Raw genomic sequence first — 51,982 nt, forward strand, 5'->3', positions numbered from 1 at the left:
TAAAAAACTAAGCAAATACATCGAAACCTATAAGAACGAAGAGTTCAAGAATGGATACGGAGAAGCACGCCTGGTAGGAAACAGTGTCCTGATAAACTGGAGTAACTACGGAGGATTGAGCGGACTCGGTTTCCCGGAACTATGGAAGACCTTCTACGAAGAAGAAATAGGAAGCTATGACAAATTACTGATGATGAGTTTCATGCTTGCATCGACAGGCACTCCTAAAGACGATGACGACTACGATGAAGAGGATGAGGAAGACATCAAGGCAGACCAGAAATCAAGCAATACTTTCGAGCCGCTTGTCAACCGGATGTATGCCGGCATCACTTACCGCGGATTGCAGAAGGAGCTCCGCAAGATGCCTTACTACGAACAGATGAGTGATATTATCGAAGCATTGTCATACGAGTATAAAGACGAAGCAGTCTACCAACGATTGGCTGTCAATATGCTGCTCCAACTGTTGCCTTTGCTGAACACCAAAAACATTTTCCGTCAGTACACCAACAAGCATGCATGGCTTCGGGACAAACTGGAATATGGAGAAAAAGAGATCGTTTACCCGATACATAACAACAAGTTCGTGAATTTCTGGCTTGAAATGCCTCAAAAGCCCATGAGTGATGATCTGTTTATCCGCTACTTCACGGTGCGCTATCAACTTTACAAGCTCACCAACTACATGGAGCACACACCCGAACTGGAGGAAACAGACTCTTACCTTCATGCCACGGACTTCGCCCGTGCATGGATGCTCGGAATCATCCCGACAGAAGAAGTATACCGCGAAATGATGGGACGTATCAGCTCGCCCGCCCAGATCAAGGCAATCACCACGGTATTGAACGACAATGTTCGTTTCAATAAGGAAAAAGAAAGATACGCCGACATCAAAAATGTCGATTTCTCTCTCTTCCGTTCTCTTGCACAGAAGATAGTAGACCGGATTCTTGAAATCGAACTAAAACGAGGAGACTCCGAGACACAAGTTACCAGCCTTGCAGAGGAATTAAGTTATATTTATGGAGCGGACAAATTTATCCACATTCTGCAAGCATTCGGCAAAGATACTTTCATACGCGACAGCTACAACTGGGGCAGTACCAAGCGAGGCGTATTGAGCAGCTTGCTCCATGCTTGCCATCCCCTGCCGACAGATACCAGCGAAAATCTGAAGAAACTGGCGAAGCAAGCCGAAATCAGTGACGAGCGACTGGTAGAAGCCGCCATGTTTGCTCCGCAATGGATTGAACTGACCGAAAAGGCAATAGGCTGGAAAGGACTGACAAGTGCTGCCTATTATTTCCATGCCCATACCAATGAAACATGTGACGACAAGAAGAAAGCGATCATCGCCCGCTACACTCCTATCGACGTGGAAGACTTGAGGGAAGGCGCTTTTGATATCGACTGGTTCAAGGATGCGTTTAAGACAATTGGCAAACAACGCTTCGAAGTGGTCTACAATGCCGCCAAATATATCTCATGCAGCAATAGCCATACCCGTGCCCGCAAGTTTGCCGATGCCACCAACGGCGCAGTAAAGGCGGCAGATGTAAAGAAAGAAATAATAGCCAAACGCAACAAAGACTTATTGATGAGCTACGGCCTCATCCCATTGGGACGGAAACCGGACAAAGAACTGCTGGATCGTTATCAATACCTGCAAAAGTTCCTGAAAGAGAGTAAGGAATTCGGTGCTCAAAGACAGGAAAGCGAAAAGAAAGCGGTAAACATCGCCCTGCAAAACCTGGCGCGTAACTCCGGCTATGGAGACGTTACCCGTCTGACTTGGAGCATGGAAACGGAACTAATCAAAGAACTTCTCCCCTACCTGTCTCCCAAAGAGATAGACGGCGTAGAAGTGTATGTACAAATCAACGAGGAAGGCAAATCGGAGATGAGGCAAATCAAAGACGGCAAAGAGCTCAACAGTATGCCTGCCAAACTGAAAAAACATCCGTATATAGAAGAACTGAAAGCGGTACACAAAAAGCTGAAAGACCAGTACACCCGTTCCCGCGTGATGCTGGAACAGGCGATGGAAGACTGTACCCGTTTTGAAGAAAACGAATTGCGCAAGTTGATGCAAAACCCTGTCATCTGGCCATTGTTGAAACATCTTGTCTTTATCTGTAACGGACAGACGGGCTTCTACACCGATGGATTGCTGGTGACTGTAAATGCCATTTGCCTCCCGTTAAAACCGAAAGACGAGTTACGCATCGCCCATCCCACAGACTTGTACGCAAGCGGTGACTGGCATGCTTATCAGAAATTTCTGTTCGATAAAGCAATCCGCCAACCTTTCAAACAGGTATTCCGTGAGCTCTATGTTCCGACTCCGGAAGAAGTGGAAGCCACTCAATCCCGCCGTTACGCCGGCAATCAGATTCAACCGCAGAAAACGGTTGCCGTACTGAAAGGCCGTCGCTGGGTAGCCGACTATGAAGACGGTCTTCAAAAGATCTATTACAAAGAGAACATCATCGCCACCATCTATGCTATGGCAGACTGGTTCTCTCCGGCCGACATCGAAGCTCCGACATTAGAATATGTCTGCTTCCACAACCGCAAGGATTACAAGCTGATGAAAATCTCGGAGATTCCTCCTGTCATCTTCTCGGAAGTGATGAGGGACGTAGACTTGGCAGTAAGTGTAGCCCATGCCGGAAGCGTCGATCCGGAAACCAGCCACTCTACCATCGAGATGCGCAGCGTGCTGGTGGAACTGACAATGCCGTTGTTCCATTTCAAGAACGTGAAGATAAAAGGAAGTTTTGCCCACATTGAAGGCAAACTGGGTAAATACAATATCCATCTGGGCAGCGGCGTGATTCATCAGGAAGGCGGCGCGCAGATTGCCGTCCTTCCGGTACATTCGCAAAATCGCGGACGTCTGTTCCTGCCTTTTGTAGATGAAGATCCGAAGACAGCCGAGATATTGACTAAGATTATCTTCTTTGCAGAAGACGATAAGATAAAAGACCCGAGCATCCTGAATCAAATCAAATAGAAAAGAGATGGCAGAAAATTTATTAATCAATACAGGAAATAAGGAAGAGAAATACCGGGAGTTACTTCCGCAACTGCACGCTCTAGTAAGTACGGAAACAGATCTCATAGCCAATCTTGCCAACATTGCGGCAGCGCTAAAACAGACTTTCGGTTTCTTCTGGGTAGGTTTTTACCTTGTGAAAGAGGATGAACTCGTACTTGGTCCGTTTCAGGGACCCATTGCCTGTACCCGCATCCGCTTCGGCAGAGGAGTTTGCGGCACAGCCTGGAAAGAGGTCCGGACACTGATTGTTCCTGATGTAGAACAATTTCCCGGACACATCGCTTGTAGTTCGGACTCTAAATCGGAAATAGTAGTACCGATCATCCAACAGGGTGAAGTCGTTGGAGTTCTGGATATTGACAGTGATGCACTGGATAGTTTCGACACCATCGACGCACGCTATCTGGAAGAGATTTGTACGTATATCGGATAAGTTGACGACCGTGCAAACGTCCTGAAAAAACGGAGGCTCTGATTGAATGAATCAGAACCTCCGTTTACTATAAATAGAGCCTCTGTTCGGATCAAACAGAGGCTCTATTTTTTTACCAGTCCATATCTTCTATTTCCCGTTCCCGGTACAGTAGAAGTTGTTTGCGAAGCGAACTCATCTCGCGTCTCATATCTTCCATCCTTTCCAGCAAATGATGAATAGCATCGATACCTTCCATATTGATGGATAAGTCGTAGTACATTCTGCTGTAACGCTCCACGTTCGGGAGTTCCGACAAAAGCAGATAATGTTCACCACCTTCGGTATGTACGTTAATCAAACCGCCCTCTTCCAACAAGTCGATGAATGAAGGCTCAATATGACATTTGTGACAGTATTCACTGACAATAATTAATTCGGTCTGCATAGTACTCATTCATTTTAGTTCATACTCTGTAATTGACGGAACAACTCTTTCTGTTTGTCGGTCAAGTTCGTAGGAATCTTGACGGAATAGGTCACAATCAAGTCACCGAATTGTCCTTCCTTCTTATAAACCGGGAATCCCTTACCTTTCAGACGGACTTTCGTACCGTTCTGTGTTTCCGGTTTTATCTTCAGTTTCACTTTACCATCCAGCGTGTCGATCACTTTTTCACCACCCAATACAGCAGAGTAAAGGTCTACTTCCACATCTACGTACAGATCGTCGCCCAAGCGTTTGAACACCGGGTCTTCGGCTATCACGAACGTAATGTACAAGTCGCCCGCAGGTCCTCCGTTGATACCTTCGGCACCGTAGCCCTTCAGTTTGATTACCTGTCCGTCGGCTACACCGGCAGGGATGGTGATACGCACTTGTTTGCCATTTACGGTCAATATCTGCTTATGCGTTTGAGCTGCATCACGAAGGGAAAGATGAAGTTCGGCATTAAAGTCCTGTCCGCGGAATCCCGCAGAGCCTTGTCCTCTTCCTCCCCGATGTCCGAACATTGATTCGAAGAAATCGGAAAATCCACTGGCATTGCCACCGGAGAATCCCTCTCCATCGGAGCTATACCAATAACTTCCGCTACCATCGGAGAAACCCTGACCCGCACCGCCGAATCCGCCGAAACCTCCCGCACCGCCATAGCCTCCGGCTTGTTGCTGTGCACGTTTCTGCGCTTCGAATTCATCGGCATGTTTCCAATGTTCTCCGTACTCGTCGTACTTTTTACGTTTCTCGGGATCACTTAGTACTTCATTGGCTTCATTGATTTCCTGAAACTTATCCTTTGCACTCGGGTCATTAGGATTCAAGTCAGGATGATACTTTCGGGCCAACTTACGAAAAGCCTTTTTGATATCATTCTGCGAAGCACTTTTGTCTACTCCAAGAATCTTGTAATAATCTATATAGGCCATGTTTTATGAATTTAATCGTTCATACATCATACGGCAAATAACACACCAATCACGCTTTTGGATGCAAAATTTAACAAGGATTAAGAGCTTAATATTAATACTTTATATTCCTCTTTTCCAGCATCCGGAAGTCTTGCTTCTTCATGCCCAAATCATCCAGCGGACGGGGTTCGTTGTGATCGTTCAGATAAACTCTCGGTTTCATGGTGTAGTGCGGAGCCGTTACAGACTGCGAATCATTCCGGTAAGAAGTTTCTATTCCGCCTAAAGACAACATGGTCGGGAAGAAAGAGCTGCTGGAAGAAACATTCTTATCCTTATTATCAATGGCGGTATCCCAGTATTCGGGATAAGTTTCGCGGTAGTTGTCGGACATCCAGATGAGGAACGGTACGTGAAGTTGATAATAAGAAGGTACGGGAGAAGCATGGAGAAACAGATGGCGGGAATCGTCGAAAATATCCTCACCATGATCGGAAGTGTAGAGCATGGCGGCATCTATCTGCTGTTTTTCCAACATGTGGATTAGGCGTGACAAGAAACCGTCCGTATAACGGATGGAGTTGTCATAGGCATTGACCAGATTATCCCGGTATTTTCTTTCTGCTTCCATCGGATAATCGGGCGTAAAGAAAGCACTCTCCGACGGGTAACGTTCGCGGTAGTTAAAGTGAGAGCCGTAGGTGTGGAGCACGATAAATTGTTTCGTCGCACCTTTAGCCAGTTCCTGCTCCACCAGTTTCAGAAGTTCGTCGTCAGAAGGATTGTAGGAGGATCTGACAGAATCTTCTTTTATAAAATCGTACGTATCGGCTTCCATCCCGAAGAAATCGATAAACGAATGGTTGTAACGTTGGTTGGAGAAAAAGGCTGTCCGGAAACCTGCCTCTTTAAAAGCGGTAATGATTCCTTTCTGATGATAAATAGAATCGTAGTTGCAGGCGGTAACGTCCGACATCAACATGGGGACACTTTTATGTGTCGTATTCGACTCTGTCAGTACTTTCGGGAAAGCAATCAGACCCGTTTGCCGGGATAAGAGTGGGGTTGTTTCACGTTCGTAACCATATAATTGCCAGTTCAGGGCACGGGAGGTTTCTCCCACGACCATCACGTATACTTCCCGTTTTTCTTTCGGATGCGTAGGCTGGGCATGGAAAGTAAAATCCTTTGAAGTACGGTGATAATTCTGCGTCAAGGCGTTTCGTTGGAAGGCAAGACCCACGTTATAACACACGTTTAGTGGATATAAATCGGACTTCAACTCATATCCGGGGTCCTGCACATAGGCTCCGGCAAGGCTAAGGAGGGAAATCCCAAAGACTATGGAGGCTCTCTTCCGTTCTCTGCGGATAAATTCTGCCGTAAGTTTCCGCTTACGTACAATTGAAATGGTCCCTAATATCAGAGCAGGTACGTAGAGTATGATTACAGCAATAATGGCAGGTGTGAGATTATCAAGCAGTTCCAGGGCTTCACTTGAATTGGTAGTCACCAGGTTCAGAAACATATCGACAGCGATAATGGACTGGCCGAACAAATAAAGCAATACAATCTGAAAGGCTCCGAAAAACAGGAACAGGAATAAAATCCAAAGCATCTTGCCACAGTTTCTCGACAAAGTCATCAACAGATAATAGCAGCCGAAAGGCAAAAGCACATTACACACCTTTGCCATCAACGGTAAAGGCTCCGTCAAACAGAGCACAAGGTTAGGTACTATCAAGATGAAGAGGAACAGATAAAACAAATGCTCCTGATTCTCCAACCAATTCTTTATATTCTTAAAAAGCTTCATTGATATTAAAAATAAATCCGGTCTGGTGTTTGCCAAACCCTAAATCCAAACGTACATTTACTCTCTTCTTAAATTCCCAACGATAACCGAAACCATAATTAGGCAGAATATGCTTCGAAGTAAACTCGGAAAGTCGTGGAAAAATCGTTCCCGCTCCTGCCCATACAGCTACTCCATTCCGTTTCCAGACGTGCTGCCGGAGTTCTATTTGCGCATCCATTGCTCCCTTGTCCCGATAGCGTCCTTCGTAATATCCGCGCATGGAGTAAGAGCTTCCCAGCGTTGCCATCAATCCCCACGGGGTATCGCCATAGGTAAGCAATGTATGGAATTGTCCTGCCAACACTCCGCCTTTCCATACCGGCTGATAATAGCTGGTAGTCAGTTCTGTGCTGCTAAAAGCATATTTATTGCCGAGAAAAGCCGGGCTGAATCGCTGGTCTATCCGCAAGTAATAGCCGTGAGATGCATTTGTCAGGAAATCACGTGAATCGTAAAGGAGGGAAAGTCCCAGACTGGTATTGGTAGTCCGTGCCGCCATTCCTTCCCATAGTTCCGGTTTATCAAAGTCCCGCCCATCAATATAATCGAATATGGCCATCGGGCCGATGTAGAAGTTCTTTGCCAGTCGAAACATAAAATCGACTTTCACCTGTGCCTGAAAGCGTTTATAATCGCTTTCATTATCAGAGTTGGCTCCACTGTCATATCCCCGTCCCCAATACAGGCTGGGGAAAGAATAGAAATAGAGATTGTAATTCAAGCGGTATTTGTCTTGCGGAAACAGATGGTTCCCACGGACTCCCAACAGGTAGAAGCCGACAGTCGACACATCTCCGTAAAGAGAAACATTGGAGGGAGGAAGAAGCGAATCAATCCGATCGGTGCGATATAGTCCGGCCGCAACCAGTCCGAGCCCGAACTTGGTGTCACTGGAATAGTGAGGACCGCCTATCACACTGAAATCAAACTTTTTATTCTTCTTTTCCTTATTGGCGTCATTGAAGTAATCAAGAAACTTTTTGAAGAAGTTGCGCTTTGCCGGAACAGAATCTTCCATGGTTACAAGTACAGAATCCTCCGGCAGTTCAATTTTAGTAGAATGCAGCTGCGCGCCCAATGGGGTTTGTGTCAATAACAAAATCGCGAATATGATTAGCCTGTTCTGTCTAGTATTCATAATCATAAGAAGTAGAAAACTTTGCGGACAAAGTTAATTTCAAACTTCTTATTACAACAGAGTTTCAGGCGCTTTTGTTGTCCTGAATTTCCTTTTTAACGTTTCAAAAGTCTTATAAACTCGTCTACATCTTCTTCTGTCGTATCAAAAGAAGTTACCAAGCGGATTTCATCCTTCTCTTCGTTCCAGAAATAAAAGAAATAAGACTTCAGCATCCGGTCGATAACCGGGCGGGGCATGGTGAGGAATAGTTGGTTACTCTCGGCCTTTTGAGTAAAAGTGACTTCGGGCAATTTCTCTAATTCCGCACGAAGTTTGGCAGCCATCGCATTGGCGTGACTGGCATTCTTCAGCCAAAGGTCGTCTGTGAGATATGCCGTAAACTGGCAAGAGAGGTAACGCATCTTCGAAGCGAGCTGGGCGGATTGCTTCCGGATGAAACGGGCTTCCGATTGCAGGTCTTCATTAAATACAATCACGCACTCTCCCATCATCAGTCCGTTCTTTGTTCCGCCGAAACTAAGAATATCGACTCCGCAATCCACCGTCAGTTCTTTAAGGGAAAGATTCAGGGCGGCACAGGCATTGGCTATTCTGGCTCCGTCCATGTGTACATACATACCATTCAGATGGGCAAAGTCAGTCAGGCGTTTCAACTCTTCGGGAGTGTAGATGGTACCAAGTTCGGTGCATTGGGAGATGTAGAGAGCTCTGGGTTGCGAATGGTGTTGATCGCCGAAACCGTGCAGGTAAGGTTGCATCAATTCCGGGGTAAGTTTACCGTCGGGAGTAGCAATCGGACGAATCTGACAACCTGTCATTTTCACGGGAGAGCCACACTCATCTACATAGATATGAGCAGTTTCCGCGCAAAAGATGGAATGATACGGGCGGGTCATCAGCTGCAATGCTACCACATTGCTGCCTGTTCCGTTGAATACAAACAAGGGAACACAGTTCGGGGTGAAGGTTTCTTCAATCTTCGCTACGGCTTCTTCCGTCCATTTGTCATCGCCATATCCTAAAGAATGGTCTATATTGGCCCGGTTCAAAGCTTCCATTACCAACGGATGCACACCGGAATTATTGTCAGAGGCAAAACTTCTCATTGTTTCTTGCATTTTAATTCGTGGTGCAAAGTAACAGAATTATTTCCGGAAATCAATTGAAACGAAGATACATTAAAAGGAAAAAAGATAAAAAACAAGAATCACCGAAAGGCTGACTGGGCTGTCATCCCTCCGATGATTCTGCTGTTCTCATTAAAGTGCCAAACTCTTTTAGCCAATATAAACATTCACACAGAGATATACATAGAGTTCTTCATCACACTGATCGAACTCAATCTTGCTCTCTCTCGACAACCACCCTAAAGCGGCACCCAGTTCTTTATCTTTCAACCCGGATTTTCTCTTCAGAAGTCCGTAGCTCCACTTTTCGTTATTGCTAAGCAGTTGCCAAACCTTACCGGCATTTATACCGATTTCATTTCTGTTCATTTTTCTAGAGTAATTAAGAGGTTTAATACATTAGGTTAAGATTTCGCCTATAAAGATAACAAAAGGATATTGCAATTGTTTATGCATCTTTACTAAAAAGTTGTTACAGAAATATTTTTAACATAAAAGCGGTGATGTGTCCCGACACAAAGACGCTATTAGCATATGTTAAATTAGAACTTTTCCTTGCAGACATCTGTTATTACATAAAAAACAATCCTAAACCAATTACAGCTATGGCAAAAAAAATAGCAGAACAACTGATAGATACTTTGGTTAAATCCGGAGTTGAACGCATTTACGCCGTGACAGGCGACAGTCTGAATGAGGTAAACGAAGCAGTCAGAAAAAACGATCAAATAAAATGGATACATGTACGTCATGAAGAAACAGGAGCGTATGCCGCTGCTGCAGAAGCACAACTGACCGGCCGGCCGGGATGCTGTGCGGGAAGTAGCGGTCCGGGACACGTTCATCTTATCAATGGTTTGTATGACGCGCACCGTTCCGGGGCACCGGTAATCGCCATCGCCTCTACGATTCCTACCGGAGAATTCGGTACGGAGTATTTTCAGGAGACGAATACAATCAAACTTTTTAACGATTGCAGTTATTATAATGAAGTAGCCACTACTCCCAAGCAATTTCCACGTATGCTCCAGTCGGCCATACAAACGGCTGTCACCCGTAAAGGGGTGTCCGTCATCGGACTACCGGGAGACTTGGCAAAGGCTTCTGCCGTTGCTGTCGACTCGTCGGTCCGAAACTATCCTGCCCCACCGGAAGTTTGCCCGTCAGAAGAAGATTTGGCTCAATTGGCTGACTTGTTAAACAAACATACACGTATCACTCTTTTCTGCGGCATTGGTTGCCGGGGAGCTCACGAGGAAGTAATCGCGCTTTCCGAGAAGCTGAATGCCCCGGTGGTATATACTTTTAAAGGAAAAATGGAGGTGCAATATGAGAATCCGTATGAAGTGGGTATGACGGGATTGTTGGGAATGCCTTCGGGATATTACAGTATGCATGAAGCCGAAGTGCTTCTCATGCTCGGCACTGACTTTCCATATTCCGCTTTCCTGCCGGATGATATCAAGATAGCTCAGATTGACATAAAGCCCGAACGCTTGGGACGTCGCGCAAAGGTGGATATCGGACTTTGTGGAGATGTCAAACTTAGCATCCAGTCTTTATTGCGTATGCTGAATCCGAAAACGGATGATTCTTTCTTATTGAAACAACTCAAAAGATATGAGGGAGTAAAGAAGGATTTGGCCGCTTACACCAAAGATAAAGGGGGCGTAAATAAGATTCATCCCGAATATGTGATGTCTGAAATAGACAAACTAAGTTCGGACGATGCTGTGTTTACAGTAGATACGGGAATGACTTGTGTATGGGGAGCACGTTATCTGCAAGCAACAGGCAAACGTCACATGCTGGGGTCTTTCAATCATGGTTCGATGGCAAATGCATTGCCGCAAGCCATCGGTGCCGCATTGGCTTATCCGGATCGTCAGGTAGTTGCGCTTTGCGGAGATGGCGGATTATCGATGACTTTAGGAGACTTGGAAACTGTTGTACAATATAAGTTGCCGATTAAAATCATCGTATTCAACAACCGTTCATTGGGAATGGTGAAATTGGAAATGGAAGTGGACGGACTGCCGGACTGGCAGACGAATATGTTGAACCCTGACTTTGCCCAAGTGGCCGAAGCAATGGGAATGGCCGGATTTAATGTCAGTGATCCGGAAGAAGTGTTGACTACCTTACTGAATGCATTCGAGTTAGACGGTCCGGTACTTGTTAATATCATGACCGATCCGAACGCACTAGCCATGCCTCCCAAAATTGAATTCGGGCAAATGGTGGGCTTTGCGCAGTCAATGTATAAGTTGTTAATCAACGGCCGTTCACAAGAAGTGATTGATACGATCAATTCTAACTTTAAACATATACGGGAGGTATTTTAAATTATTCTATTTTTAATATTTTCATTACCTCTCTCAAAGTATGACTTACTATTATTGTCTATTTCAATATGGTAAGTCATACCTTTTTATAGTCTATCTTGAGGTGATAATCATTTTATTTTATTATGTTTGTAATCATCAAAAAGTAAAAACACATGGAAAAGACCGACTCTTCGCCTTTATCCCGACAAGCGCTGTACGCTGATAAAAAACAATGGAATCAATTCCTTTCTATTTTTTTATTGGCAGTGGGCGTTGGTTTTACAGTGGCAGGCATTATCTTCTTTTTTGCCTACAACTGGGATGAATTACCTAAATTTGTAAAGTTAGGAATAGTAGAGGTATTATTAGTAGTTTCTGTCCTGCTCGCCACATTCACCCGTTGGAATAAGCTCGTCAAACAGATTCTCCTGACCGGGGCTACGTTCCTGATAGGTACGCTTTTCGCCGTCTTCGGACAAATCTACCAAACGGGAGCCGATGCTTACGATCTTTTCCTGGGGTGGACTCTTTTCACCATTCTTTGGGCGGTTGCTATCCGTTTTGCTCCGTTATGGCTGACGTTCATCGGATTACTTTGCACTACGATATGGTTGTACAATATACAGATAGTTAGTGCCAACTCTTGGGAAATGACTTTGTTGGCCAATGCAGTAACCTGGATATGTGCCTTGACAACGATAATCACGGAATGGATGAGTGTAAAAGGTCATTTGGACAGAAACAATCGTTGGTTTGTCAGTCTCCTTTCACTGGCCACTATTATACACACCAGTTTTCTGTCAATGATGGCAATCTGCGAAGAGAGCGCCATATTGTCTGTTCCCCTCATAAGCACCGTCCTTCTATTCTCTGCGGGACTTTGGTATGGATGGAAAGTAAAAAGCCTATTCTATCTGGCTATCATTCCGTTTGCCGCATTAATAATTCTATTGACTACATTCATATCACAAAGTGATCTTAGGGATGTTCAGATATTCTTCTACGGAGGAGTTATTGTTATCACCGGAACAACTTTGCTCATTTACATCATTCTTCATCTAAAAAAGCAATGGTATGGCACAGAAGCATAACCTCACTATTCAAGTCGTATCCATTATCGGGGGAATCCTGACGGCTATTTTCTTTTTGGGATTTCTGGCACTTGCCAGAATCCTCCGCTCCGATATTTCTTGCCTGATTGCCGGAAGTATGTTAATTCTCACTACGCTAACAATCAGCCGCATGGTGGTCCGGTCTTTTCTGGATGCAATGAACATCACTTTATACATAGCCGGATGTGTATTGATTGGCTTTGGTATAAATGCCAGCACTAATCTCCTCTTCATTACACTTATGGGAATCAGTATTCTCACATTCTTGCTATCAAGAGGATTTATCCTCCCCTTTCTTTCAGTCATTCTGTTTAATATATCTTTCTTCGGAGAAGCCGCCCATGTCTTTTCTTCGTTTTATCCCTTGCAAATAGCTGTAGTTCCTATCCTTGCACTGTTTCTATTTACCAACATCTTTGAAAACAAGTTGTTTGAGTGTATAGGAACAGAGAATTACTTTTCCAAATACAGCCCATTTCATTTCGGATTATTCGTATCCGGTATCATCTCACTGGGAGGCTTATCAATCAATTATCTGATATCAGAAGCAAATAGTTGGCTTGTGTCCTGCATACTGTCTGTTTGTATATGGTTCGGAATTCTTATCATGGTTCAACGAATCATGCAAGTCATGAAAGTGGATCATCCGGTGAATCAGGTTGGTATCTACATTCTTTGTATTGTTATCTGTCTGCCTACCGTGTTTGCTCCTTATTTATCCGGTAGTTTGTTACTGATTTTAATATGTTTCCATTATGGTTACAAAGCGGAATGTGCTGCCTCGCTCCTTCTCTTTATCTATGCTGTTTCCAAATACTATTATGATTTGAATTTGAGCCTGCTCACCAAATCCATAACGCTTTTCTTCATCGGAATTGCATGTATTGCAGCTTGGCATTTCTTCACTCAAAAAAGAACAAGACATGAAAAAGTATAGCCGAATATTGATTATCGCAAACCTGATACTGCTACTAGGATATTTCAACTGGTCGGTTTATCAAAAAGAGCAGACCTTGAAAGACGGACAGTTGGTCTTGTTACAGCTGGCCCCCGTCGATCCCCGCTCTCTTATGCAAGGAGACTATATGAGACTTAACTACAAGGAAGCCTCATCAGATCTGATAGATAAACAAACCGACACACGCGGTTATGCCATACTCCGGACGGACAGTAATCAGATAGGAGAAATTGTACGATTACAAAACACTTTGGAACCTGTAAACGGCAATGAGCTAGTCATCAAATATAAAATAATAAATAGACGCCTCTTCCTCGGCGCCGAATCTTTCTTCTTTGAAGAAGGACAGGATACTCTTTATCAAAAAGCCGTATATGGCGGACTGAAAGTAGATGATAAAGGGCAAAGCTTACTCGTGGGATTGTATGATGAGGACTTTCGCCAAATTCAACCTGATAAATAACAATGAAAGCCCGGACTTTCGCAAGCCCGGGTTTTCTATATTCTCAAAACGTCTCCTTAATCTATAGGGAAATAAGGGACTAGCAAATTGGTTTCTAGTGCAAATAAGGAGACATTATGAAATAAAGAAAAGGGATACCTGTGGGAAATAAGGGAGGTATCCCTTTCTATAAGAAGAACAGAATTGGAAGGATTGACTTTCACAAGCCAAATCCTTCACTCTGTTTCTTCTCGGCGTATTCTTCACACAAGGTGAAGAAGGGTTTGATTTTTATTATTCAAACTTATTGACTACAACTGTTACAGTTGTTGCATGAGTTACACCCCATTCATCAGTTGCAGTCAAGGTCAGTTTACAAGTTTGAGCTGTTACAATCTGTGCAGAAGTTTTCTTCTTCACAGTCAGTGTGCTCTGACCATCCCAACTTGCCAATGTTGACATATCCAAATAGTCTTGAGCATTCTTGTCACCAGTCCAAACTAAAGTTACTTTAGCATCTTTCAATGCAAGATCCTTACCATTAGCTACGTCTGCGATCTTAAATTCTTTAGCTTCAATAGTAGTTCCACTTTCATTCTTGATTTCCTTGCTTGCACCACTATATTTCAAAGTTCCTAATCCAGAAACAACAGTCAGACTGATTTCATCTGTAATATTTTCCAATCTACTATTATTAAACGGACTATAAATAGCTTTGATAGTACGAGCAACGCCTACACCACCTTTGGCAGGAGCTTTTGCAACTACGATATCACCAGTAGTTTTACTTCCACCATTTGTAAACCAGCTAGTAAAGCCTTCTGGAAGAGGCGTCTCTTCGTCAAACTTGATATAAGATGCTGCATCGCTCTTAGTTTCAGCAGAATACAAACCATATAAGTTATAAGTAACTTTCTGATTTACACCTGTTCCACTTATAACACCGGTTGCAGTTCCCTTATTACCGTCAAAGTAGCCAGCCAGACGTCTTCCGTCCCATTTAAATCCTTCGAACGGATTAACTACAATCTCAAAGTTAAGAACTTTTGCAACTTCGTTGCCCAGTGCAGAAGAACCATTGGCATTGTTTACATTGACAGAAACAGTATGTGTAGTAGCACAAACCGATTCTGGTTTAAAGGTTGTACGAATCACCCAATCTTTAGTTGTAGCTCCTGATACACCAGCATTTTTATCAACCAAAGCAAGTGTAATACTCTGTGAATCATAAGTCACATCAGCTCCATTCACCTTCACTACATCGTTCTTAAAGCCGATAGTCGGATTTGCGTCCAATGAATATCCTGTCTGATTGAAAAGTGCTTTCACTTCGTCAGTAAGAGCAATGTCAGCAGTATTATTAGGAGCAGCATTTACAGTCCATTTCATTGTACCTAAAACTACAGGATCAGCATAATACTTAAATGTGATCTTCAATGTAGGAGCAGCTGCTTCTTTAACCACTTCACCATTTGTTTTCAGATATTCTACTTTAATAGTAGCTGTTCCTGCACTCTTAGCAGTAATGGTTGATCCTGACAAAGTAATGTTTTCAGCTTTCAATTCGCCTGGATCACTAGTCAAGGCTAAAGAATATTTGCAATCAACAACTTTATCAGTACCCGGCATCAATGCGTTCAAGTCACAAGCTGTATTGATAATTGCTTCTGCAGTAGCATCACTCAAAGTTGGAGCTGACTGATCCACATTAATTGTCACATCATATTTAGAAATAATTTCATTTCCAAAAGGATCACGGGTAGTAAGAGCATAAGAACCTTTTGCAGGAATATTTGCCAAATCAAAGTTATCAGCATCCTTATTGAAAGTGACATTCATATCATAAACACCTTTATTAGCTGTTTTATCACCAGCAGCACGAGATAAAGGTTTTTCAGTCATATTTTCCTGAATACTTCCTTTTAGAATTTGGAAGAACTGATTATCTTTAGAGTCTGTCAAACCTATATTATAAAGTTGCACATTTACATCTGCCGGATTAATCAAAGCCTGTATTTTAGATGAGCCAGAAGCGACAAGAACTTCATTCTCTGCATACTTATGACCGTTAAAATCAACCTTACCAGTTGTTTTTCCGCAGAATAATGTAATCGTACTTCCAAGTGTCAGTTTTGCATTAACATCTACACTAACAGCATCCATGCTAACAATAGAACCTGCTTTAGGAAGTGTTACAGAAGATTCAGCATAAGTACCATCAGACTTCAATTCACGTACATGAAGTTCCCAAATCAATGGATTGCCAGCAACTTCAGTAACATAGATTGTTGCATTAGCTACTATATCTGTAGATTCCCATGCTCCAGTCTCTGTGTTATAAACTTCCCAGCATCCAGTGGTAGCACTGATACGAGGAGATTTCCCGTTTACTCCATCCTTACCATCTTCTCCGTCTTTGCCATCATCTCCCTTATCACCTTTAGGACCAACAGCAGATTGACCAGAATCTATTCCATCAAAGAACCAATTGTTATTAGCACCAATAGTAACTTTAGTACCGTTCTTTCCATCAGTTCCATCAACGCCATCTTTTCCATTAGTTCCATTGGTACCGTTAACGATAGAATAAGATTTTCCATCATCAAATGTGATCTTGAAACCTCCAGCAACATCTTCAACGGATTTAACCCATTTGCCTTCATTCACAAACTTCTGCAGATCGGCAATGCTGGCTTTGTTTGCGTCAATCTGTGTTTGCAGATTGTCGATGTCATCATCATAGTCTTTACAGCCTACATAGGTGACAGTAGAAAGTGCCAACGCCCCGAAGAACATCACTTTTACAAATTTTCTTTTCATAACTACTTAAAAATTACATTAATAATATATTATTAAACACTAAGTTTCAATAATAGCATGCCCGTTACTTTGTAGGTAACGGAAGAACCTTTGTCCTGCTCTTCGGGAGTAGTCAATACTGAAAAACGATACGATATGCTACGAAACATTTTTACCCCTGCTTTTGAAAGCAAGTAGCGGGGAGGGGAAATCTTGTGCAAAATTTAGAAGTTAACAAAGCCCTAATACAAAGAATCCGCGTGTTTTATCTGTCCTATTCCTGTTTTGAGTAGTTAATTAGAAAAAATGTATGATTTCATTTGGTTGTTTTAAGAAATATGCTCATATTTGCACCGGTATTTGTTCCCGTTACCTACAAAGTAACAGTCTATTTTTCAAGCTATTAACCCACTAATAGCACGGTTCACAAAATCAATTACCTGTCTATTAGCTTCATCAATTTTCTTATTCCTGAAAGGCTTTAGATACGTTTCAGTCACAGTGATGGAAGAATGTCCCATTGCTTCGGAAATAATACCCGGATGAATCTCACAATAATAAGCTGTCGTAGCCCAAGTGTGGCGGGCGGTATAAGAGCTCAATCTATCACCCAGTCCCAATAATTCACCCAACAACATCAACTGACGATTGAATGTGCGCAATGCCAACTGATATTCACGATAAGCTTCCGAGGTCCCTTCACGGCTCTTCAACAAAGAAAACAGATAAGGAGAAGAACTGTCACGGTTCATATATCTCTTTACCAAAATCATTGCTTCCGCAGTCAGTGTCACAGACAAAGTTCGTCCCGTCTTACGCCTGCGATACGTGATCACATTGTCACGTAAATCACTTTTACGTAAATAGGCGAGATCGACAAAAGGCAAACCGCGCAATAAAAACATAAGGATAAATAATTCCTGTGCCTTTCGTAATGACGGAGAACCGGCAAAAACCTGTGATAACCTGGCAAATACCTTTTTCATATCCTCCTCTCCCAGCGCACGTTTGTGATCGGCACGAGTACCGGTATAAACAGAACGGAACAGGTGAGGCACATAAGGCGCCTTACGAAGATCGACAGCCCGATTATAAACTGCACGAAACGTGCGCAAATAAGTGGAGACGGTATTCCAGCTGCATCCACGACTCCGAAGATGCACCTCGAATCCTTTTAACCACTCCGGACTCACCTCATGGAAGGTGAAATCCTCTTTCCCACAATAAGCAATAATGGCATTGAGACTACTCCGATATACATGAGCAGTACCAAAGTTTCCCTCCATCTGTAGCCCACGAGCTACTTGCTTCATAAACGTTACTACTTTCAACATCTCACGATTTATTAATAAATTAGACAATAAATATAAGGGTATTCCAACAATCGAACAAATTGAAGGCAGAGATGTTGCAGGAATACAAAAAAGAACCACCTCCCCTTATCAGGGAAAGTGGTTCTTATCTTCTTATATATTCTTAAGAGGAAGCCGGAATTACATCATTCCGCCCATGCCTCCCATTCCGGGAGCGCCCATCGGCATTTCTGGTTTATCTTCCTTCTTTTCTACAATTACACATTCGGTAGTCAGGAACATACCAGCGATAGAAGCTGCATTTTCCAAAGCTACACGAGCAACCTTAGCAGGGTCTACAACACCAGCAGCGTGCAAGTTTTCGTAAATGTCCAGACGAGCGTTATAGCCAAAGTCACCCTTGCCTTCACGTACTTTCTGAACAACTACCGCACCTTCTTTACCAGCGTTAGCAACAATCTGACGAAGTGGCTCTTCGATAGCACGTTTAATGATTTCAACACCGGTTGTTTCATCAGCATTATCACCCTTCATGCCGTCAATTGTGTCGATTGCACGAATGTAAGCTACGCCACCACCCGGGATGATACCTTCTTCGATAGCAGCACGAGTTGCACGCAAAGCATCGTCCACACGGTCTTTCTTTTCTTTCATTTCCACTTCAGAAGCAGCGCCTACATAGAGAACAGCTACACCACCTGACAATTTAGCCAGACGTTCCTGCAATTTCTCGCGGTCATAGTCAGACTTAGTTGCCACGATTTGTGCTTTGATCTGTTCGCAACGTTCTTTGATGCTGTCTTTGTTACCTGCACCGTTTACAACAGTTGTATAGTCTTTAGTAACTGTAACTTTGTCAGCAGTACCCAACATTTCGATAGTAGCTTGTTCCAGTTTCAAACCCTTTTCTTCGCTGATAACAACACCACCTGTCAGGATAGCGATATCTTCCAACATTTCTTTACGACGATCGCCGAAGCCCGGAGCCTTCACAGCACAGATCTTCAATTGAGAACGCAGACGGTTTACTACCAATGTAGTCAACGCTTCGCTATCTACATCTTCTGCAATTACCAACAGAGGACGACCTGTTTGTACAGCCGGTTCGAGGATAGGCAAGAAATCTTTCAGGTTAGAAATCTTCTTGTCATAGATCAGGATGTAAGGTTTCTCCATCTCACATTCCATCTTTTCTGTATTTGTCACGAAGTAAGCTGACAAATAACCACGGTCGAACTGCATACCTTCTACTACACCGATAGTAGTGTCTGTACCTTTTGCTTCTTCGATAGTGATTACACCGTCTTTAGAAACTTTACGCATAGCGTCAGCAATCAATTTACCGATTACCGGGTCGTTGTTTGCAGATACGGTAGCAACTTGTTCGATCTTGTCATAGTTGTCACCTACTGTTTCAGCCTGATCCTTGATTGATTCTACCACTTTGGCAACAGCCTTGTCGATACCACGTTTGATATCCATTGGGCTAGCACCGGCAGTTACGTTCTTCAAACCTTCAGCTACGATAGCTTGTGCAAGAACGGTTGCAGTAGTTGTACCGTCACCAGCATCGTCACCTGTCTTAGAAGCAACTTCTTTTACCAACTGTGCACCAGTATTCTGGTAAGCATCTGACAATTCGATTTCTTTTGCTACTGTCACACCGTCTTTTGTGATGTGCGGAGCACCGAATTTCTTCTCAATGATAACGTTACGTCCTTTCGGGCCCAGAGTTACTTTTACTGCATTTGCCAAAGCATCGACACCTTTTTTCAATTGGTCACGGGCATCGATATTGAATAATATTTCTTTTGCCATTTCTCTATTTACTATTTAAAGATTTACTTACTATTATTAATTAACCCAAAACAGCGAGAACATCGCTCTGACGCATGATAAGATATTTAGTACCTTCAACGTCAAGTTCTGTTCCGGCATATTTACCATAAAGAACTGTATCGCCTACTTTCAATACCATCTCTTCATCTTTCGTACCGTGACCTACTGCCACAACTTCACCCTTCAAAGGTTTTTCTTTTGCTGTATCAGGGATAATGATACCACCAATTGTTTTTTCTTCTGCAGGTGCAGGGAGGATAAGCACTCTGTCTGCTAATGGTTTAATGTTCATAGTTACTTGTTATATTTTAGTTATACATTTAATTGTAGATGTTATCCGCCATTTTTAAGGCGGAACGCTAAAGTCATTGCGAAAAGCGTGCCAAAGTGAATAAATGATTCTTTGTCAGAAATTGACTGACAAAATGACTGACAACTTGCACTGTATGGCAAAAAAGTATATTTGTCACCTACTTTTTAAACAAAACAAAAGGATTATTCCTTATAATGATGTATATTCGTAAACGAACCATCAAATGCACTGTATAAATAATATGAATAGAATAGCATCCGGCCTCATCATCGCCTCTTGCGTCTTCTACTCCTGCACTTTGCGTACAGGAGAGATTTCTTCTGTACATGAACAACAACAGACAGATTCGCTGTCGCAAGATACAATAGCTCACCCCGAGGTTAAACCTGTTGACAAGAAACTCACAGCAGAACAGATACAAATCACCAAAGATTTATTGTATGACCAATATACATTGGAAGACACCTATCCTTATAAGGACACTACCCGGCAGTTTCAATGGGATAAAATCAAAGAACGGCTGGCTTTGCTCGAAAATATACAGTTGCCGCCTTCCACCTGGGCAATTCTCCAGAATTACAAAAACAGGAATGGAGAAGCACCGCTTGTGAAGAATTTCAAAAGAAATGCGTACGGACGAGTGGCAGATACTCTCGGCATAGAACGTTACCAATCCGTTCCGCTTTATTTGTTAACTGACACATTAGTGCCCGAACGCTACGGCCAGGATGGAGAACTAACCCGTTTTATCGAAGATGGAGAAAAATTCATAAAAGCAGAGCCAATCTTTACCGGAAATGAATGGATGATTCCTAAAAAGTATGTAAAAGTAATCGGAGATACGATTGTTTTTAACAAAGTTATTTTTGTAGACCGCCACAATCAGAATATCGCTTCTCTCGAACGTAGCGGAAAAGGTCAATGGCTGGTTCGCAGTATGAATCCTTCCACTACGGGACGTCATCTGCCGCCGTATGCACAGGAGACTCCGTTAGGTATGTTTGTATTACAGGAAAAGAAAGTGAAGATGGTATTTCTAAAAGACGGTTCGAAAGAAACGGGAGGTTATGCTCCTTACGCCAGCCGTTTCACAGACGGAGCCTATATTCACGGAGTACCGGTCAATGCTCCCCGCAAGACGCAGATAGAATACAGTCCGTCATTGGGAACGACACCGCGTTCGCACATGTGTGTGCGGAACGCCACTTCACACGCCAAGTTCATCTATGACTGGGCGCCTGTAAATGAAACTATTATTTTTGTATTGGAATAGACGCTGAACAAACATACACCACTATTCTCGAATCACTACTACCTATCGTCCAAAGTATAATCAGAAAACTTCTTTTCTATAAAGGAGAGAACTTGCTTTCCTCCCTGAGAAAAGTTACTTTCCCTTTACTCCAATCTATAAACGCAATTTGCATTTATAAAAACAAAGCTTGCAATTATAAAAACGAAGCCTTCATTTATATAATCAAAAGTTGCAATTATAGTTCGTTCTACGGCCTTAATAAGTTCCCTTCCCGTACAAAAGAAGTTTGCATAGGAGGAAAAAGAACTTTTCTATATATACTTGAGGGGAAAGATAAAGAGGTCTGAACTTTTCAGTCCAGACCTCCCAATTATAGAAAGGGATTTCTCCATCCCGTATTACCTTATCAATTATGTGTGAAACTCTCTTTTATTTATCTTCAGTCTTACCCAACCCATATCTTGCTCTTGTTATATTCTGAACAAGTTCTCTCTGCACACTTTCCAATGCGTTTATTTCTTTCTGCAACAACTCCAAAGCGGAACCTTTCTGCAATAAATAAGACCGTTCAGCATATTTTATATAAGAAGTAGGAATCTCCTGCTTTTTTTCTTTATAATGGGCAATCACATACCGCAAAGCTTCCGCCCGATATTTGCTGATCGCTTTCCGTTCGGCATAATACAAATCTCTATAAGGATTTTCTTCACTTCTCAATTTCTTCCAGAATGCAGTAAAAGCAGTCGATACAGCATCTTTCTCTTCCTTGGTTGATGCATCTTTCTGCCTCTTTGTCAGATCCTTATATTCCTTATATGTATTTAGAAACTTATCCAATTCATCTTTACTGGCTTTATGTGCCAATCGGTAAGTTTCCAAAGAAGCAGGACGTTCATATTCGACAACTGTTTGTAGATAAGGCAAGTCGTTCCAGCTTATATATTTATTGTTTGCTTCACAATAATCTGCATAAGCCGCCGCAAGCTGCCAACTATATTCTTTTGTCTTTTGATTCAAATCCTCATTGATAGCGGACAAGTTCTTTTCCATCTCTTGCAAGTCCTGCGCTGACACCGTTTGCATACTTCCCCATCCGAAGAGAAACAAACAAAGAATACTCCATAATATAGTTTTCATAATTAGATAATTTAAATTTTCTCCAAAGTTATTATTTCTCTACAGAATTCCAAACGATATTACAGATTTGCTATATATTTCCACAATGGAGCAGCATTCAGCGCTTGCATAATTTCGTTCTTATCAAGCAGGCTTCTTACCTCTTCCAATGTAAGCAAATGTACACTGATATCTTCAGTAGCTTCCAAATGCTGATGGTCTATCAGTTCCACGTCCGTAGCAAGGAAGCAATAAGTCAGATTAGTATGAGTGCTCGGATTAGCGGAAATCACCATATATTCCTGCCAGTTTCCTTTTCCGTAGCCTGTTTCTTCCCACAATTCACGCTGGGCGGACACTAACGGTGAAGCGTCTTCCTTCTCACAGACCCCGGCACAAAGTTCATAACAAGTTCGTTCAATTCCCGGACGATACTGGCGGACAAAAACAAATTTGCCATCTTTTGTAATGGCAATCGTATTTACCCAGTCGGGATACTCAAGAATATAATATTCGGGGATATGGTTACCGTTGGGAAGCAACATATCTTCGCAACGCACAGTCAGCCACGGACGGCGAAATAGATATTTACTACTCACCGTTTTCCAGGCTTTATTCTTTTCTTCCATAAGGTCTGTTTTTTCTTCCGGCAAAAATACAAATTTCCCCCGGCTTTTCCTACCTTTTTCAGTTTCTTGTTTTTATTCGTCCGTGTCGATACAAGTGATCTCTATCCCTTGTATCTGCTCCAGGTATTTTTTGGTAGAGCTTACCAAAGAACTTCCCATGTAGAATAAAAACAGCAGACTGATAATAACCATCAATGCGCCAATCATGGCAAAACGACTACGTTGCTCGAAAATACTGCTATTCATAACTCGGCCTCCTCTAAGTTTTTTTTGTCCACCACAAAGATAACACGCGATGGCTACAAAAAAGTTACAAGAATGTTTCAAAAAACTTAAATATTGAATTTCTGTTCGTATCTTTGCACCAACTAACTAACAACCTTTTTATTACAATATGGCATTTACGAATAATATTATGATTGTCCGGCATAAATTGCTGGCAGACCTTGTTAAACTCTGGAAAAACGACGAATTAGTGGAAAAGATAGACCGGCTCCCGATTGAGTTGAGTCCACGAAAATCAAAACCCCTAGGACGGTGTTGCGTACATAAAGAACGCGCAGTGTGGAGGTACAAGACTTTTCCTCTGATGGGATTGGATATGACAGACGAACACGACGAAGTTACCCCGCTTTCCGAATATGCACGATTGGCATTGAGCCGCCCCGAACCGGACAAGGAAAATATTATGTGCGTCATCGACGAGGCCTGTTCTTCCTGTGTACAGATCAATTATGAAATAACCAACCTTTGTCGCGGATGCGTGGCACGTAGCTGTTACATGAATTGCCCCAAAGATGCGATACGTTTCAAGAAAAACGGTCAGGCAATGATTGACCATGACACATGTGTCAGTTGTGGTATTTGTCACAAGAGTTGTCCTTATCACGCTATTGTATATATTCCCGTGCCTTGTGAAGAGGCTTGCCCGGTAAAAGCTATCAGCAAAGATGAACACGGCATAGAACACATTGATGAAAGCAAGTGTATCTACTGCGGAAAATGCATGAATGCTTGTCCGTTCGGTGCAATCTTCGAAATCTCGCAAACATTCGATGTATTGCAACGCATCCGTAAAGGAGAAAAGATGGTTGCCATTATTGCTCCGTCTATTCTGGGACAGTTTAAGACTTCTATCGGACAGGTGTACGGTGCTTTCAAAGAAATAGGATTTACCGATGTGATCGAAGTGGCTGAAGGTGCTATGGCAACCACCAGTAATGAAGCACACGAGTTACTGGAGAAATTGGAAGAGGGACAGAAATTTATGACTACTTCCTGTTGCCCTTCTTATATCGAACTGGTTGAGAAACATATTCCGGATATGAAACCTTATGTTTCTACCACCGGATCACCGATGTACTACGCCGCACGGATTGCCAAAGAGAAACATCCGGATGCTAAGGTTGTATTTGTCGGTCCTTGTGTGGCTAAACGCAAAGAAGTACGTCGTGACGAAGCGGTGGATTATATTCTGACGTTTGAAGAAATCGGTTCGATTCTCGACGGACTGGGTATTCAGCTGGAACAGGTACAGGAATTCTCTGTATTACATACATCTGTTCGCGAAGCACATGGATTTGCACAGGCAGGTGGTGTGATGGGAGCTGTCAAAGCTTATTTGAAAGAAGAAGCGGATAAAATCAATGCAATACAAGTGTCGGACATCAATAAAAAGAATATCGCTCTGCTGCGTGCCTGCGCCAAGACAGGAAAGGCTGCGGGACAGTTTATTGAAGTGATGGCGTGCGAAGGTGGATGTATCACCGGGCCAAGTACGCATAATGACATTGTTTCGGGACGTCGCCAATTGGCACAAGAGCTGCTCAAACGAAAAGAGAGCTATGAAACAATGGATCGATAAACTACGGCAGGAAAGAACACTTAGCCCGGAAGAGCTCCGGCAACTGTTGACCGGATGTGACGCAGAAACCCTGCGTTACATCAATAAACAGGCGCAGGAAGTCGCTCTCCGCCACTTCGGAAATAAGATTTATATCCGTGGACTGATTGAAGTCAGTAATTGCTGCCGGAACAACTGTTATTACTGTGGTATCCGAAAAGGAAATCCGAATATCGAACGTTACCGGTTGAGCCTGGAAAGTATACTGGACTGTTGCCGGCAAGGATATGAATTAGGCTTCCGCACTTTTGTGCTGCAAGGAGGAGAAGATCCTGCACTGACAGACGATCGGATAGAAATGACTGTCGCCCGTATCAGGCAGGATTATCCGGATTGTGCCATTACACTGTCGCTCGGAGAAAAGTCGCGTGATGCATACGAACGTTTCTTCCGTGCCGGAGCCAACCGTTATCTGTTACGTCACGAAACGTATAATGAGTCACATTACCGGCAACTGCATCCTGCAGAAATGTCCGGCAAACAGCGCCTGCAATGCTTAGAGGATTTAAAAGACATCGGCTATCAGACAGGAACCGGAATTATGGTCGGCAGCCCAGGGCAAACAGTAGAACATATCATCGAGGATATATTGTTCATTGAAAAGCTACAGCCGGAAATGATCGGCATCGGTCCTTTCCTACCCCATCATGATACGCCTTTTGCCCAATATCCCAGCGGAACAGTGGAACGGACGATTCTTCTATTATCTATCTTCCGTTTGATGCATCCATCCGCATTGATTCCGGCAACAACGGCTCTCGCCACTCTTATCCCTGATGGTAGGGAGCGGGGTATATTGGCAGGTGCAAATGTGGTTATGCCCAACCTGTCTCCCCGGGAGGAACGGAGAAAATATGAATTATACAATGACAAAGCTTCACTCGGAGCGGAATCTGCCGAAGGGTTGGCAGCTTTACAAAAGCAGTTGAATACCATCGGTTATGAGATTTCTACCGAAAGAGGGGACTTTAGGAGTGATTAATGGGATAGTGATTAGTGATTAATACTATGCGGCAGCATTGCTCTACTAATCGCTAATTCATTTATCACCCATTACAACACACAGCCCACTAATCATTAATCACTAACCACTAAAAAATGATATATCAAAAAGATTCATCCAAAGCAGAAGAGTTTATCCATCACGAAGAAATTCTGGATACACTGGAATACGCACATAACAATAAGGATAATCGTGTCTTGATTGAACAACTGATTGAAAAGGCAGCTTTGTGCAAGGGACTGACACACCGGGAAGCGGCTATTCTGCTGGAGTGTAACCAACCTGACCTGATAGAACGTATCTTTCATCTCGCCAAAGAAATCAAACAGAAGTTTTACGGTAACCGCATCGTCATGTTCGCACCGCTTTATTTATCTAATTATTGCGTAAACGGTTGTGTATATTGTCCGTATCATGCCAAGAACAAGACTATTGCACGCAAGAAACTGACACAGGAGGAAATCCGCCGGGAGGTAATTGCTTTACAGGATATGGGACATAAGCGACTGGCTCTTGAAGCCGGTGAGCATCCATCACTGAACCCGATAGAATATATTCTGGAATCTATTCAGACAATTTATAATATCAAGCATAAAAACGGAGCTATCCGCCGGGTAAACGTAAATATCGCAGCCACGACGGTAGAAAATTATCGTCGGCTGAAAGAAGCGGGTATCGGCACGTATATCTTATTCCAGGAGACTTATCACAAAGACAACTACGAAGTTCTCCATCCTACCGGTCCCAAAAGCAATTACGCCTATCACACCGAAGCGATGGACCGTGCGATGGAAGGAGGAATCGATGATGTAGGCATTGGCGTCCTTTTCGGTTTGAATACTTATCGGTATGATTTTATCGGATTATTAATGCATGCCGAACATTTGGAAGCCAAATTCGGTGTAGGCCCACATACAATCAGTGTGCCGCGCATCTGTTCGGCAGATGACATCAATGCGGGAGATTTCCCGAACGCTATTTCGGATGAGATATTCAGCAAGATTGTAGCTGTTATCCGAATTGCCGTTCCTTATACAGGAATGATTATTTCTACACGTGAATCGCAAGAATCACGCAAAAAAGTGCTCGAATTGGGTATCTCACAAATCAGTGGCGGTTCGCGTACCAGTGTAGGCGGATATGCTGAAACGGAATTACCCGATCATAATTCCGCCCAATTTGATGTGAGCGATACCCGGACATTGGACGAGGTGGTCAACTGGTTGCTCGAACTCGGATATATCCCCAGTTTCTGTACAGCCTGTTACCGGGAAGGACGAACAGGTGACCGTTTCATGTCATTAGTGAAATCCGGTCAGATAGCAAATTGTTGCGGACCAAATGCCCTGATGACTCTGAAAGAGTATCTGGAAGATTATGCTTCAGAAGATACCCGTCGGAAAGGATTAGAACTGATTCTAAAAGAAACAGAACGAATCCCCAATCCTAAAATCAGGGAAATAGCTATCCGGAATCTCAAAGCTATAGCCGCAGGACAAAGAGACTTTAGATTTTGAATAATACGCCGATGTGCTAATATACCAATGCACCAATTAGCTGCGCATGAATTAACAAGTTGAAAAATTATCAATTATGAGCCTAACAGATACTCCAAACGCCAACAGACTTCATATCACCCTTTTCGGTAGACGGAATAGCGGTAAATCTTCTCTTATCAATGCATTGACAGGACAGGACACTGCACTTGTTTCGAATACTCCTGGAACGACTACCGACCTTGTGTCCAAAGCAATGGAGATTCAAAGTATTGGCCCGTGTCTGTTTATAGATACTCCAGGATTTGATGACGAAGGAGAGCTTGGAGAGCTGCGTATCAGCCGGACTTTAAAGGCTATTGAGAAAACGGATATTGCATTGTTACTATATGAAGACACTACCTTTTCTCATGAAAAAGAGATACTGGCACTATTGAAAGAGAAGAATATCCCTGTCATTCCAGTATTGAATAAAATAGATATACGAGAAAACTGTGATAGCTTAGCTACGTATATTGAGAAAGAATGTAAAATACGCCCGCTACTTATCAGTGCCAAAGAACAAACAGGAATTGAACAGATCCGGCAAGCCATTCTCGAAAAGCTACCTTCGGATTTCGGCCAACAGAGTATCACCGGGGAACTTGTTACAGAAAACGATCTTGTACTTCTGGTTATGCCGCAGGATATTCAGGCTCCCAAAGGCAGACTAATTTTACCACAAGTACAGACCATCCGTGAATTGTTAGATAAAAAATGCCTCGTAGTGACTTGTACTACTGACAAATTTCCGGTGACCCTGCAAGCTCTTGCCCGTCCTCCGAAATTAATCATCACCGATTCGCAGGTCTTCAAAACAATTTATGAACAAAAGCCTAAGGAAAGTGAACTAACCTCTTTCTCTGTGCTTTTCGCAGGATATAAAGGTGATATTCATTATTATGTAGAAAGTGCAGCCGCCATTGAAAGACTAACGGAATCATCGCGTGTACTGATAGCAGAAGCTTGTACACACGCTCCCCTTTCAGAAGATATAGGAAGAGTGAAACTCCCCCGTTTGTTACGGAAACGAATTGGAGAAAAACTACAAATTGATATTGTAGCAGGAACCGACTTTCCGCAAGATCTGACTCCTTATTCGCTGATTATCCATTGCGGAGCATGTATGTTTAACCGTAAATATGTACTTAGTCGCATTGAACGTGCGCGGGAGCAACACATTCCTATGACGAATTATGGAGTAGCGATTGCTTTTCTCAATGGAATATTAGATCAGATAAAATATTAAAAAAGAAGTCGTCTCTTTTTTATTTTGAAATGCCCCCAAAAAGTCTTTTATCTAACTTTTGGGGGCACTTCATTTTTATATTGAGACGACCTCTTTATATTATAAAGTTCTAATATTTCTGCTTATTTCTTCACAACAGCAATCAGCTCCTCTGATGAAACAAGATTCTGTTCTCCTGTCTCCATATTCTTCAACATTGCTTTGCCTTCGTTCATTTCATTCTCGCCGACAATAGCTACAAACGGAATATTCTTCGCATTGGCATAACTCATCTGTTTCTTCATCTTGGCAGCATCCGGGAAAATTTCGGCACGGATACCGGCAGCACGCACTTTAGCCAAAATTCCCATAGAGAATGCAGCTTCCTTTTCACCGAAGTTGATAAACAGAAGTTCTGTTCCGTTTACAGCTTCTTTCGGATAAAGTTCGAGCTGGTTCAATACATCAAAGATACGGTCTGCACCAAAAGAGATACCCACTCCGGACACACCTGCCATACCGAAAACTCCGGTCAGGTTATCATAACGGCCACCACCAGTGATACTGCCAATCTGTACATCCAGTGCTTTCACTTCAAAGATAGCTCCTGTATAATAATTCAGTCCGCGAGCCAATGTAAGGTCAAGTTCGATTTCATTCTTCAAGCCCATTGTTTCCAGTGTATTCAGAATAAATTCACTCTCTTCCACTCCCTTCAGCCCTACTTCACTGGCTGATAACACATTCTTCAGTGTTGCCAATTTCTCCGCATTCGTACCGCTAAGAAGAATGATCGGCTGCAACTTGGCAATAGCCTCATCACTGATTCCCTTCTCTTTCAGTTCGGCATTTACATTATCCAGACCGATTTTATCCAGTTTGTCAATTGCTACGGTAATATCTACAATCTTATCCGATTCGCCTATAATTTCAGCGATGCCGGAAAGAATCTTGCGGTTGTTAATCTTAATACATACACGAATATTGAAACGACTAAAAACGGTATCGACAATCTGCATCAATTCCACTTCGTTCAATAACGAATCGCTTCCTACAACATCGGCATCACATTGATAAAATTCGCGATAACGTCCTTTCTGCGGGCGGTCGGCACGCCATACCGGTTGAATCTGATAGCGTTTGAACGGGAAAGTGATCTCATCACGATGCATCACTACATAACGGGCAAAAGGCACTGTCAAGTCGTAACGCAAACCTTTCTCACAGAATTTGCTTGCCAGTTTGGCAGCATTACGGCTTAACAATTCTTCGTCAGTAATCCCGGAAAAATAATCTCCTGAATTCTGAATCTTAAAGAGTAGTTTATCTCCTTCATCACCGTATTTTCCCATCAATGTAGAAAGCATCTCCATAGACGGAGTCTCTATCTGCTGGAAACCATACAGATGGTATACGTCACGAATCGTATTGAATATATAATTACGCTTCGCCATTTCTACCGGCGAAAAGTCACGAGTTCCTTTAGGAATACTTGGTTTTGCTGCCATAATATTACTGTTTATAATTTTAATTGCGCAAATTTACTGCAAATTTCCGAGCAATGCTTACATATATTTGAAAAAATCACCTGTATTGTGTCCATCCCCTATCAATATCATAAAGAAATACTCAAGCGAGTCCCTCAAACAATACAAAAAATCCTCCATAGTCTTCGGAAAGACTGCGGAAGATCCTTTTATATTCTATAGAGAGAAGTTAATAAACGCACTTTTCTCCCTTTTCATTTCTTAGTCTCTTCTACCCATGAAGATCATGATGTAGTATACCAATGTTGCCAATGAGCCCAATGCAGCAACTACATATGTATAAGCTGCAGAACGAAGAGCATCTTCAGCCTGTGCATGATTGTACGAATTAGTAATGCCGGATGAACTCAACCATACCAACGCACGTTTACTTGCATTAATTTCCACCGGCAGCGTGATAAAGCTGAACAGTGTAGTCATGGCAAACAGGATAATACCTGCCAGCAATAACTGCGGGAAAGAGTTTATCAACAAGATGCCACCCAACAATACCCATGTCATAATGGAAGAGGCAAAGTTCACAACCGGAACCAGCGCACTACGCATTTTCAGCGGAGCATACATGCGTGCGTGCTGCACAGCGTGTCCACATTCATGAGCTGCTACGGCAGCCGCCATTATACTATTACTTTCATACACCCCTTCACTCAAATTCACCGTTTTGTTAGTAGGATTGTAGTGGTCGGTCAACCGTCCCGGCGTATGTGTAACCTGTACGTCATAAATTCCATTGTCATGCAACATTTTTAAAGCAACGTCGCGTCCTGTCATTCCATTTCCTGTAGGAATCTTAGAGTACTTCTTGAATTTGTTTTGCAAATTCATCTGTACCAACCAACTTACAACAGCGATTCCTATAAATAATACCCAATAAGACATCATATACTTTTCAATTTTAATTATTACTCTATATCTTTATAAACAAATTGTTTGCCAAAAATAAGGGGAAACGTTCAATGTCAGAATAGTTTCCCCTTGCTTTTATGAAGAATTAGCTAAAAATTAGTCAATTGTCAGTTCTACCACATAGTCAATATCTTTCGGAACCTCGGCGAATTCGAGCAAAACACCGGCTTTCGTCTTTGTGAAACGAACCGGAGACTGGTCTTTAAACAAGACTGCCTTCTTGACCTTCTTGTCCGTCAACGGCAGGAACAAAGCCACATCTTTCAGGTCGAGAATATGCACATAGAGCTTATTTCCTTTTTGTGTCGTCACTCCCCAATCGTGCGGAGCAACTGCACCGCTTCGTGTTCCATAAATCGTTTCACCATATTGTTTCATCCACTCTCCCATCTCTGCCAAGCGTTGTACAGCTACCGCAGGAAGTTCCCCATCAGGTTGAGGGCCGATATTCATCAAAAGATTGGCATTTTTACCGGCTGCCTTCACCAGATAATGAATTAATGTCTTTGTCGATTTATAATTCTGGTCGGTAATCTTATATCCCCACATACCATTCATTGTTTCACAAGTCTCTAAAGGCAGGCGACTCACCTCCTGTCCGGAAAGCCCCGAAGCATTTTCGCCAGGCAGATCGCGTTCGAAAATCTGAATATCTTCCCCATCAAAAGGCGTTTGATGATGATTATTGCCCACCAGGCAACCCGGTTGGAGTTTGTGAATCAAAGCATACTGTTCCGATAATTCCCAGTTAAAAGTTTTGGGCTGATCCCACCATCCGTCAAACCAGATGGCACCTATCGAACCGTAATTCGTCAACAACTCTGTCAACTGGTTATTCATGAATTGATAATAACTTTTCCAATCTCCTTTTGAGTTCGAGCGACCTGTGCCCTGCCCTGTACGTCCCCAGGGATAGTCTTCGCGCGCCCAGTCAAGATGTGAATAATAAAAATGGAGCTTGATGCCCTGCTTGGCACAGGCTGCTGACAGTTCTTTCACAATATCTCTTTTAAAAGGAGTAGCTTTGACTACATTGTAATCCGAATATTTGGTATCAAACATAGAAAAGCCTTCGTGATGACGGGTAGTGAAACAGATATATTTCGCTCCTGAAGCTTTGATAGCTGCCACCCATTTGTCCGCATCAAACTTGGAAGGATAAAATCCGCCTGCCAGTTTGGCATACTCTTTATAATTCAGATTATTGTTTGTCATAGTCCACTCACCGGTAGCGAGCATAGCGTATAGCCCCCAATGAAGAAAAATACCAAACTTATTGTCCTGAAATTCCTGCCGTGCTTTCAGATTCTCTTCGGTAGGCTGATAGGAAGATTGCGCAAATACTCCCAAGTTCATTACGAACAACAAAAGGAAAGTTATAAAACGTGTTTTCATAAGGCATACATTATTTTTGTGTGTTTAGGATAGACTATACAAAGGATTGAACAAGAAAGGCGGAGTTTTTCTTCAATCTCCGCCTTTCCTCCATATAATAAATCAATTGTTATTCTTCAGTATAACGTTCGATGGTCTGTGCTCTGTCCGGTCCTACAGATACAATCTTGATTTCTACACCAAGCTGTTCTTCCAGGAAAGTCAGGTAAGCATTGAATTCTTCCGGGAATTCATCTTCGCTCTGCATCTTGGTCATATCTGTCTGCCAGCCCGGAAGCTCTGCATATACAGGTTCTACGCCTTCTGTGATGTCATACGGGAAGTAGTCGATTTCTTCACCGTTCACTTTGTAAGCAACGCACGCTTTGATTGTTTCGAAAGTATCGAGTACATCGCTCTTCATCATAATCAATTTGGTAACCCCGTTTATCATCACGGAATACTTCAACGCTACCAGGTCGATCCATCCGCAACGACGTTTACGTCCGGTTACAGAACCGAATTCATGTCCTAACGTACACATCTTGTCGCCTGTTTCATCAAACAATTCTGATGGGAACGGACCTGCTCCGACACGAGTACAGTATGCCTTGAAGATACCATATACTTCACCGATACGGTTAGGTGCCACTCCAAGTCCGGTGCAGGCTCCCGCACATACGGTATTGGAAGAAGTCACAAACGGATATGAACCGAAATCAATATCAAGCATAGTACCCTGCGCTCCTTCACAAAGCACGCTCTTACCATCCTTCAACAGGTTATTCACTTCATGTTCGCTATCTACGAAATGGAATTGTTTCAGGTATTCGATACCTTCCAACCATGCTTTTTCCAGTTCAGTAAGATCGTATTCATAATTCAAGCTCTTCAGAATTTGTTCGTGACGAGCTTTCGCAGCGGCATACTTCTGGTCGAAGTTATGAAGAATATCACCTACACGAACACCGTTACGACTCACTTTATCCGTATAAGTAGGACCGATACCCTTACCGGTAGTTCCCACTTTAGCATCTCCTTTGGCTGCTTCATAGGCAGCATCCAGGATGCGATGTGTCGGAAGAATTAGATGAGCTTTCTTTGAAATGTGCAAACGTTCTTTCAGCGGATGGCCTGATGCTTCAAGTGCTTCTGCCTCTGCCTTAAACAATGCCGGATCAAGTACGACACCGTTACCAATGATGTTTACCTTGTTTCCTTGAAAAATACCGGAAGGAATCGAGCGAAGTACATATTTCTGTCCTTCAAACTCAAGCGTGTGACCGGCATTCGGGCCGCCCTGAAAACGAGCAACCACATCATACTTAGGTGTTAAAACGTCGACTACTTTTCCTTTACCTTCGTCGCCCCATTGTAATCCTAATAGAACATCTACTTTCATTTTTCTTTTTTATTGTTGTTATTTACTTTTTTCCGTTTGTTAGCTCTGTCGCACTTACTACATACTCCATATATATATAAGGAGTAATGCGAAAGCTGGAAGCGGCTCAATTTCGTATTTTCAATGGCTTGCTGCAGTTCCTCGTTCTGAAACTCGGTCACTTTACCACATTGAATACATATCTGATGATGATGTGTCTCGCGATTATATGATTTTTCGTATTGGGAAGAAGTACCGAACTGATGCTTAATGACCAGTCGTGCATTGATAAGAAGAATAATGGTGTTGTAGAGAGTCGCCCGGCTCACCCGGAAATTCTCCTGGTCCATCATCCGTGAATAAAGCATGTCAATATCGAAATGACCGTCAATAGAATAAATAGTATCGAGTATGGCATAGCGTTCAGGAGTCTTACGATGCCCGTTCGCCGTGAGATATTCCGTGAATATCTGCCTTACTGTATCTTTCACGTTTTGAGTTTCCATCATCAGCCAAAATTAGCGCGAACAAAGTTAAGCCTTTTTTGCGGAAAGCAAAAGAAATTCTTAGAAATAAGTGACAGGTAAATAAGTAATAGGTAATAAGTAGCAAGTAATAAGTAGATAGACATAGGTAATAGGCAATGCTTATGCAGATTATACATATTTATGCAATTACGGCATTACTTATTACCTGTTACTTGTTTATTCTTCCGTCTCTTCTTTCACCATATTGTAGAGCATTTGCTCTCCTTCCGAGGTAGAATCAGCCATACCTTCCACCAGGCGGCATACTTGAAAAGCATGTTCTTCGCTATGCTGCATATATTTGCGGATAACCAGCAAAGCAGCGTTACGAATATGATAGCTGTCGGAATGTACTGCACAAATCGCCTGGTCGAGCAATTCGCCGGAGGCACGTTCGGTCATATCCCCTTTCTTCATCAGAAGACGGGCGGCAGTCAGGAAACCACAAGTCTGCACGTACTCCTGTTCGTCGGCAATCCAGTGAAAAGATTTAGCCGGAGCATACGGTAAATGTTGGAAGAGATTCATGCAGGTCAGTTCGGCTATTTCGATATTCCGGATGTTTTCCACCCAAATATCGGCTATCTCGGGATAAAACGTTTCAATCGGCTGAAGTATACCCGCCAGAATCTTACACTCACGAATTTCCTCTTTCCATAAAGCCTGCGCCAGGTCATGATTCTTTTCATAACCTTCGGCAATCATCTTGATACGAGGCAGTTCCACTCCGAAATTGAGTTTATAAACCAGCCCTTTCTCGCGCATACTTTGGGACACAGCCCCGTTCATAGAGAGACGGAGCTGTGTCTTGATATCTTTCAATTGTTCTTTAATATCCATTTCAGATCAGTTGTTTATGGAAGGCAGCGGAGAATAATCAGTGCTGTAACGCAACATTTGTTCCACATAGCCTTCATCATAGGAAACTGTGACATCCGTAACGTTTCCGTTTTCATCTGTCACCAGTTCATATTTCGGATTCACAAAACCTTTATAAGGGGCCAGATTCAACTTCTTATAACGTTCAAGGACTTCTGCATGTAAAGCCGGATCTACTTTTACGGCATAGTTTTCTACCAATGAACGGGCACCTTCAAAGTCGCCTGTCGATTTGATCCGCTGAATTTCAGCCAACAATTCGCCGAAAAGTTCGCGTACCTTCTGATAGTCATTGATAACCACATAAGTCTTTCCGTCTTTCTTCGCCAATTCCACCACTTTATCAGCAGCCCCTTTCTCAAATACCCAACGGGCTATCAACTGGCGGTTGCGCATGTGAGCTTCTTCCACAGTATTTCCCGGTTCGATACGTACCAACTGCGTCATCAGACCATTCATCAGATAAGTATAGTATTGAGCTTTATAAGCATCGGGAGAAGAGAGAAGTCCCAATTCCACCAGCTTGGGATCAGCCACATAATACAATCCGAACAAATCGGCACGCGCCTCTTCGATGGTAGAGCCGTATGCTTTCAAAGCATCAGGATCTACCCCCGGCAGTAACTTACCGGAACCGTGTCCCAAACATTCGTGCAAGTCCGTATGCAGTTCATCCGTTAAATCAGAATAGGCATCGATCAGTTGTATTTCCGCATCGCTATAAACAAATTCTTCGTTGAATCCGTTTCCGTGAGCGGCTTTATTATAAGCATCTGTTATATTTCCGATTGTCACCGATTTAGAACCGTGGTGAGCACGAATCCAGTTAGCATTCGGCAGATTGATACCGATAGCTGTTGCCGGATAAAGGTCACCGGCAAGGATAGCGGCAGTAATCACTTTTGCCGATACTCCTTTTACCTTTTCTTTCTTGAAAGATTTATCTACCGGAGAATGATCTTCAAACCACTGCGCATTGCTGCTGATAATCTCCGTGCGGTGTGTTGACTCCACGTCCTTGAAGTTCACCAAAGATTCCCAGCTCGCTTTCATCCCCAACGGATCACCATAACTTTCAGTAAATCCATTCACAAAGTCGATTCGTGAATCCAGATCTTTCACCCAGAGAATGGCATATTCATCAAAATCCTTCAGATTGCCAGTTTCATAGAATTGAATCAGCTTGGTAATAACGGCCTTTTGTGCCTCATTCTCTGCTACGCCTTCCGCTTTTTTCAGCCAGTAAACAATCTTCTCTATTGCCTGTGTATAGAGTCCGCCTACTTTCCAGACTTTCTCCTCCAACTTTCCGTTTTCTTTGACCAACCGACTGTTCAGTCCATAAGAAACCGGTGTTTCGTCTTTCGGATCTTTCATGGCACTATAAAAACTTTCCGCCTCTTTCTGCGTCACTCCGTCATAATAGTTACAAGCAGAAGTCAAAACAAGATCTTCGCCATCTGCCTGGTTTACCCGTTTTGGCATGATTGCCGGATCGAAAATCACCGGAAACAGTTCGGCACAAAGTTGTTCGGCAGTCTGCCCTTTCGCTAGCGGCAGCAACTTGGCATCTATACCGAGTACAGCCTGTTTCAAGAACTCCTGCGAGAAGTCGGGCACAAATTTCTCCGTACCATAGTGGTGATGGATACCATTGGAGAACCATACCCTTTTCAGGTACACCTCCATATTTTTAAAATCAGGCGTTGTTTTATCTCCCTGATAGTTTGTATATACTGCTTCGAGCATCCGACGGATTCTCAAATTATATTTTCCATTCTGGTCAAACAGAATATCCCTTCCCTCCAGAGCAGCCTCTGTCAGGTAATAAATCAGTTCTTTCTGTTTCAGCGTCAGTTCCTCAAATCCGGGAACTTTATAACGCAATATCTGTAAATCAGCAAATTGTTCCACTGTATAATCAAATTTGTCTGCTTCAGCAGTTGTTGTTTTACTTCCTCCGCACGATGTTAAAAGCGTAGCGGCCACTGTCATTAAAATCAGATGTTTTTTCATAATGCTAGCATTGATTAATTAAAATGAGAAAAGGAATTATCTCCAAAATCTTTCATTTAGAGGTAATTCCTTTTGGTCAGTTTTCGGAACGCGCAATTATTTCTTATTTTCGAGATGTTTTTTGCGATATCCATTAGGAGTCTCACCCACGTTTTTGTAAAATGCAGCATAAAAAGATTGACGATTTGCAAAGCCAACCATGGCACTAATTTCTTCCACATTTTTGTCGGCATAACGTTTGTCAGTCAATAAATGCAAAGCATCTTTTACTCTGTATTCATTCAACAGGCAAGAATAGTTCATGCCAAAGCGTGAGTTTACTACTGCAGAAAGGTAACGAGTATTCGTCTTCAATTCTTTCGCCAAGTCCTTAGCTGAATAATCAGGATCCTTGTACTTCTTCTGTACAACGATGATATTCAAGATCTTGTCATACAACTCGTCTGCCAATTCCGGTCTAATCAAAGACCTGTATGTAGCCTTCTTTTCTTTCTTTTCCCTCAAATTGTAGGGACGTTTTTTCGGAGTTTCTTCCGTTTTTTTGTTCTCTAAATCACTCATTGAATTAACTGGTTAGGGTTTGTTCATTTGTTAATAATTGCTCATTTGCAACATAACATGTTACAAATGTCTTACTTTTTTTTTAAACACACAATTATTTTGTGCATTATTTTTCTAAATAAACAATCAAAAACCTTGAAAAAGAAGGAATGGGTCCGAATAATAAGAAACTTTAACCTATTTATAATTCATATCAGAAACAGAAATCTACACATGATGGAAAAATGCCAAAGAAAAATGTACCTTTGCAGCATGGATAAATCAGCATCAATGAGAGAGACTCTAAAGACATATTTCGGGTACGATAGTTTCCGTCCTCTGCAAGAAGAAATCATCCACCACATCCTGAATAAACAGGATACATTGGTATTAATGCCTACTGGTGGAGGAAAATCGATCTGCTACCAACTTCCCGCACTGCTTTGCGAAGGTACCGCCGTTGTCGTTTCTCCACTGATTTCGTTGATGAAAGACCAGGTGGAAACATTGCTGGCAAACGGCATTGCTGCCGGAGCACTGAACAGCAGTAATGACGAAACCGAAAATGCGAACCTGCGCCGTGCCTGCATTGAAGGGCGGCTGAAGCTGCTTTACATTTCACCGGAAAAACTTTTAGCAGAAAAGGACTATTTGTTGCGGGATATGAACATCTCTCTGTTTGCTATTGATGAAGCTCATTGTATTTCGCAATGGGGACATGATTTCCGTCCGGAATACACACAAATGGGGGTACTCCATCAACAATTTCCGCAAATACCGATTGTCGCACTAACTGCCACCGCGGATAAAATCACGCGTCAAGACATCATACGGCAATTGCACCTCAACCATCCCCGTGTCTTCATCTCCTCGTTCGACCGTCCCAACATCAGTCTGACTGTAAAACGTGGTTTCCAAGCGAAGGAGAAAAACAAGGCCATCTTAGAATTTATCCACCGTCACAGAGGAGAAAGTGGGATTATTTACTGCATGAGCCGGAGTAAAACGGAAACCGTCGCACAGATGTTACAGAAGCAGGGTATTCGTTGCGGTGTTTATCATGCCGGATTATCCACTCAACACCGGGACGAAACACAGAATGATTTTATTAACGACCGCATACAGGTGGTATGTGCCACCATTGCTTTTGGAATGGGGATTGATAAATCAAATGTCCGCTGGGTGATACATTATAATCTGCCTAAAAGCATAGAAAGCTTTTACCAGGAAATAGGGCGTGCCGGTCGTGATGGACTTCCCAGCAATACCATCCTGTTTTATTCATTAGGAGACTTAATATTACTAACTAAATTCGCTTCGGAAAGTAATCAGCAAAACATCAACCTGGAAAAGCTTCAACGTATGCAGCAATACGCAGAGGCCGACATTTGCCGACGCAGAATCTTATTAAGCTACTTCGGAGAAACAACAACAGAGGATTGCGGCAACTGCGATGTTTGTAAAAATCCTCCTCAGCGATTTGACGGCACAGTCATCGTGCAAAAAGCATTAAGTGCCATCGCACGTACGGAACAGCAAATCAGCACAGGAGTGTTGATTGATATTCTTCGTGGAAACTACTCAGCGGAAGTAACCGGGAAAGGGTATCAGGAACTTAAAACGTTCGGTGCCGGACGCGACATTCCTCCTCGTGACTGGCAAGACTATCTGCTTCAAATGCTGCAACTCGGCTACTTCGAAATAGCTTATAATGAGAATAATCATCTCAAGATAACGTCAAGCGGAAGCAATGTTCTTTTCGGAAGGACACAAGCGGCATTGGTAGTTATCCAACATGAGGAAGCCGTTATCCGAAAAGGAAAAAAGAAAAAAGTGGTTATCGCCAAAGAACTCCCCTTCGGCGCGGCAGGCGGCGAAAGCCAAGACTTGTTTGAAGCATTGCGAGGATTAAGAAAACAGCTTGCCGATCAGGAAGCTTTGCCCGCCTATATCGTCTTGTCAGACAAAGTGTTGCATCTGCTTTGCATCTCACGTCCCACCACTATCGAAGAGTTTGGAGAAATCAGCGGTATCGGAGAACACAAGAAAAAGAAATATGGAAAGGATTTCGTAAATCTGATTAGACAGTTCGTAGAATAAAAGAAATTCTTTAATAGTATATATTAACGAGTCACCTGACTAATTATTATTCGTTCCACCAGGGTTATCTTTTCGTTCCACAGCTGTTTCCCTTTAGTTCCACATAGGTAGAACTAAAGGGAAACAGCTGTGGAACGAACTAATGCCTATAACAAAAGGCTCTAACTTATGTAAACCGGAAAGATATAGTTGCCTTATTGATCACTTCACTTGCATTGCCGCAATTGCTCGTGCAAATCAGCCGGAGGCACTCCCAATGAAATAGCTTTCTCAAAGTCAGCTTTTGCCAATCCTTTTTTCTTCTGTGCCAGGTAGATATTGCCACGCAACAGATAAGCATCAGCCGAGGCAGCATCCAACCGGATGGCTTCCTCCAAATCAACCAATGCCAAATCTTCATGCTTCATCTCACGTTCCACATCAGCACGGGCAATATAGAGTGTCGCATCTTCAGGAGTGGCCGCAAGCATCTTATTCAATATTTCAAGAGCTTCCCGGAATTTTCCTTCTTTCTGTTCCAAAGTAGCCAATCCCAGCCGTCCACTATAACTCTGCGGATCAAGTTCCAACAAACGATTATAATCTATTCTCGCAGCCGGATAATCGCGGCGGAGCACATAAATATAAGCACGCATCAACAGAGCTTCTTTGTTCTGCTTGTCCTCGTCCAACACTTGGCAATAATCCGTATAAGCACGGTCTGTTTTTCCCATTTCCATATAAATGGCGGCACGGTCAAGCAAAATAGGGACTGCCAAAGGAGCAAAGTTCAGTGCAAAAGAATAAGATTCCAATGCTTTATCAAACTCACCCAAACGGCGCTGAACTAACCCTAAGTTAGAAAAAAGCAATGCATTCTTAGCGTTCTTCGGTTCCAACTTCAAAGCCTGAAGCAAAAGTTCCTCTGCCTGAGGAAGACTGTCTTGCTCGATACACTCAATGGCTCTCTCAGACAATTGCTGATAGGTTTGCGCAAAGGCAACAGCCGGAAAACAAAAAAGCAAAGCTATAATTATTCTTACCATGGTTCAGGTCTTTTTATAGTTAATGAATTAATCCAATGGATATGCGTCAAAAGCAAACAGTTCGGTCGACAAATAACGCTCTCCCGTATCAGGTAACAATGCTACTATTTTTTTGTTCTTAAATTCCGGACGTTGTGACAGTTGACGGGCGGCATACACAGCTGCTCCCGAAGAAATACCGACCAACAAACCTTCTGTTGCCGCTAACTCACGCCCCGCACGAATCGCTTCATCATCAGGCACACCTATTACTTCATTCACCACCGAAGCATCATAAAGCTTCGGGATAAAATTCGCTCCAATACCTTGAATACGATGTGAAGCCGCCTCACCCCCTGCCAACACTGGAGACGACGCCGGTTCCACAGCGACAATATAAATATCCGGATTATGTTTCTTTAAAGCACGGGCTACTCCGCAGACCGTTCCCCCGGTACCGACTCCGGCTACAAAAACAGCCACTTCACCGTCCGTATCCCGCCAAATTTCTTCACCTGTTGTCCGTTCATGAACAGCAGCATTGGCCGGATTTTCAAATTGTTGCAAAATCACCGAACCGGGGATACTATCACGCAACTCCTGCGCTTTGGCAATGGAAGCTGCCATTCCTCCCAGTCCATCTGTCAATACAATCTGCGCACCCAGCGCTTTCAACAGATTCCGCCGTTCCAGGCTCATCGTTTCGGGCATGGTCAATATCAGGTGATACCCTTTAATAGTAGCCACCATTGCCAACCCTACACCTGTGTTTCCACTTGTCGGCTCAATAATCGTTGCACCGGGTTTCAATGCTCCACGAGCTTCCGCATCTTCAATCATCGAAAGAGCTACTCTGTCTTTTACACTTCCCGCCGGATTAAAAGCCTCCAGTTTGGCAATAATATTTTGTTCCAGACCATACTTTCCACTATAACCGGAAAGTTCCATCAAAGGGGTATTCCCCACTAAATCTGTTAGTTTCTTTGCAATCTTTGCCATCTTATTACTTCATTTTTGTCACAGACACGACAAAGATATGGAAAAAAAGGTATGTTTTATATCACATCATGAGAAAGATAAGGAAAAGTATAGTAACTTTGTATCCGTTCAATCTTTTTAAGTTTACATATATGAAAAAGAGAATTATACAATTTCTCACGACCTATTTTTTATTTGTTCTTTTATTCGTTCTTCAGAAACCAATCTTCATGGTTTACTACCATGACTTATATACCGATGCATCTTTGGGTGACTACTTCCGCGTCATGTGGCACGGATTACCGCTGGATTTATCTCTTGCAGGCTATCTGACTGCTATCCCCGGCCTAGTGCTCATCGCTTCCGCCTGGACAAACTCATCCATACTCCGCCGCATCCGGCAAGGATATTTCGGATTAATAGCCTTTGTCATGGCCTGTCTTTTTATCATCGACCTAGGATTGTACGGCTTCTGGGGATTCCGTCTGGACGCCACCCCAATTTTCTATTTCTTCTCTTCTCCCAAAGACGCTATGGCAAGTGTCAGTTTTTGGTTTGTTCTACTTGGAATTCTGGCTATGCTGATCTATGCAGCAATTCTATACTGTATTTTCTACTGGTTCCTTATCCGGGAGAAAAAGCCTCTGAAAATACCCTATCGGCGTCAGAATGTCTCTCTTGCACTCCTTTTACTCACAGCAGCACTCTTCATCCCTATCCGGGGCGGATTCAGCGTATCGACCATGAATTTAAGCAAAGTGTATTTCAGTCAGGACCAACGCATGAATCATGCTGCCATTAATCCGGCATTCAGCTTCATGTATTCTGCCACCCATCAAAATAATTTCGATAAGCAGTATCGCTTCATGGATCCGAAAATAGCCGACGAATTATTTGCAGAGATGATAGACAAACCCGTCACAGCAACAGACAGCATCCCCCAATTATTGAATACACAACGCCCGAACATTATTTTCATTATCCTTGAGAGTTTCTCCACACACTTGATGGAAACTTTCGGAGGACAACCCAATGTGGCTGTCAACATGGATAAATTCGCCAAAGAAGGCGTATTATTCAGCAACTTCTACGGTAGCAGTTTCCGCACAGACCGCGGACTGGCATCCATCATCAGCGGATATCCCGGACAGCCGAGTACCAGCATTATGAAATATCCCGAAAAGACGGACAAACTTCCTTCCATCCCCCGCAGCTTGAAAAATGCGGGATACAGCCTGGAATATTACTATGGAGGAGATGCCGATTTCACCAATATGCGTTCTTACCTGGTATCTTCCGGCATTGAGAAAATTATTTCCGATAAAGATTTCCCTCTGTCCGAACGTACCGGAAAATGGGGAGCACAGGATCACGTTTTGTTCCAACGCCTGATGAAAGACCTGAAAGAAGAAAAACAAAAGGAGCCATTCCTGAAACTGGTTCAGACATCAAGTAGCCACGAACCATTTGAAGTTCCGTTCCACAGGCTGGATGACAAAGTCCTCAACTCTTTTGCGTATGCCGACAGTTGCGTGGGAGATTTCGTGAAACAGTATCAGGAAACACCGTTATGGAAAAACACACTGTTTGTACTCGTTCCCGATCATCAGGGCGCATACCCATACCCGATAGAAAATCCGCTGGACGGACAAACCATTCCGCTGATTTTAATCGGAGGCGCAATAAAACAACCTCTTGTAGTAGATACTTATGCTTCACAAATTGACATTGCCGCTACCCTGCTCGCTCAATTAGGATTGCCGCATGATGAATTTACTTTCAGCAAGAATATCATGAATCCGGACTCTCCTCATTTCGCGTATTTTACCCGACCGAATTATTTCGGAATGATTACCGCCGACAACCAATTGGTGTACAACCTCGACGCCAATACCGTACAACTGGACGAAGGCACCGCCAAAGGAGCTAACCTGGAAAAAGGAAAAGCGTTCCTACAGAAGCTCTACGATGATCTTGCTAAACGCTAATAATTAAGAAATATGGAATATTTATAAGGCAATATAGGACATTTACTATTCTTTATTGTATATTTGTGACGTTAAAAATAGATCAATAAAGCCTGATGATACATAGCGAAATCGTCCAATTCCTTTCAGAGATAGATACAAATATCTTCTTATCTTTCAATGGTATACACTCCCCTTTCTGGGATTATTTCATGAGTTCCTTCACGGGTAAAATAATCTGGGTTCCCATGTATGCCACCATATTATACATATTATTAAGAAATTTCCACTGGAAGGTAGTCTTATGTTATGTGGCAGCCATCGCGCTCACGATTACCTTTGCCGACCAAATGTGCAGCAGTATTATCCGCCCGGTGATGGCACGCCTGCGTCCCGCCAATCCGGACAACCCGATTGTAGATATGGTATATATCGTGAACGGGTATCGCGGAGGAAGTTATGGTTTCCCATCGTGCCATGCGGCCAACTCATTGGGCCTTGCCATGTTTGTAGTATTCCTGTTCCGCAAACGCTGGCTAAGTATTTTCATTATAACCTGGGCAATTCTCAATTGTTATACACGTATATACTTAGGTGTACATTATCCCGGTGATTTACTCGTAGGAGGTATTATCGGAGGATTCGGCGGTTGGCTATTCTGCACTATCGCTCACAAAGCAGCCATCTATTTGGAACCTTCCACCCGCACAAAGAGAAAGGAAATAAAACAATGGTCAGTCACTATTTATGTAGGATTGCTGACCGTACTCGGTATTGTTCTATATTCCACTATTAAAAGCTGGTAAAACATACATTATTTAAAGCTAAAAAGTAAAAGCCTGACACCGCGTATCCGATGCCAGGCTTTTACTTTTTAGTCTAGTTTATCAAGCTTTCTTGATATAATCAACAATCCACTGTCCTACTTCTTTCGTTCCGTATTTAGCACCGTCAGCCACCTGGATTTCGGGTGTACGTACATTCTCATCCAAAGAAGCGTCTACTGCTTTACGAATCAGCGCACCTTCTTCTTTGCAATCGAAATACTCGAACAACATAGCTACGGAAAGAATCTGTGCCAACGGATTAGCAATATTCAGTCCTTTAGCCTGCGGCCATGAACCGTGAATCGGTTCAAACACCGGAGTACTCTCGCCTGTGGAAGCAGAAGGAAGCAAGCCCATAGAACCACTGATTACAGAACCTTCGTCAGTCAGAATATCACCGAAGGTGTTTTCCGTTACCATCACATCGAAGAAAGCAGGTTCCTGAATCATCTTCATTGCAGCATTGTCCACAAACATATAGTCAGTTGTCACTTCCGGATAGTTCGGAGCCATTTCCTGTGCAATCTGACGCCACAGACGGGAAGAAGCCAACACGTTTGCCTTATCTACCACCGTCAGATGTTTTCTGCGCTTCATCGCATATTCAAAAGCCACTTTCAAGATACGTTCGATTTCCGGACGAGTATAATAGTTGGTATCATACGCCTTATCATTATCCTGATACTTTTCACCGAAATACATACCTCCGGTCAACTCACGGATACAGATAAAATCTGCGTTCTCTACCAGTTCCGCACGCAACGGAGATTTGTGAATCAGGCATTTGAATGTCTGTACCGGACGGATATTAGCGAAAAGTCCCAGTTTCTTACGCATCGCCAGCAAGCCTTGTTCCGGGCGTACCTTAGCGGTAGGGTCGTTATCAAATTTCGGATCACCTACGGCAGAAAATAAAACAGCATCCGCATCTTTACAAACCTGATAGGTTGCTTCCGGAAACGGATCGCCTACTTTATCAATCGCATCAGCTCCACAGATTGCATATTCATAACTTACTTTGTGGCCAAACTTCTCGCAAACGGCACTCATCACATCTACACCTTGCACAGAGATCTCCGGTCCGATACCGTCGCCTGCTAATACAGCAATTTTAAAATCCATAATCGTTTATTATTCTATTTATATATTCTTATAAAAAACATTCTTCGGGCAAGTTGTTTCTCATTTGCTCTTCTCGTATTCATCTTCGATGAGGTTCAACATCTTCATAGTAGCCTTGATGGCAGCCTCTGTCTGGTCGGCATCGAGTCCACGGGTACGGAACACCTGCTCATCATAACTCCACGTGATTACCGTCTGCACAAATGCATCTGTACGTCCACCGGGAGGGATGGTTACCGCATAATTGGTCAACATCGGGAATTTACGTCCTAATGTCACCTTATATATCTTACGCAGCGCACGAACAAAAGCATCATACTGACCATCGCCGCCTGAACTCTCTTCGTACTCTTTTCCGTTGATTTCTATCTTCAACGTTGCCATCGGTTTCAACCCATGAGCCAGATTCACAAAATAACTCTTCAGTTTGACCTTCTCCCCCACTGCTCCATGTTTCAACACATCCGAAACAATGTACGGCAAATCTTCCTGGGTAACCAGCTCTTTCTTGTCGCCCAACTCGATGATGCGTTCCGTCACCTTGCGCATAGCATCTTCGTCCAGCTCCAATCCGAGGTCTTCGAGATTTTTGCGGATATTAGCTTTGCCGCTTGTCTTACCCAATGCATATTCGCGCTTGCGGCCAAAACGTTCGGGAAGCAAATCATTACAGTAGAGATTATTCTTGTTATCCCCGTCGGCATGCACTCCTGCCACTTGCGTAAAGACATTCTCACCTACAATCGGTTTATTGGCAGGTATCACAATCCCCGAATAAGACTCCACTACCCGGCTGACATCATTCAAACGGCTCTCATCGATATTGGTCACCGCATTGAAATGGTCTTTCAAGATAGCCTGCACACTTGCGAGAGGAGCATTGCCTGCCCGTTCGCCCAGTCCGTTGATGGTTGTATGCAATCCTTTGACACCGCTTAATACGGCTGCAAGAACATTGCTCACTGCCAAATCATAGTCATTATGCGCATGAAAATCGAAATGAGTATTCGGATAACGTTTCTTCATCTTCCGCATATACTCTATCACTTGCAAGGGATTCAAGATACCCAGCGTGTCAGGCAACATATAACGCTTGATGCTTGTCTCTTTTAATCCATCCATCAACTGAAATACATAATCGGGAGAATCTTTGATACCGTTACTCCAATCTTCCAGATAAACATTGACGGTTATATCCTGTTCGTCGGCATAATGCACCACATTAATGATATCCGCCAGATGTTCTTCCGGTGTCTTTTTCAGTTGTTGCGTACAATGCTTCAGTGAACCTTTACAAAGAAGATTAATCACACGGCAACCGGTACGCTGAATCCAGTCGACAGAAGTATACCCGTCAACAAAACCGAGCACTTCCACTTTATGGAGCAGATTACGACGGGCCGCCCAATCGCAAATCATCTTCACGGCTTCAAATTCACCGTCCGACACACGCGCCGAAGCAACCTCCACCCGGTCTACCTTCAAATCTTCTAATAGCAAACGGGCGATCATTAGTTTCTCATGAGGCACGAAAGACACTCCGCTGGTTTGTTCACCATCACGAAGCGTTGTGTCCATGATTTCTATTTTCACGCCTTCTTTTCCCATTCTTCTATTTTATCTTTATTACTTAACAAGAAATCGATATCGTCCAATCCGTTCATCAAACAAAGTTTCTTGTAAGCATTGATTTCAAAATGTTCACTTTTACCTGTCGCCTTGTTGGTGATGGTCTGTTCGGGAAGGTTCACTTCCACTTCCATCTTCGGGTCAGCTTCTATCGAATCGAACAATTCTTGCAGAAACTCCTCAGTTACAACCACCGGAAGCACAAAGTTGTTCAACTCATTATTCTTATGAATATCGGCAAAAAAGCTGGATACCACCACACGAAAACCGTAGCCAGCAATTGCCCAGGCTGCGTGTTCACGGCTGGAACCCGAACCGAAGTTCTTACCTGCCACCAATATCTGTCCGCTGTAAGTAGGGTTGTTCAACACAAAATCCTTGTTCAAAGAACCATCTGCATTATAACGCCAATCACGGAAAAGGTTATCACCAAAGAATTTTTCTTCACGAGTGGTTGCTTTCAGGAAACGTGCCGGAATAATCTGATCGGTATCTACGTTCTCTAAAGGAAGAGGAACACAAGTACTTGTGATTATATTAAATTTTGTCTTAGCCATCTTGATATTTACTATTTAATGATTTACGAATTACGATTGAAATTACATCAGTTCTCTCGGATCGGTAATCACACCAGTCACCGCAGCAGCAGCGGCTACCAGCGGACTAGCCAACAAGGTGCGTGCACCAGGTCCCTGACGTCCTTCGAAGTTACGGTTGCTGGTAGATACCGAATATTTTCCGGCAGGAATCTTATCATCGTTCATTGCCAGACAAGCAGAACATCCCGGCTGACGAATAGCAAATCCGGCTTCCGTCAAAATCTTGTCGATTCCTTCCTTACGGATCTGTGCGTCTACCATCCATGAACCCGGAACCAGCCATGCAATTACATTCTCCGCTTTCTTGCGGCCTTTCACGATGGAAGCAAATGCACGGAAATCTTCGATACGACCGTTTGTACAAGCTCCGAGGAATACATAATCAATCTTTTTACCCAACAAAGATTCCCCTGGTTGGAATCCCATATAGTCCATTGATTTCTTGAATGAAACCTGTGCAACTTCACTCATTCCTTCCATAGTAGGAATGTGCTGTGTGATGCCCATACCCATACCCGGATTCGTTCCGTATGTAATCATCGGCTCAATGTCAGCAGCTTCGAAACGGACTTCCTTGTCAAATACGGCATCGTCATCACTCTTCAATGTCTTCCAATATGCCAAAGCCTTGTCCCATGCTTCGCCTTGCGGAGCACTTTCACGTCCTTTGATATATTCAAAAGTCACTTCGTCCGGAGCAACCATACCACCACGTGCCCCCATTTCAATAGAAAGGTTACAGAGAGTAAGACGTCCCTCCATTGTCAGATTGCGGATGGCCGAACCCGCATATTCTACGAAGTAACCGGTAGCGCCGCTGGTAGTCATCTTGGACATCATATACAGAGCTACATCTTTTGCAGTCACCCCTTTGCCCAGTTCACCGTCTACCGTGATACGCATTGTTTTCGGTCTTGACTGAAGAATACATTGTGAAGCCAATACCATTTCCACTTCGCTTGTTCCGATACCGAAAGCGATTGCTCCCATCGCACCGTGAGTAGAGGTGTGAGAGTCACCGCAGACAATCGTCATTCCCGGCAAAGTCAAACCACGTTCGGGACCTACGACATGGATAATTCCATTCTTCGGATGCATCATACCGTAGTGTGTCAAACCAAAATCCTTCGCATTCTTAGTCAGTGTGTCGACCTGCATTTTAGAAACCGGATCTTCAATCTCCTTATCCTGATCATGTGTCGGTGTATTATGGTCGGGCATACAAAATACCTTTTCCGGACGCAACACTCCGATTCCACGTTCACGCAATCCGGCAAAAGCTTGCGGACTAGTCACTTCATGACAATATAAGCGATCAATATAAAGTTGTGTAGGGCCATCTTCCACAGTAGTCACCACGTGGGCATCCCATATCTTATCAAATAATGTATTCATCTGTTTATTTACTATTTTACTAATTACTATTTACTATTTTAGTCAATCTCTACAATGCCGATACAACTGTCAGCCTCTTTTTTATGATTTGAATTTGTTAATACAGTCAATATAAGCTTCTACGGAAGCAGCAATAATATCTGTATTAGCTCCAAAACCATAATAAATCTGGTTATCGTATTCTACCTGCATATGTACTTTACCTACATCATCACTTCCCTTGCTGATAGCCTGAATAGTAAACTCTTTCAAAGTCATGTGGCGTTCTACAATCTTCTTCAATGCTTTGATAGCTGCATCTACCGGACCGTTACCGCTGGCACAAGCCTCAAACTTCTCACCGGCAATGTTCAATCCCAAACTAGCTACCGAACGAACGCCAACCCCACTCGTCACCTGCAAATAATCCAATTTGATGCGATGGTTCTGGCTACGGTCTGCGCCTGCCAATACTAAAATATCATCATCATTAATATCTTTCTTCTTATCAGCCAATTTCAAGAACTCATCATACACCTTATCCAGCTTTTCCTGATCCAAGTCAACTCCCAAGATAGAAAGACGATTTTTCAATGCGGCACGTCCGCTACGGGCTGTCAATACGATAGAGTTATCATCAATACCCACATCATGCGGATCAATAATCTCATACGTCTGTACATTCTTCAACACGCCATCCTGATGGATGCCTGAAGAGTGCGCGAAAGCGTTACGTCCAACAATTGCTTTATTCGGCTGCACCGGCATATTCATCAGGCTGGAAACCATGCGGCTGGTCGGATAAATCTTCTGTGTATTGATATTGGTCTGAATATCTATTTCGTGGTGGCTCTTGATAATCATGGCGATTTCTTCGAGGGCAGTATTTCCTGCACGTTCGCCGATACCGTTGATGGTTACTTCCACCTGACGTGCGCCGTTCAAAACACCGGCTATCGTATTGGCGGTAGCCATACCCAAGTCATTGTGACAGTGAGTAGAAAGTATGGCATTATCAATGCCGTCTACATGGTCAATCAAGTATTTTATCTTAGCGCCATATTCTGAAGGCAAGCAATAACCCGTTGTATCAGGAATATTCACTACGGTAGCTCCTGCCTTGATAACAGCTTCCACCACACGTGCCAGATATTCATTATCCGTACGGCCTGCGTCTTCTGCATAAAACTCTACATCGTCCACAAAACGGCGGGCATACTTCACGGCAGCTACCGCACGTTCGATAATCTCTTCACGATTCGAATTGAATTTATATTTAATGTGCGAATCAGAAGTACCGATACCGGTATGAATACGTTTATGTTTAGCAAATTTCAGCGCATCTACAGCAACATCAATATCTTTTTGAACGGCACGTGTCAAAGCACAGATAGTAGGCCAAGTCACCGCTTTTGAAATCTCAATTACAGAATTGAAATCTCCCGGGCTCGAAATGGGGAATCCGGCTTCAATCACGTCTACTCCCAACGCTTCCAATGCCTTTGCTACCTGAATCTTCTCTACTGTATTCAACTGGCATCCCGGAACCTGTTCACCATCTCTAAGAGTGGTATCAAAAATAAATAACCTATTGTCCATATTCAATGTATATTATATAATTATTAGCATTAAAAAAAGCCTTTCACACTTGGAAGTGAGAAAGGCTTTCGTATATTTTCATTTATACACATTTACGCACAGCACTCACTTCCACTAACCTTTGATAGTAGAATAATAATACCGCATAGTAGAATATGTATAAACATCTGGTTCATTTCTTGTCTCTTTTATAGTTTGACGGTGCAAAGGTATGGATTATTTCCTTACCACCAAATAATACGTTACTTTTTTATCGAAAAAAATATCATTTCATAAGTTAAAGCCGTTTTTTACCAAAAATATATCACGAATAAAGGTCTGTATTTCATTAAATAAAAAGAGGGAGTAGAATGTTTTCAGCATTCTCTCCCTCATCTTCTTTATTGTTCTAAATCAATAGATTACTTCTTATCACAACATTCTTTCTTTTCTGCGCAATCTGCTTTTTTATCGCAAGCATTAGCACAAGAATCTTTAGCCTGGCAGCAAGAATCAGATTCAACAACAGCTTCTACTGTTTCTACAGTTGTTTCTTCACCTTCAGAAGCGGCGTTAGTAGTTTTGTTACCAGCACAAGACATCATTGCAAAAGAAAATGTTACTGCTACAGCAGCCAAAAATAATTTAGTTTTCATACCTTTCAAATTTGCTTTAAACGTTTAATAAAATAATTGTCAGTCGCAAATATAGTACTTTTTTTGCAAAGTACCAAAACACAGAAAGCCCCTTGATTCTTAGTTGAATCAAGGGGCTTCTTAAAAACGGCGGCTACCTACTCTCCCACTGTTACGCAGTACCATCGGCGTGACGAGGCTTAACTTCTCTG

Annotated in this window: 43 protein-coding genes (1 of these 43 running past the window's edge); 14 read left to right on the forward strand and 29 right to left on the reverse strand. The window is 43.0% G+C overall.

The window, feature by feature from the left end; translation table 11 throughout:
* Positions 1–3,022: the 3' portion of a DUF4132 domain-containing protein gene (locus I2I04_RS19050; protein WP_195655687.1), read on the forward strand. Its footprint begins 2,039 nt before the window's first position; only the last 3,022 of its 5,061 coding nucleotides appear in the window; its start codon lies beyond the left edge, outside the window; the stop codon is at positions 3,020–3,022.
* 7 nt (positions 3,023–3,029) lie between these two features.
* Positions 3,030–3,500: a GAF domain-containing protein gene (locus I2I04_RS19055; RefSeq protein ID WP_195655688.1), complete on the forward strand. Its 471-nt coding sequence runs from the start codon at positions 3,030–3,032 to the stop codon at positions 3,498–3,500.
* Between the two features lie 112 nt (positions 3,501–3,612).
* On the opposite strand, the gene I2I04_RS19060 is transcribed toward I2I04_RS19055, so the two are convergent.
* The 6 genes from I2I04_RS19060 to I2I04_RS19085 all read right to left on the reverse strand — a co-directional run bounded on the left by I2I04_RS19060 (position 3,613) and on the right by I2I04_RS19085 (position 9,384).
* Positions 3,613–3,927, reverse strand: a complete 315-nt coding sequence (locus I2I04_RS19060; RefSeq protein WP_185911649.1) for a chaperone modulator CbpM — start codon at positions 3,925–3,927, stop codon at positions 3,613–3,615.
* A 14-nt stretch (positions 3,928–3,941) separates the two neighbouring features.
* Complete coding sequence (locus tag I2I04_RS19065; protein ID WP_143259339.1) at positions 3,942–4,907, reverse strand: DnaJ C-terminal domain-containing protein; 966 nt, start codon at positions 4,905–4,907, stop codon at positions 3,942–3,944.
* A 94-nt stretch (positions 4,908–5,001) separates the two neighbouring features.
* Positions 5,002–6,705, reverse strand: a complete 1,704-nt coding sequence (locus I2I04_RS19070) for a phosphoethanolamine transferase (protein WP_143259338.1) — start codon at positions 6,703–6,705, stop codon at positions 5,002–5,004.
* A complete protein-coding gene (locus I2I04_RS19075) occupies positions 6,692–7,891 on the reverse strand; it encodes a BamA/TamA family outer membrane protein (RefSeq protein WP_195655689.1) in 1,200 nt (399 codons plus the stop codon). The genes I2I04_RS19070 and I2I04_RS19075 overlap by 14 nt, the downstream gene beginning before the upstream one ends.
* 89 nt (positions 7,892–7,980) lie before the next feature.
* Entirely contained in the window at positions 7,981–8,994 is a 1,014-nt protein-coding gene (locus I2I04_RS19080; RefSeq protein ID WP_195655690.1) for a threonine aldolase family protein, read from the reverse strand.
* A 171-nt stretch (positions 8,995–9,165) separates the two neighbouring features.
* Complete coding sequence (locus I2I04_RS19085; RefSeq protein WP_143259336.1) at positions 9,166–9,384, reverse strand: winged helix-turn-helix domain-containing protein; 219 nt, start codon at positions 9,382–9,384, stop codon at positions 9,166–9,168.
* Between the two features lie 236 nt (positions 9,385–9,620).
* Here I2I04_RS19085 and I2I04_RS19090 point away from each other — a divergent pair, with 236 nt between their 5' ends.
* From I2I04_RS19090 to I2I04_RS19105, 4 genes are all read left to right on the forward strand, one after another.
* Complete coding sequence (locus tag I2I04_RS19090) at positions 9,621–11,360, forward strand: thiamine pyrophosphate-dependent enzyme (RefSeq protein ID WP_143259335.1); 1,740 nt, start codon at positions 9,621–9,623, stop codon at positions 11,358–11,360.
* 155 nt (positions 11,361–11,515) lie between these two features.
* Positions 11,516–12,433: a DUF2157 domain-containing protein gene (locus I2I04_RS19095; protein ID WP_195470864.1), complete on the forward strand. Its 918-nt coding sequence runs from the start codon at positions 11,516–11,518 to the stop codon at positions 12,431–12,433.
* Complete coding sequence (locus I2I04_RS19100) at positions 12,417–13,391, forward strand: DUF4401 domain-containing protein (protein WP_195655691.1); 975 nt, start codon at positions 12,417–12,419, stop codon at positions 13,389–13,391. Before I2I04_RS19095 ends, I2I04_RS19100 begins: the two co-directional genes overlap by 17 nt.
* Complete coding sequence (locus tag I2I04_RS19105; protein ID WP_195655692.1) at positions 13,378–13,875, forward strand: GDYXXLXY domain-containing protein; 498 nt, start codon at positions 13,378–13,380, stop codon at positions 13,873–13,875. Before I2I04_RS19100 ends, I2I04_RS19105 begins: the two co-directional genes overlap by 14 nt.
* A gap of 273 nt (positions 13,876–14,148) precedes the next feature.
* Here the strand turns inward: I2I04_RS19105 and I2I04_RS19110 are convergent, their stop codons facing one another.
* From I2I04_RS19110 to I2I04_RS19125, 4 genes are all read right to left on the reverse strand, one after another.
* Positions 14,149–16,674 (reverse strand): hypothetical protein, encoded by a 2,526-nt coding sequence (locus I2I04_RS19110; RefSeq protein ID WP_143259331.1) that lies wholly within the window; start codon positions 16,672–16,674, stop codon positions 14,149–14,151.
* 374 nt (positions 16,675–17,048) lie between these two features.
* A complete protein-coding gene (locus I2I04_RS19115) occupies positions 17,049–17,987 on the reverse strand; it encodes a tyrosine-type recombinase/integrase (RefSeq protein WP_143259330.1) in 939 nt (312 codons plus the stop codon).
* A 159-nt stretch (positions 17,988–18,146) separates the two neighbouring features.
* The gene (groL, locus tag I2I04_RS19120; RefSeq protein ID WP_143259329.1) at positions 18,147–19,784 is read right to left on the reverse strand and encodes a chaperonin GroEL; all 1,638 of its coding nucleotides are present in this window, start codon (positions 19,782–19,784) and stop codon (positions 18,147–18,149) included.
* A 40-nt stretch (positions 19,785–19,824) separates the two neighbouring features.
* On the reverse strand, positions 19,825–20,097 hold the full coding sequence (locus I2I04_RS19125; RefSeq protein WP_004314007.1) for a co-chaperone GroES: 273 nt from the start codon (positions 20,095–20,097) through the stop codon (positions 19,825–19,827).
* Between the two features lie 244 nt (positions 20,098–20,341).
* On the opposite strand from I2I04_RS19125, the gene I2I04_RS19130 reads away from it, so the two are divergent.
* Positions 20,342–21,391 (forward strand): L,D-transpeptidase, encoded by a 1,050-nt coding sequence (locus tag I2I04_RS19130; protein ID WP_195473208.1) that lies wholly within the window; start codon positions 20,342–20,344, stop codon positions 21,389–21,391.
* 411 nt (positions 21,392–21,802) lie between these two features.
* Here the strand turns inward: I2I04_RS19130 and I2I04_RS19135 are convergent, their stop codons facing one another.
* The 3 genes from I2I04_RS19135 to I2I04_RS19145 form a co-directional block, all read right to left on the reverse strand.
* Positions 21,803–22,510, reverse strand: a complete 708-nt coding sequence (locus I2I04_RS19135) for a DUF5039 family protein (RefSeq protein ID WP_195655693.1) — start codon at positions 22,508–22,510, stop codon at positions 21,803–21,805.
* Positions 22,511–22,569: 59 nt separating this feature from the next.
* Positions 22,570–23,118 (reverse strand): NUDIX hydrolase, encoded by a 549-nt coding sequence (locus tag I2I04_RS19140; protein ID WP_143259326.1) that lies wholly within the window; start codon positions 23,116–23,118, stop codon positions 22,570–22,572.
* 72 nt (positions 23,119–23,190) lie between these two features.
* Positions 23,191–23,364, reverse strand: coding sequence for a hypothetical protein (locus I2I04_RS19145; protein ID WP_008015767.1), 174 nt, complete (start codon positions 23,362–23,364; stop codon positions 23,191–23,193).
* A gap of 148 nt (positions 23,365–23,512) precedes the next feature.
* On the opposite strand from I2I04_RS19145, the gene I2I04_RS19150 reads away from it, so the two are divergent.
* The 4 genes from I2I04_RS19150 (at position 23,513) to hydF (ending at position 28,808) form a co-directional block, all read left to right on the forward strand.
* Complete coding sequence (locus I2I04_RS19150) at positions 23,513–24,982, forward strand: 4Fe-4S dicluster domain-containing protein (protein WP_195655694.1); 1,470 nt, start codon at positions 23,513–23,515, stop codon at positions 24,980–24,982.
* Positions 24,963–26,003: a [FeFe] hydrogenase H-cluster radical SAM maturase HydE gene (gene hydE / locus I2I04_RS19155; protein ID WP_195655695.1), complete on the forward strand. Its 1,041-nt coding sequence runs from the start codon at positions 24,963–24,965 to the stop codon at positions 26,001–26,003. The genes I2I04_RS19150 and hydE overlap by 20 nt, the downstream gene beginning before the upstream one ends.
* Before the next feature lie 116 nt (positions 26,004–26,119).
* Positions 26,120–27,541 carry a [FeFe] hydrogenase H-cluster radical SAM maturase HydG gene (gene hydG, locus I2I04_RS19160; RefSeq protein ID WP_185911527.1) on the forward strand — a complete coding sequence of 474 codons (1,422 nt, stop codon included), beginning with the start codon at positions 26,120–26,122 and terminating at the stop codon, positions 27,539–27,541.
* Positions 27,542–27,617: 76 nt separating this feature from the next.
* Positions 27,618–28,808, forward strand: coding sequence for a [FeFe] hydrogenase H-cluster maturation GTPase HydF (gene hydF, locus I2I04_RS19165; protein ID WP_195655696.1), 1,191 nt, complete (start codon positions 27,618–27,620; stop codon positions 28,806–28,808).
* A 122-nt stretch (positions 28,809–28,930) separates the two neighbouring features.
* Here the strand turns inward: hydF and hisS are convergent, their stop codons facing one another.
* The 8 genes from hisS to I2I04_RS19205 all read right to left on the reverse strand — a co-directional run bounded on the left by hisS (position 28,931) and on the right by I2I04_RS19205 (position 37,978).
* Positions 28,931–30,295: a histidine--tRNA ligase gene (gene hisS, locus I2I04_RS19170; protein ID WP_143259322.1), complete on the reverse strand. Its 1,365-nt coding sequence runs from the start codon at positions 30,293–30,295 to the stop codon at positions 28,931–28,933.
* Between the two features lie 240 nt (positions 30,296–30,535).
* Positions 30,536–31,216, reverse strand: a complete 681-nt coding sequence (locus tag I2I04_RS19175; protein ID WP_004301089.1) for a zinc metallopeptidase — start codon at positions 31,214–31,216, stop codon at positions 30,536–30,538.
* Positions 31,217–31,336: 120 nt separating this feature from the next.
* Entirely contained in the window at positions 31,337–32,635 is a 1,299-nt protein-coding gene (locus tag I2I04_RS19180; protein ID WP_143259321.1) for an alpha-L-fucosidase, read from the reverse strand.
* Positions 32,636–32,744: 109 nt separating this feature from the next.
* The gene (locus I2I04_RS19185; RefSeq protein ID WP_004301093.1) at positions 32,745–34,016 is read right to left on the reverse strand and encodes an adenylosuccinate synthase; all 1,272 of its coding nucleotides are present in this window, start codon (positions 34,014–34,016) and stop codon (positions 32,745–32,747) included.
* Entirely contained in the window at positions 34,013–34,501 is a 489-nt protein-coding gene (locus tag I2I04_RS19190; RefSeq protein ID WP_195655704.1) for a Fur family transcriptional regulator, read from the reverse strand. The genes I2I04_RS19185 and I2I04_RS19190 overlap by 4 nt, the downstream gene beginning before the upstream one ends.
* Before the next feature lie 198 nt (positions 34,502–34,699).
* The gene (locus I2I04_RS19195; RefSeq protein ID WP_143259320.1) at positions 34,700–35,362 is read right to left on the reverse strand and encodes a DNA alkylation repair protein; all 663 of its coding nucleotides are present in this window, start codon (positions 35,360–35,362) and stop codon (positions 34,700–34,702) included.
* Between the two features lie 6 nt (positions 35,363–35,368).
* Positions 35,369–37,417 (reverse strand): dipeptidyl-peptidase 3 family protein, encoded by a 2,049-nt coding sequence (locus tag I2I04_RS19200; protein WP_195473202.1) that lies wholly within the window; start codon positions 37,415–37,417, stop codon positions 35,369–35,371.
* A 96-nt stretch (positions 37,418–37,513) separates the two neighbouring features.
* Positions 37,514–37,978 carry a helix-turn-helix domain-containing protein gene (locus tag I2I04_RS19205; RefSeq protein ID WP_195655697.1) on the reverse strand — a complete coding sequence of 155 codons (465 nt, stop codon included), beginning with the start codon at positions 37,976–37,978 and terminating at the stop codon, positions 37,514–37,516.
* Positions 37,979–38,248: 270 nt separating this feature from the next.
* Here I2I04_RS19205 and recQ point away from each other — a divergent pair, with 270 nt between their 5' ends.
* Complete coding sequence (recQ, locus tag I2I04_RS19210; RefSeq protein ID WP_195655698.1) at positions 38,249–40,057, forward strand: DNA helicase RecQ; 1,809 nt, start codon at positions 38,249–38,251, stop codon at positions 40,055–40,057.
* Between the two features lie 206 nt (positions 40,058–40,263).
* Here the strand turns inward: recQ and I2I04_RS19215 are convergent, their stop codons facing one another.
* On the reverse strand, positions 40,264–41,082 hold the full coding sequence (locus I2I04_RS19215; protein ID WP_195473200.1) for a tetratricopeptide repeat protein: 819 nt from the start codon (positions 41,080–41,082) through the stop codon (positions 40,264–40,266).
* A 27-nt stretch (positions 41,083–41,109) separates the two neighbouring features.
* Entirely contained in the window at positions 41,110–42,060 is a 951-nt protein-coding gene (cysK, locus tag I2I04_RS19220; RefSeq protein WP_143259317.1) for a cysteine synthase A, read from the reverse strand.
* Positions 42,061–42,191: 131 nt separating this feature from the next.
* Here cysK and I2I04_RS19225 point away from each other — a divergent pair, with 131 nt between their 5' ends.
* On the forward strand, positions 42,192–44,027 hold the full coding sequence (locus I2I04_RS19225) for an LTA synthase family protein (protein ID WP_195655699.1): 1,836 nt from the start codon (positions 42,192–42,194) through the stop codon (positions 44,025–44,027).
* 95 nt (positions 44,028–44,122) lie between these two features.
* A complete protein-coding gene (locus I2I04_RS19230) occupies positions 44,123–44,812 on the forward strand; it encodes a phosphatase PAP2 family protein (RefSeq protein WP_195655700.1) in 690 nt (229 codons plus the stop codon).
* Positions 44,813–44,893: 81 nt separating this feature from the next.
* Here I2I04_RS19230 and leuB read toward each other — a convergent pair whose 3' ends face one another.
* The 6 genes from leuB to I2I04_RS19260 all read right to left on the reverse strand — a co-directional run bounded on the left by leuB (position 44,894) and on the right by I2I04_RS19260 (position 51,791).
* Positions 44,894–45,955 (reverse strand): 3-isopropylmalate dehydrogenase, encoded by a 1,062-nt coding sequence (leuB, locus tag I2I04_RS19235; protein ID WP_004311790.1) that lies wholly within the window; start codon positions 45,953–45,955, stop codon positions 44,894–44,896.
* A gap of 60 nt (positions 45,956–46,015) precedes the next feature.
* Complete coding sequence (locus I2I04_RS19240) at positions 46,016–47,563, reverse strand: alpha-isopropylmalate synthase regulatory domain-containing protein (RefSeq protein WP_185911531.1); 1,548 nt, start codon at positions 47,561–47,563, stop codon at positions 46,016–46,018.
* Complete coding sequence (gene leuD, locus I2I04_RS19245; RefSeq protein ID WP_004307192.1) at positions 47,545–48,141, reverse strand: 3-isopropylmalate dehydratase small subunit; 597 nt, start codon at positions 48,139–48,141, stop codon at positions 47,545–47,547. The genes I2I04_RS19240 and leuD overlap by 19 nt, the downstream gene beginning before the upstream one ends.
* A gap of 42 nt (positions 48,142–48,183) precedes the next feature.
* Positions 48,184–49,578, reverse strand: a complete 1,395-nt coding sequence (leuC, locus tag I2I04_RS19250) for a 3-isopropylmalate dehydratase large subunit (RefSeq protein WP_195655701.1) — start codon at positions 49,576–49,578, stop codon at positions 48,184–48,186.
* 81 nt (positions 49,579–49,659) lie between these two features.
* Positions 49,660–51,156 carry a 2-isopropylmalate synthase gene (locus tag I2I04_RS19255; protein WP_008771292.1) on the reverse strand — a complete coding sequence of 499 codons (1,497 nt, stop codon included), beginning with the start codon at positions 51,154–51,156 and terminating at the stop codon, positions 49,660–49,662.
* 401 nt (positions 51,157–51,557) lie between these two features.
* Positions 51,558–51,791 carry a hypothetical protein gene (locus I2I04_RS19260; protein ID WP_195655702.1) on the reverse strand — a complete coding sequence of 78 codons (234 nt, stop codon included), beginning with the start codon at positions 51,789–51,791 and terminating at the stop codon, positions 51,558–51,560.
* Between the last annotated feature and the right edge of the window lie 191 nt (positions 51,792–51,982).

The sequence above is a fragment of the Bacteroides sp. 1001136B_160425_E2 genome, assembly GCF_015559655.1.
Lineage (GTDB): Bacteria > Bacteroidota > Bacteroidia > Bacteroidales > Bacteroidaceae > Bacteroides > Bacteroides luhongzhouii.

Bases quoted from the DNA above. Each gene is read 5' to 3' on its own strand.
- hydE (WP_195655695.1), top strand. From the start codon at position 24,963: ATGAAACAATGGATCGATAAACTACGGCAGGAAAGAACACTTAGCCCG.
- recQ (WP_195655698.1), top strand. From the start codon at position 38,249: ATGAGAGAGACTCTAAAGACATATTTCGGGTACGATAGTTTCCGTCCT.
- hydG (WP_185911527.1), top strand. From the start codon at position 26,120: ATGATATATCAAAAAGATTCATCCAAAGCAGAAGAGTTTATCCATCAC.
- I2I04_RS19060 (WP_185911649.1), bottom strand. From the start codon at position 3,927: ATGCAGACCGAATTAATTATTGTCAGTGAATACTGTCACAAATGTCAT.
- I2I04_RS19130 (WP_195473208.1), top strand. From the start codon at position 20,342: ATGCACTGTATAAATAATATGAATAGAATAGCATCCGGCCTCATCATC.
- leuD (WP_004307192.1), bottom strand. From the start codon at position 48,141: ATGGCTAAGACAAAATTTAATATAATCACAAGTACTTGTGTTCCTCTT.
- hisS (WP_143259322.1), bottom strand. From the start codon at position 30,295: ATGGCAGCAAAACCAAGTATTCCTAAAGGAACTCGTGACTTTTCGCCG.
- I2I04_RS19240 (WP_185911531.1), bottom strand. From the start codon at position 47,563: ATGGGAAAAGAAGGCGTGAAAATAGAAATCATGGACACAACGCTTCGT.
- I2I04_RS19125 (WP_004314007.1), bottom strand. From the start codon at position 20,097: ATGAACATTAAACCATTAGCAGACAGAGTGCTTATCCTCCCTGCACCT.
- I2I04_RS19110 (WP_143259331.1), bottom strand. From the start codon at position 16,674: ATGAAAAGAAAATTTGTAAAAGTGATGTTCTTCGGGGCGTTGGCACTT.
- I2I04_RS19095 (WP_195470864.1), top strand. From the start codon at position 11,516: ATGGAAAAGACCGACTCTTCGCCTTTATCCCGACAAGCGCTGTACGCT.
- I2I04_RS19090 (WP_143259335.1), top strand. From the start codon at position 9,621: ATGGCAAAAAAAATAGCAGAACAACTGATAGATACTTTGGTTAAATCC.
- I2I04_RS19115 (WP_143259330.1), bottom strand. From the start codon at position 17,987: ATGTTGAAAGTAGTAACGTTTATGAAGCAAGTAGCTCGTGGGCTACAG.
- hydF (WP_195655696.1), top strand. From the start codon at position 27,618: ATGAGCCTAACAGATACTCCAAACGCCAACAGACTTCATATCACCCTT.
- I2I04_RS19145 (WP_008015767.1), bottom strand. From the start codon at position 23,364: ATGAATAGCAGTATTTTCGAGCAACGTAGTCGTTTTGCCATGATTGGC.
- I2I04_RS19205 (WP_195655697.1), bottom strand. From the start codon at position 37,978: ATGAGTGATTTAGAGAACAAAAAAACGGAAGAAACTCCGAAAAAACGT.
- I2I04_RS19200 (WP_195473202.1), bottom strand. From the start codon at position 37,417: ATGAAAAAACATCTGATTTTAATGACAGTGGCCGCTACGCTTTTAACA.
- I2I04_RS19225 (WP_195655699.1), top strand. From the start codon at position 42,192: ATGAAAAAGAGAATTATACAATTTCTCACGACCTATTTTTTATTTGTT.
- I2I04_RS19140 (WP_143259326.1), bottom strand. From the start codon at position 23,118: ATGGAAGAAAAGAATAAAGCCTGGAAAACGGTGAGTAGTAAATATCTA.
- I2I04_RS19070 (WP_143259338.1), bottom strand. From the start codon at position 6,705: ATGAAGCTTTTTAAGAATATAAAGAATTGGTTGGAGAATCAGGAGCAT.
- I2I04_RS19055 (WP_195655688.1), top strand. From the start codon at position 3,030: ATGGCAGAAAATTTATTAATCAATACAGGAAATAAGGAAGAGAAATAC.
- cysK (WP_143259317.1), bottom strand. From the start codon at position 42,060: ATGGCAAAGATTGCAAAGAAACTAACAGATTTAGTGGGGAATACCCCT.
- I2I04_RS19195 (WP_143259320.1), bottom strand. From the start codon at position 35,362: ATGGATATTAAAGAACAATTGAAAGATATCAAGACACAGCTCCGTCTC.
- I2I04_RS19185 (WP_004301093.1), bottom strand. From the start codon at position 34,016: ATGAAAGTAGATGTTCTATTAGGATTACAATGGGGCGACGAAGGTAAA.
- I2I04_RS19100 (WP_195655691.1), top strand. From the start codon at position 12,417: ATGGCACAGAAGCATAACCTCACTATTCAAGTCGTATCCATTATCGGG.
- I2I04_RS19230 (WP_195655700.1), top strand. From the start codon at position 44,123: ATGATACATAGCGAAATCGTCCAATTCCTTTCAGAGATAGATACAAAT.
- I2I04_RS19150 (WP_195655694.1), top strand. From the start codon at position 23,513: ATGGCATTTACGAATAATATTATGATTGTCCGGCATAAATTGCTGGCA.
- groL (WP_143259329.1), bottom strand. From the start codon at position 19,784: ATGGCAAAAGAAATATTATTCAATATCGATGCCCGTGACCAATTGAAA.
- leuB (WP_004311790.1), bottom strand. From the start codon at position 45,955: ATGGATTTTAAAATTGCTGTATTAGCAGGCGACGGTATCGGACCGGAG.
- I2I04_RS19260 (WP_195655702.1), bottom strand. From the start codon at position 51,791: ATGAAAACTAAATTATTTTTGGCTGCTGTAGCAGTAACATTTTCTTTT.
- I2I04_RS19080 (WP_195655690.1), bottom strand. From the start codon at position 8,994: ATGAGAAGTTTTGCCTCTGACAATAATTCCGGTGTGCATCCGTTGGTA.
- leuC (WP_195655701.1), bottom strand. From the start codon at position 49,578: ATGAATACATTATTTGATAAGATATGGGATGCCCACGTGGTGACTACT.
- I2I04_RS19135 (WP_195655693.1), bottom strand. From the start codon at position 22,510: ATGAAAACTATATTATGGAGTATTCTTTGTTTGTTTCTCTTCGGATGG.
- I2I04_RS19255 (WP_008771292.1), bottom strand. From the start codon at position 51,156: ATGGACAATAGGTTATTTATTTTTGATACCACTCTTAGAGATGGTGAA.
- I2I04_RS19215 (WP_195473200.1), bottom strand. From the start codon at position 41,082: ATGGTAAGAATAATTATAGCTTTGCTTTTTTGTTTTCCGGCTGTTGCC.
- I2I04_RS19075 (WP_195655689.1), bottom strand. From the start codon at position 7,891: ATGATTATGAATACTAGACAGAACAGGCTAATCATATTCGCGATTTTG.
- I2I04_RS19065 (WP_143259339.1), bottom strand. From the start codon at position 4,907: ATGGCCTATATAGATTATTACAAGATTCTTGGAGTAGACAAAAGTGCT.
- I2I04_RS19105 (WP_195655692.1), top strand. From the start codon at position 13,378: ATGAAAAAGTATAGCCGAATATTGATTATCGCAAACCTGATACTGCTA.
- I2I04_RS19180 (WP_143259321.1), bottom strand. From the start codon at position 32,635: ATGAAAACACGTTTTATAACTTTCCTTTTGTTGTTCGTAATGAACTTG.
- I2I04_RS19175 (WP_004301089.1), bottom strand. From the start codon at position 31,216: ATGATGTCTTATTGGGTATTATTTATAGGAATCGCTGTTGTAAGTTGG.
- I2I04_RS19190 (WP_195655704.1), bottom strand. From the start codon at position 34,501: ATGGAAACTCAAAACGTGAAAGATACAGTAAGGCAGATATTCACGGAA.
- I2I04_RS19085 (WP_143259336.1), bottom strand. From the start codon at position 9,384: ATGAACAGAAATGAAATCGGTATAAATGCCGGTAAGGTTTGGCAACTG.